The organism is Halanaerobium sehlinense (genome assembly GCF_055379485.1).
Map to the genome: position 1 here is coordinate 1,211,099 of NZ_AP042442.1, position 57,671 is coordinate 1,268,769.

A 57,671-nucleotide genomic window follows, 5' to 3' on the forward strand; every position below is an offset into this window, starting at 1 on the left:
TTGAGTATGATAATGAATTTCATAAAATGTTATTTGAAGGATGTAATATGGGTAACATATGGATTTCTATAGAACAAATTAGTGGTCATTTAAATAGAATGAGAATTTTGAGTTTATCAGCGGATTTTAATAGATCTGATGTTATTGAAGATCATCAAAAAATTATAACTGCTATTAAAAATAGAGACTCTGAAAATGCACTAAAAACTATGAATTCACATATTAGTAGAATTAAATTTGATCAGGAAAAATTAAAAAAGGATTATCCTGATTATTTTAAAATGTAAAAATTTTAATCATACTAACATGTTAGTATGATTAAAATAAAAAAAGGGGGGGAGAAAACTTAGATTAGGTGGTTTATTATTTGATAGGCAAACATAATTAAAGAGGGAGAGATAATATGAAAAAAACATCAATTATAATGTTAACATTTTTATTGGTTGCTGTCTTTATGAATGTGGGTAATATTAGTGTTGAAGCAAAAGCTGATTATTTGTTAAAACTTTCAACACAGTTGAATGAATCTGATCCATTAGTGGATGGATTCAAAGAATTCAAAAAAAATGTTGAAGAAAGAACTGATGGTAATTTATTGATTGAAATTTATCCTAGTGCTCAATTAGGCTCAGATGAAGATGTTATTGAACAAACTCGTATGGGAGTAAATGTTGCTTTATTAACAGATGGCGGAAGAATGGCAAATTATGTTAAGGATATTGGTGTTATTGGTATGCCTTATATTGTAGATAATTATGATGAAATACTTGATCTAGTTAATACTCAGTCATTTAAAGAATGGGAAGAAGAATTGGCTAACAATCATGGTTTACAAGTTTTAGCTTTTAATTGGTATCACGGGCCAAGACACTTTTTAACTAATGAGCCTGTAAGAAATCCTGAAGATTTGAATGGAGTTAGAGTAAGAACTCCTGGTGCTCCAGTTTGGCAAGAATCAATAAAAGCTATGGGAGCCACACCAGTAGCACTTGGTTGGACTGAAGTTTATACTGCAATGCAACAAGATGTAATTGATGGTGCAGAAGCTCAACATTTAGCTTCATATAATTCTCGCTTGTATGAAGTTATTAATTATATTAATAAAACTTCACATTTCCAATTAATTAATGGAATTGTGGTTGGCGATAAGTGGTTCAATTCATTACCTCAAGAGTATCAAAACATAGTTTTAGAAGAAGCTAAAAAAGCTGGCGAAAATACAGCTAGAAAAGTAATTAAATTAGCTGATGATTATGAAGATAAAATGGTTGAAGAGGGCATGAAAGTAATAAATTCAGACACAGAAGCATTTAAAAATGCTGCCCAACAAGCATATAAAGAGCTAGAATTTGTAGAATTAAAAGAAAAACTTTATGAAGAAATGAATAAGTAAATTTATTTTTTTGGCTGACCAAATTAATTTGGTCAGCCATAATATATCATTAAAAATAGAAGGAGATAAAATGAAAAACATTTATAAAAAACTAATTGTTTTTGAAGAATTGATTACTAAAACATTTTTATGTGTAATAATATTATTAGTTTTTATTGCTGCTCTTATGAGATCGATCAAACTCCCATTGAATTGGGCAGTGGATATTGCCCAGCTCCTTTTTGCTTGGACAATTTTTATTGGAGCTGACATAGCAATGAGACGAAAAAAATTAATGGGAGTAGATATTATAACAGAAAAATTATCTAAAAAATCATATAAGCTAATTAAGCTATTTTTTAATTTAATAATCATTGTATTCTTATCATTATTACTATTTTATGGAATTCAATTATCTATAGAAAATTATGCAAGAACTTTTCAGAGCCTGCAAATAAGCTATTCTTGGGCTACATTAAGTGCACCTATAGGTTCACTACTAATGATTATAACTACTTTATTACAAATAAAAAATATTATTATAAATTAAAAGTTACTTAGAGAGGAGTTATCTTAGTGTTATATGTACTTATATTTTTTATAATCTTTTTATTACTTGGGATGCCAGTAGCTTTTACAATTGGAATTTCTGGAGCAATTTTCTTTATTCAAAATCAATATGTTCCTTTTTCGATAGTAGCTCAAAAAGCAGTTAGTGCTACTCAATCCTTTCCACTTTTAGCAATACCATTTTTTATTTTAGCGGGCAATTTAATGAATTCAACAGGTATTACCCCTAGATTAATTAAACTTGCAACTGCAGCTACTGGCCATATGAGTGGTGGATTAGCACAAGTCAGTGTTGTTCTTAGTAGTTTAATGGGAGGAATATCAGGATCTGCAACTGCAGATGCAGCTATGGAAGCAAGAATTTTAGGTCCTGACATGATATCTAGAGGTTATTCACGGGGCTATGCAGCAGCGGCTGTAAGTTTACCTTCTCTTATCACAGCTACTATACCACCAAGTATGGGTCTAATTATTTATGGATTTGTTGGAGAAGTATCAATAGGACGCTTATTTGCGGCAGGATTAATTCCAGGCTTACTAATGATGACCTTTTTGATGATAGCAGTTAGTGTATCTTCTAAGAAAAAAGGATATAAACCAGTTAGAGAAAAAAAAGCAACATTTAAAGAATTAATGGTTGCAATAAAAGATAGTATTTGGGCAGTGATCTTTCCTCTTATATTAATTATTGGTATCAGGTTTGGAATATTCACTCCTTCAGAAGCAGGAGCTTTTGCAGCAGTTTATGCTTTATTTGTTGGTATTTTTGTGTATAAAGAATTAACATGGGAAAGATTTATAAAGGTATTAGATAGTACAGTGGAAGATTTAGGTTCAATTATGTTAATTATATCATTTGCTGGAATTTTTGGATATGGAATAGTTTATGATCGAATTCCGGTAGTTTTATCAGGTTTTATAACTAATATTACAACTAATCCAATCATGTTACTTTTTATTATTTTAATTTTTTTGGCTTTATGTGGTATGTTTATTGAAACTACAGCTTTAGTTTTAATATTAACTCCAATATTTTTACCAATAGTACAACAGGTGGGAATAGATCCAGTACATTTTGGAATACTTATGATGACAATTGTAACTATGGGGATATTAACTCCACCAGTTGGTGTAGCTATGTATACAGTTTGTTCGATACTAGACTGTCCAACTGAAAAATATACAAAAGAATCTATACCATTTTTTATTGCGATTATTTCAGAAGTAATAATTTTAGCATTATTTCCTGATTTAGTTTTATTTTTACCGAATTTAATATTTGGCTAGATTAATAATTTATAAAAAAGTTGGTGATGCAAATGAAAATGATATTTCGCTGGTTTGGCGAAAATGATGATAGTGTTAGTTTAAAAGAAATAAAACAAATACCTGGCATGACAGGTATAGTAAGTGCTTTGTCTGATATACCCGTTGGAGAAATCTGGCCTTTAAAAAGAATTAAAAAGCTTAAAGAGACAATTAATAAGGCGGGACTTGAACTTGAAGTTATTGAAAGTGTTAATGTACATGAAGATATAAAATTAGGATTATCCTCCCGGGATAAGTATATTGAAAATTATAAAACAACTTTAAAGAATCTTGCCTCAGAAGGTATAAAAGTTGTCTGTTATAATTTTATGCCAGTTTTTGATTGGCTTCGATCTGATCTGGCTGAGGAGCTTGCAGATGGTTCAACTACAATGGCTTATGATGAAGAATGGATAAATAATACTGATCCTATAAAACTTGTTGAAGAATTTGATAAAGAATCTCAGGGTTTTTCATTACCTGGTTGGGAACCTGAAAGATTGGCTGAACTTAAAGACATTATGGAGCAGTATAAAGAAATTGATGAAGAACAGTTATTTGACAATCTTAAGTACTTTTTAAATAGTATATTGCCTGTCTGTGAAGAATATGATATAAAGATGGCAATTCATCCGGATGATCCACCTTGGCCAATTTATGGACTGCCCAGAATTATGACAGGTAAAGAAAATATCCGCAAACTAATGAATGCAGTTGATAGTCCTTATAATGGAATATCTTTATGCAGCGGTTCTTTAGGTTCAAATCCAGATAACAGTGTTCCGGGCTTAATTAGAGAGTTTGGTAACCGAATTCACTTTGGGCATGTTAGAAACTTAAAATTTGATGGAGAAGGTAAATTTCATGAGACTTCTCATTTATCAAGTGATGGCTCTTTAGACTTATTTGAAATTATGAAAGCATATTTTGATATAGGATTTGAAGGATATATCAGACCCGACCACGGACGTATGATCTGGGGAGAAAAAGCCAGACCTGGTTATGGTTTGTATGATAGAGCACTTGGTGCTACATATATTAATGGTTTGTGGGAAGCAATTGAAAAGATGAATAAGTAGTAATCTAAATAAAGGGATTCTCTGGCTAATATATTAATTAAAAAGAGAATTCCTTTTACTATATTATAAAATTATTATATTGAGGGTGAATTACTTATGCTAAAACTTAAAAAAGAAGAATTAAAAGATCAAGCTCAGTGGGAAGAAGCTGGAATAAAGCCACCACAGTTTGATTATCAAAACTTAATTGATAACACAAAGGAAAATCCTGAATGGGTACATTTTGGTGCCGGCAACATTTTCAGAGCTTTTATTGCCCGCCTGCAGCAGGAACTTTTAAACGAGGGTGAAGTTGAAACAGGGATTATAGCTGCTGAAGGCTTTGATTATGAGATTATAGATAAGGTTTATCAGCCAGCTGATAATTTAAGTCTGGTTGTTAAGATGTCAGCTGATGGCAGTTTAGAAAAAACTCTGCTGGCCAGTATCACTGAAGGCTTAAAGGCTGATTCCAGTTTTGAAAAAGACTGGGAAGAGCTGAAAGAAATATTTAAAAAACCCAGTTTGAAAATGGCAAGTTTTACTGTAACTGAAAAAGGTTATGCTCTGGACAATATGGACGGAGAATTCTTCCCCTTTGTTTTAGAAGATTTCAAGGCTGGACCTGAAGGAGATTTAAACCACCTGATGGCTAAGGTGACTGCCTTAGCTTATGAACGTTTTAAAGCAGGTGCTTATCCTTTTGCTTTTGCCAGCATGGACAACTGCTCTCATAACGGTCAGAAGCTTAAAGATGCTGTAATAACTGTAGCTGAAAAATGGGTAGAAAATGATCTAGTAGAAGCAGGATTTTTAGGATATTTAAATGATGAATCAAAAGTTGGATTTCCCTGGTCAATGATTGATAAGATTACCCCAGGACCAGCAGCTGATGTGAAGAAGAAGCTGAAAGAGATCGGTTTTGAAAACACAGAAATTGTAAAAACAAATAAGAATACAGAAATAGCAGCTTTTGTTAATGCAGAGGCCCCTGAGTATCTTGTTATAGAAGACAGTTTTCCTAATGGTAAAATACCTCTAGATAAAGCAGGAGCAATCTATACCGATCGAGAGACAGTTAACCAGGTAGAGACCATGAAAGTAACAACCTGCCTCAATCCACTGCACACAGCAATGGCAGTTTACGGCTGTCTTTTAGGCCACACATCAATTGCAGAAGAGATGGAAGATCAGGAAATTAGAGCCTTAGTTGAACAGATTGGTTACAAAGAAGGACTGCCGGTTGTTGTAGATCCGGAAGTACTTGATCCAAAAGAGTTTATTGATGAAGTAGTTAAAGAAAGATTGGTTAACCCATATATTCCTGATACACCTCAAAGAATAGCTAAAGATACTTCACAAAAAGTAGCAATCCGCTTTGGTGAGACAATTAAATCTTATCGTGATGCCGAAGACTTAGATCCAGCAGATTTGGTTGTAGTACCACTTGCAATTGCAGGTTGGTTGAGATATCTTCTTGCAGTAGATGATGAAGGGAATGAAATGCCTTTAAGCTCAGATCCAATGCTGGATGAGCTGACACCTCAGTTAGAGGGAATTGAACTGGGCGACCCTGATTCTGTAGGAGATAAGCTTAATAATATTTTGAGTAATGAGAACTTAATGGGCTTAGACCTATACGAAGTAGGGCTCGGAGAAAAAATAGAAGGATACTTTAAAGAGATGATAGCAGAAGAGGGAGCTGTTAGAGCTACCCTAAACAAATATCTTCTTTAAGCTAAAATTAGGATACTGTTGACTTTGGTCTATTTTAGGTCAGGATTTAGACAAATTTAATTTGACAGCCCCAAATCTTTCTGCTAATATATAAATTGTAATTAAAATTTAAATATATGGATTATACGACTGGCGGATAAATATGGATTTAACCATAGGGGAGTATAATCTTTAGAAGTCGCCCGCCTGGATATTGAGAAATCTTTATCCGGGGGGCGATTTTTTTGTTTAACTGCAGATTTTAGTCTTAAAGACAGCAAATGTAATCTAATTTACAATAAGCAGGTAATTTGAAAACATAGTAAAGCACTCAGGATTTGACGTTGGAAAAATATTCTGCTAAAATTAGAGTAGAATTCAGCTTAAATGATATATTAGTAAAACTAAGTTCTTAACTCACAAAAATATATTTTTTAAGCAGCCAATAAGCTTATAAGACTAAAAGGGAGGATTTTAAATGAAATTTGATACTTTAGAATTAAAAGGTCAAAGATGGGAAGAGGCAATTGATGTTCGGGATTTTGTACAGCAAAATTATACTCCTTATACAGGTGGAGCCGATTTTTTAGAGGGTCCAACTGAAAGAACAAAAGATCTCTGGCGTCAGAGCTCAGAACTTCTCAAACAGGAAAGAGAAAACGATGGTGTACTCGCTATCGATACAGAAACAGTTGCAGATATCAATGCTTATGATGCTGGTTATATTGACCAGGATCAAGAAATAATTGTTGGACTGCAGACTGATCAACCGTTAAAAAGAACTTTAAATACCTATGGTGGAATCAGAATGGCTCGTCAGGCAGCAGAAGCCTATGGCGAAAAAGTTGATCCAGACATAGATGAGATATTTACTAAATATAGAAAAACACATAATGATGGTGTTTACGATGCTTATACTCCAGAAATTAGAGAAATTAGACGTTCTGGAGTAATCACAGGTCTGCCCGATGCTTACGGACGCGGTAGAATTATTGGTGATTACAGAAGAGTAGCACTTTATGGAATAGATAGATTAATTGAAGCTAAAAAAGAAGATAAGAAAAATTTAAAGAGTCCAATGACAGAAGAAACAATTCGCTTAAGAGAAGAAGTTAGCGACCAGATCAAGGCACTTAAAAAGCTGAAGGGGCTGGGAGAGACTTATGGCTGTGACTTAAGCCGCCCGGCTAATAATGCTAAAGAGGCTGTGCAGTGGACTTATCTCGCTTATTTAGGAGCAATTCAGGAAAACAATGGAGCTGCAATGTCCTTTGGTCGAGTTGCAGAATTCTTTGATATTTACTTTGAAAGAGATATTGAAGCAGGACTGCTGACTGAAAAAGAAGCTCAGGAAATTATAGACGATTTTGTTATTAAACTGAGGCTGGCCAGACAGCTGAGGACTCCTTCTTATAACGAACTCTTCAGTGGAGATCCACTCTGGGTAACAATAGTATTAGGTGGAATCGGAATCGACACCAGACCACTTGTTACTAAAACAAGCTACAGAATTTTAAACACCCTGTATAATTTAGGGCCAGCTCCGGAGCCAAATCTGACAGTACTCTGGTCAGAACAGCTTCCGGAAAGCTTTAAAAATTACTGCACAAAAGTTTCAAAAGATACAAGTTCTCTGCAGTATGAAAATGACGATCTGATGCGCCTCAACTTTTCAGATGATTACGGAATTGCCTGCTGTGTTTCAGCTATGACACCTGGTAAGGATATTCAGTATTTTGGTGCCAGATGTAACCTACCTAAAACTTTACTTTATTCACTAAACGGAGGTAAAGATGAGGTTAGCGGGACTCAGGTTGGTCCAGAATTTAAGCCCTATGAGGGAGAAATTTTAGAATATGAGAAGGTAATGGAGAACTTTGACCGTTTCCTTGACTGGTTGAGCGAAAAATATGTTGATGCTTTAAATATCATCCATTATATGCACGATAAATATGCCTATGAAGCTGTACAGATGGCTTTACATGATACTGAAGTTCAGCGAATTATGGGTTTTGGAGTAGCAGGACTTTCAATTATCGCTGACTCTCTAAGTGCTATTAAATATGCAGAAGTTAAGCCGATAAGAAATGAAGATGGTTTAATTGTAGATTTCGAAATTGAGGGAGACTTCCCCAAATACGGTAATGATGATGATCGAGTTGATGAGCTGGCAGTAGAAGTAGTTAAACTCTTTATTAATAAGCTAAAACAGCATCAGCTCTATAGAGGTGCAGTTCATTCTATGTCAGTGCTGACAATCACTTCTAATGTAGTTTATGGAAAGAAAACAGGTGCTACACCTGATGGTAGAGAAGCCGGAGAGGCCTTTGCCCCTGGAGCTAATCCAATGCACGGTAGAGATAACTCAGGTGCCTTAGCTTCACTAAATTCGGTTGCTAAAATTCCTTATGAATACTGCCAGGATGGAATTTCTAATACATTTTCAATTGTGCCAGAGGCTCTAGGTAAATCAGAAGAGGCTCAGGTTAACAATCTAACTTCGATCCTGGACGGTTATTTTGACCAGGGAGCACATCACTTAAATGTTAATGTTTTAAAAAGAGAAACTCTGCTCGATGCAGTTGAACATCCGGAAGAATATCCACAGCTGACAATCCGAGTTTCAGGTTATGCTGTTAACTTTATTAAACTGACACCAGAACAGCAGCAGGAAGTTATAGCAAGAACTTTCCATAAAAGTATTTAGTTAGACTTTAAATTGTATATATGGTGCCGGATACTTGAAAACTATTTTCAAAAATCCGGTACCCTCTTTAATAAAGGAGGTCAATATGGCTGAAGGATATATTCACTCAACAGAAAGTATGGGAACAGTTGATGGTCCCGGAATTCGCTTTGTTGTCTTTACTCAGGGTTGTCCACTTCGATGTCAATACTGTCATAATCCTGATACCTGGAAGTTAAAAGATGGTAAGAAAACAACAACAGCTGAACTAATGAAAAAAATAATTAAAATAAAACCTTATATTGAGCGTTCAGGTGGGGGAATTACAATTTCAGGTGGAGAACCCACCATGCAGCTTGAATTTACCCTTGATCTCTTAAAAAAGGCTAAAGCAGAAGGACTGCACACTGCCGTTGATACCTCCGGTTATGTAGATCCTGATAAATTTAAGCAGCTGCTTCCTTATTTAGACCTGGTACTATTAGATATTAAAACAATGGATGATTTAAAACACCAGGATCTGACAGGAGTCAGCAATGAGAAAACTTTAAACATTGTGGAACTGCTGGAAGTAGAAAAACAGCCTTACTGGGTCAGACATGTTGTTGTCCCTGGTATTACAGATGATTTTCAAGAAATGCAGGAGTTTGCTAAATATCTGCAGGATAAAAAGTATTTGGAGAAAATAGAGCTGCTGCCCTATCATGAGTTGGGTAAGCATAAGTGGGAAAACCTTGGTCTTGAGTACAAATTGGCCGCTGTTGAACCACCATCTGCTAAAAAGATGGCAGAGTTGAATTCCTGTTTCAAAAATTATAAAATAAATATAGCTTAAGCATAATTAATGATTTAAAGCCTGTGTGCTTGAAGCAAAGAAGATCTCAATCAAATTAACTTTGGTTGGGGTTTTCTGTTTTTTTGTCGAAAACTATGTTATAATAAACATTAATGATAACTATTATTAAAATAAAGTGTTTTTGCTAGGAGATAAAATTATGTTGATACTTCAGGCTTTTTATTGGAACTGTTTAGATGACTGGTGGAATGAAATTAGTTCAATCACAGAAGAAATTTCAGTTAAAGGTTTTGATACAGTGTGGCTTCCACCCCCTTCAAAAGGGATGAATGGAAATAGTTCAATGGGTTATGATATCAAAGAACACTACAATTTAGATTCTAAATTTGGAAATAAAAGAACATTGAAGAGATTAATTAAAAAACTGCATAAAAATAAAGTGAAGGTTATGGCTGATCTGGTATTAGGACATATGCTCGGTGGTGATAAAGAGTGGAACCCTCATTTCGAAACTAAGACTTATACTAGATTTGAAGAGGAGGAGTTTCCTAAAAGTCATGATCACTTCTGTCACGAGTGCGGAGGCTGCAGCAGCCGCAATAGCTTTGGAGAAACAATATGCTATTATTCTGACCAGGAGTATATGAAAAAAGAATTAATCAGATGGGCCAAATGGCTCAAAAATGATATTGGTTTTGACAGTTTTCGACTTGACAATTTAAAAGATATGCGATGGGATTTTGCCAAAGAATTTGCAGATGAATTTAGGGATAATACTTTTATGGTTGGTGAATACTGGAATGGTGATGATCGAATGCTGCAGGAGTTTATCGATCACAGCCAGCTTAATTTATTTAATTTTCCCCTTTATTACACGATTAAAGAAATGTGTATGGATCCATTTTTCCCGATGAGCAGTCTGGAAGGAGTTTCTAAAAAGAATAAAGTTAATTTTCTTTCCAATCATGATATTGAAAGAGAGGAAAGAGATTTTAATAAAGATGCAATTATTACAAATAAGGAACTAGGTTATGCCTATATTTTATTTCAGGATAACCCAGCTGTTGTTTATTGGAATGATTATTTTAAATATGATCTGAAAGAAAAGCTGGACGAATTAATAAATCTGAGGAAAAATTCAAGTCACAAACCGCTTGAAATCGTAACTTTAAATGATGATATCTATCATGCAAAAAGAGGTAGATATAATTTGATTATCAATAATGGTTATGACGACTATTATTATTCAGCCTTAAAAGTTTCAGGTCGAGACTATGAGATTTTCATAGAGGATTAAGTCTTACAGCAAAAATAACTTCTCAAATCAGCTGTAAAATAACTAAAATAAAAGCAGAGAAAGGATTTTTTATGTCTGCAGAAAGAAAAAATATAGATAAAATTTTAAAAAAATATTATGGTTATGATAGTTTTAGAAAAGGACAGGAAAAGGTTATAAAAAGTATTTTAGCAGGCAGAGATACAACCGCAGTGATGCCAACCGGTTCAGGTAAATCTATCTGTTACCAAATTCCAGCTTTAATGTTTGAAGGGCTGACAATTGTAATTTCTCCTCTAATTTCGCTGATGAAAGATCAGGTGGATGCTTTGAAAGAAATGGGGATTGCAGCCAGCTATATCAATAGTTCAATTAGCAATCAAAAGTTGGAAGAACGTTTAAATTCAGCTGCAGCCGGTCACTACAAACTGCTGTATATTGCACCTGAAAGATTAAACTCTTATCGCTTTCTTAATTTGCTGCAGCAGCTTGATATTTCAATGGTGGCAGTGGATGAGGCACACTGTGTTTCACAATGGGGTCACGACTTTAGGCCGAGCTATCTAAATATCGCCCAGGTTGTTGATCGGTTAAATGAGAAAGTTGTTTTAACTGCCTTTACAGCTACAGCGACTCCAAAAGTTAAAAATGATATCAGTACTCAGCTTAAAATGGAAAGCCCATTAATTTACACCAGTGGCTTTGACCGGGCAAATTTGAGCTTTAAAATCCGGAAAGGAATTGATAAAGATCAGTTTTTGAAGGATTACTTAAAGGTTAATTCTGATCAGCCTGGGATAATTTATGCAGCAACTAGAAAAGAAGTAAACCGAATTTATAAGCTTTTAGGAAAATTAGACTATCAGGCTGCCCGTTACCATGCAGGGCTTTCAGATGAAGAGAGAACAGAGGCTCAGGAAGCTTTTATTTATGATAAAATTCAGCTTGTTGTAGCGACAAATGCTTTCGGGATGGGAATTGATAAATCAAATGTCCGTTTTGTAATCCATTACAATATGCCTAAAAATATGGAATCATATTATCAGGAAGCAGGTAGGGCCGGTCGTGATGGTGAGCCAGCAGACTGTATTTTACTTTATGCTCCAGGAGATAAACATATCCAGAAGTTTTTAATTGACCAGGTTGATGCAGCAGCCCCGAGAAAAGAAGAACAGTTAAAAAAGCTGCAGCAGCTGGTTGATTACTGTCATACTAGTAAATGTCTTAGAGCGTATATTTTAAAATATTTTGGTGAAAAAGATGTACCCTTAAAATGTGATAACTGCAGCAGCTGTAATGATCAGCGCCAGCTGCAGGATATTACCGTTGAAGCTCAAAAAATATTATCCTGTGTTTACCGCTTAGATCAACGCTGGGGAATTACTGTAACAGCAAAGGTTCTAGCTGGATCAAAAAGCCAGAAAATATTAGAATCTAATTTTGATCAGCTTTCAACCTATGGACTAATGTCTGATTATACTATTAAAGAAATTAAAAATTTAATAAACCTACTAATTGCAGATGGTTATCTCGGTCAATCAGGAGCCAAATATCCACTTTTAAAACTAAACCAGAAGTCATATCAAGTAATGAAAGGTGAGCTAGAGGTTGAGAGACGAATAGAAGCTAAACAGCAGCGGGTTAGTGAAGATAGTGAGCTTTTTGTAATTTTAAAGGAGTTAAGAAAAGAGATTGCTCAGAAAGAAGGAGTTCCACCCTATATTATATTTCATGACAGCAGTTTGAAAGATATGTGCAGACTTTTACCCCAAACTAAAAGCGAAATGCTTGAGGTGAGTGGAGTTGGTCAGGTCAAATATTCTCGTTATGGTGAGGAATTTTTGACTGCTGTTAAAGATTATTCTTAATTTGATACAATTAAATGAGGTGGCTATTATGGATTTAGATAAGATACTGGCAAAAGGAAGAATTCCAGATTTTTTACTCCGAAAAGGTGTCCGAAAACTAGTAAAAAAAAGAGCAAAAAAACAAAATAAATTATCGATTGAAGCCAGATTTGAATATTTAGCCAAATTTATTGAAGAACTTAAAAATCAACCGATTGCTGTCCAGACTGAAGCTGCAAATGAACAGCATTACGAACTACCACCTGAATTCTTTGAAAAAATTTTAGGCAGAAATTTAAAATACAGCTGCTGTTACTGGCCAGATGATTTAAGTTATAAAAAAATAAAAAAAGAACCGGACTTAGAGTCACAGTTGGACCAGGCAGAAGATGAAATGTTAAAATTAACTGCAGCCAGAGCAGAAATAGAAAATGGTCAGAATATCTTAGAGCTTGGATGTGGCTGGGGATCATTATCATTTTATCTTGCCCGCAAATATCCAGATTCAAGAATAATTTCAATGTCAAATTCTAAGGATCAGATCAATTATATTAATCAGCTGGCAGCTGCAAATAAGGTAAATAATTTACGAGCAGTTAAAGCAGACATTAATAACTTTCAGACAGAAGCAAGATTTGACCGAATAATCTCAATTGAGATGTTTGAGCATCTGCGAAATTATAAAAAGCTAATGCAGAAGCTGAACAGCTTTTTGAGAGCTGAAGGGAAGTTATTTGTGCATATTTTTTCTCATAAATTTTATCCATTTATTTACCAGGACCAGAAAAAGAGTGACTGGATGACCCGTTACTTTTTTAGTGGAGGTACAATGCCCAGTCAGGATTTACTTCATTATTTTACTGAAGAATTAAGTTTAGAAAAACAGTGGGCAGTTTCAGGCAGCCATTATCAGAAAACATTAGAGGCCTGGTTGGAAAATATGGACCGTAAAAAAGAAGAAGTCTACAAAATTCTAGAAGCAAGTTATGGAGCAGAGGAAGCTGAAAAATGGTGGAACTACTGGCGCTTATTTTTTCTATCTTCAGCAGAATTTTTTGGATATAATGGCGGTGATGATTGGTTTATCAGCCATTATCTTTTCAAGAAGTAGAATGTAATGTCATATAAAAAAATGTACCCATACACAAATTATAAGTGTATGGGCTATTTTGATTAGCATTATTTGCCTGTTTTTTATCTAGTTTTTAGGTTGTTGACTTTCAGGAAATTCTACTCTTGTTTTTGGTAAACTTTTTGGGTAATTATCCTGGATGAATTTAATTAGTTTTTCTCTTAAGAAGACCCTCAGCTCCCAGGCAGTTGGAGAGTCTTCTGCACTAACTAAAATTCTTAATTCCATTGTTTTTTCACTGGCATCAGTCACCTGAACTACCTTAACCTTTCCATCCCATAGTTTATTATCTTCTAAAAGTCGATCCAATTCTTCCCTGACAGCATCAACTGAAATAGTGTAGTCTGTGTAGAGGAAAACTGTTCCTAAAATAAAAGACGATTTTCTAGTCCAGTTTTGAAAAATATTATCAATAAAATAAGTTGTAGGAACAACGAGTCTTCTGCGGTCCCAAACTTTTACCACAACATAAGTTAAATTAATTTCTTCAATCCAGCCCCATTCGCCATTAACAATGACAACATCCTGAACTCTAATTGGCTGGGCAATAGCCAGCTGGATTCCAGCTATGATGGAAGCAATGATTTTTTGGGCAGAAAAACCAATTATAATACTTGCAACACCAGCTGAAGCAAAAAGACTAATCCCAATCCTTTTAATTGAATCAAAAGTCATTAAAGCTGCTGCAACTGCTATAAAAATAATTAAGACTTTAATAACTCTTTCTAAAATCCTATATTGAGTATGTATTTTTCTAGCTCTAAGATTATTACTGGTATCAATTTTATGTGTATCATCAAGATAAAGTCTAATTAAGCGCATCAATTTAATAATAAACCAGCTAATTAAAAAGATTAAAGTTATTTTCAAAAAATGATTAAAAAATGTCAAAAATCTATTGCTAACTGATAAATAGTAGAATGGAATCATTAAGGAGATGTTTAACATCGTCAGCAGTAGTGGTATTTTGAGGTTTTCTCTAATCTGTTTATACCTTTTTTCGCTCAAATCTTTTAAAATAAATCTGGTTGAATATAAAAGTATAAAATATATAATAGTAAATGCTGTTACAGAAACAATAAAATCAATGTACATTTAGCATCACCTCTTTCAAATTTAATTACTTAAAATTAAATACTATATTATTAATATTAACATATCGCTTAGTATTTTCAAATTTGACTTAATTTTGATATAATTAATCTTAACAGTAGAAGAAAAATGAACTTGAGGCAGGTTTTTAATTAAAAACAAAGAAATAATATAGATGAGGAGGCTGAAAATATGGATATTACATGTGATCAAAGCTGTGATATGGGATATATTTATTTACAGCAGTTTAAACAGCATCATAAAGAAGATTTTGATAAAAGCAGATTAATCGCATCCGCTCAGCCAATTGAAGTTATTGATAATATCTATCTTAAACTAAATAAACTCAACTGGCCAGACAAAAAATATATCGATGCTTTAATGGATGGAGATTTTATTGAAGAATTTCAAAATGATCTTGATGAAAATACCTATCTAAAAGGGATTGAACTGCAGTTAAATCAGCAGAGACTCGATAGTTTAATTGAAAATTATAAGCTGGCAACTTTTGAATTTAATGAAAGTCAATTTTATTATATTGCTTTTGCTGAAGATGAAATAGTTTTTGATTCAAAAAATTATGTTTATCCAATGTCAGATAAAGAAGATGCATTTGTAATTGTCAGCCGCAGTCAGGACAGACGCCATCAGATAACTCTGGGAGAAAATGAGAAATCTGAGAAGTCCTTAAGTCCTAAAATCGCTTATATTAGAGCCTTAATTTTTAAGGATGATTCACCTTATGATATTGATTATCTTAAAAGATTGAAATTATATATAAGTAATGAAGATTATTAAAAAACAATAAAGCTTATTAAATTATTAAAATAAGAATTAAAGCCGGACATTTAGTTGTCCGGCTTTAGTTATTTTAACTTAGATAGATGTAATTTTAGTATTTTAATCGATAGTTGTCCCGCTCATAATCTCATTATTTTCAAATTCATCAACTTTAAGGTCTCTATTGATCCGGCAGTTTCTATTAATTTTAATGTTTTCCGCAATTGTTATATCTTTTGCAATTAGATTTAATCCGTTTTCTAGAGTAGTTTTTGCATCAGAGTTAATAGTAAAGTCACTACCAGAACCAATATGAACATTTTCTTTGATTTCAACGTTTTTATCAATAATAGTTTTGTTGACCATTGCATTTTTTCGAATTATGCAGTTATTTAAGATAACCGAATTTTTAACTAAAACACCTTCTTCAATATAAACACCCGGGGCAATTACCGAATCCTCAACCCGGCCATTGATAACTGCACCATTGGCAACTAAAGACTTTATACTGCAACCTTTTTTTCCAAATTTAACTGGAGGCATTTGCTCACTGCGGGTATAAACCGGCCAATTTTCATCATAGAGGTTAATTTCCGGCAGGTTTTCTGTTGTCTCTAGATTGGCTTCCCAGTATGATTTAACACTGCGGATATCTCTCCAGTAACCCTCAAACTTACTAATATAGATATCTTTATTTTCAGCAAGCAATTCGGGAATTATTTCTGAATGGAAATCAACTGCCCCCTGACTGCAGTATTTTTTTAGGGCTCTAACTAAAACTTTCTTTTTAAAAACGAAAACTCCCATTGAAACTAAATTTTTAGCTGGTTTTTCTTCCTGCTTAATTTCAGTTAGTTTATTGTTCTGATCATAGTTTAGAGTTGATAAATGGCTGGCTTCAGCATATGGTATGTTGTTGGCTGCAATAGTCAGATCAGCCTTGTTTTTTCTATGTTCTTTTAATATTTTTTGATAATCCATCTTATAGACTAAGTGGCCTGGAAGAAGTAATATTTCTTCAGGTGCCTGTGTTTCAATATAACTAATATTTCTGTAAACAGACTGGGCATCACCAACATACCAGTTTTCTCCTGGTTTCCCTTTAAAAGGCTGCAGAATTGTAATTCCACCATTAGCTCGATCCAAATCCCATGGTTTACCTATTCCAAGATGTCTTCTTAAAGAATATGGCATATATTGAGTTATAACTCCTATGTTCTCCAGACCTGAATTAATGCAGTTGCTTAAAGTGAAATCAATTAATCTAAACTTACCAGCAAAGGGTAAGGCTGCTTTAGAACGAGTCTTAGACAAAAGGTCAAGTTTACCACCAGCAGAAATGAGTGCAGTTGTTTTATCCATCTGAATCCCCCCAAATTAATCAATTACTAATTTTATACATTTTATTATATCAGAATTATTAGAAAAAGTCATATCTGAAATTAATTAATTTATTTGCTGTTATACAGGTATTTTATTGCAAAATTAAATTTAATTTTAGATAACAAAAATACTGCCAATAAAAAACAAAACTCCCTACTAATATTTGATAAAAAATTCAGTAGAGAGTTTTGAAACTAATTATTTTTAATAAAATACATGATTAATAATTTGGTGATTTTATATAATCTATTAGACTTAACTATTCACCATAAAAAGATTTTTTATAAATTACTTTCATATCTTCAACAGTAGGTTCTTTTGGGTTAGTTAAAGTGCAGGGATCCTTATGAGCATTTTCTGACATTCTTGCTAAAACCTTTTCGAAATCTTCTTTAGTGTAGTCTGTTCCTTCAATTTCGGCAAAGGAAGTAGGGATGTTTAATTTCTTATTTAAAGCTCTAATTGAATCAGCTAAGCTATCTACTTTTAAGATTTTTTCGATTGCTTTAAATTTAGATTCAGCAGCCTGGTAATTATATTCAATTACATAAGGTAACAAAATCGCATTAGCTAAACCGTGAGTTATGTGGAATTCGCCTCCAATTTTATGAGCTAAACTGTGAATAATTCCCAGTGAAGAGTTAGAAAAGGCCATACCTGCAATAGTAGAAGCATTATGCATTTTTTCTCTGGCCTCCAGATCATCACCATTATTATAGGCTTTTGGTAAATATTCAAAGACCATTTCGATTGCTTTTAGGGCAAGAGCATCTGAATAATCGCTAGCTCCAGTAGAAGTAAATGATTCAACTGCATGTGCCAAAACATCCATTCCCGTATTTGCTGTTATATGTGGAGGCATTGTGGCTGGAATAGTAGGATCTATAATTGCAGCATCTGGTACAATTTCTGGAGAAACAATAGGGTATTTAATTTTCTTTTTAGTATCTGTGATTACAGAAAAAGCTGTAATCTCAGAAGCAGTTCCACTGGTAGATGGAATAGCGATGAATCTTGCCTTATTTCTAAGACTAGGAATTGAGCCAACTTCAATGATATCCTCAAATTCTAATTCGGGATGTTCATAAAAAGCCCACATAATTTTGGCTGCATCCATTGGTGAACCTCCACCTAAGGCAATTACTAAATCTGGTTCAAAATCAAGCATAGCTTCTTTTCCTCTGAGCACAGTATCAACAGAAGGGTTAGCTTCCACACCATCAATTACAATAGTTTCTATTTTAGCTTCTGCCAATTTACCTTCAGTTTTGGCTAAGAAGCCCAATTCTTCCATAACACCTTCATCAGTAACAATTGCAGCTTTATCTGCATCTAAATCTGACAAATAATCCAAAGCACCTTCTGAAAAATGGATTTCCTTTGGAACTAAAAATGATTTCATAGCTAATATCTCCTTTATTTATATATTTTGATATTATTCTAGGCCTAGAAAATAATCAGTAATCATTATCAGTTTTAACTGACAATTAATAGTTTAACAACTTGTGAAAAAAATGTCAAGCTTTTTATGTAATTTTTTTCACATAATAATATTAGTTTTATTTTACTTATAATGAAGCCTAATTACAAAAAAATTTTAATCATTACAAAATTTTTGGAGATTAACCTTGACATTTAAAAGCCTATAATCTACAATATTATTGTAAGACTTAAACAAAAATTTTAAAAATTTAAATATAATAAACTAGGTGGTGGTTTAATGGATAATTTAAGTGCTTTTGATATTATCGGTCCAGTGATGATTGGACCCTCAAGTTCTCATACTGCAGGAGCCTGTAGAATAGGGAATCTGGCCAAAGAAATTGTTGATAATAAACTAAAAGATGTTAAAATATATTTTCACGGTTCATTTAAAGAAACTTATAGAGGTCATGGTACAGATAAAGCCATTATTGGTGGACTTTTGGGACTTAAAACAGATGACAGTAGAATCAAAAATTCATTTAAGTTGGCAGAAGAAGAGGGTTTCAGTTTTGAATTTTTACCAGTAGATCTTGATGATGTTCATCCAAATACTATGAAATTAGAAATTATAGATCAAAATGACGTAAAAACAACTATAATAGCTTCCTCAATTGGTGGCGGAAATATCATTGTAACGGAGTTGAACGGTACCAGGGTAAAATTAAAAGGTGAATACTACACTCTAATTACCTTCCACAATGATCAGCCCGGGTTGATCGCAAAAATATCGGAAATATTACAGATATACAATTTAAACATAGCGGAAATGGAAGTTCTGAGAAAAGCGAAAGGAAGTCAGGCAACAGCGATTATTAACTTAGATCAAAAGGTAGAAAAAAATATATTACAGCTTTTAAGAGATATTCCCGGAATTCAAAGTCTAAAATTGGTTAAACCATTAGTTTAAGGAGGTTTTTTAATGGAAGATTTTCATAAAATAGAAGAATTAATTGAAATAGCTGAGAAAAATGATATTTCACTGGCACAAGCTGTCATCAATAGAGAAATTAGTTTAACTGAAAAAAGTGAAGAAGAAGTAAGAGATAAAATGCGTTATTCACTGCAGGTTATGCGGGAATCGATAGAAAAAGGTCTAAAAGAAGATGTTAAATCAATGAGTGGGTTAACCGGTGGTGATGCTAAAAAGGTTGAAAAAGCGAGAAAAGAGGGGAAAAGTCTTACCGGTGATCTATTTTCCAGAATTCTAGCTAATACACTAGCAGTTTCAGAGTTAAATGCAGCTATGGGTAAGATTGTCGCCTGTCCAACCGCAGGTTCCTGTGGTATTTTACCGGGTTCACTGATTACAGTAGCTGATGAAAATGAGTTTACAGATGAAGAAATTATAGATGCCCTATTTGTAGCTTCAGGTATTGGGGTTGTAATTGCTAAACAGGCTTCTGTTTCAGGTGCTGAAGGAGGCTGCCAGGCTGAATGTGGATCTGCTTCGAGTATGACTGCTGCGGCTATTACATATTTAATGGGTGGTTCAAAAGAGGAGGTTGCAGCTGCGGCTGCGATTGCACTTAAAAATTTACTTGGTTTAGTTTGTGATCCTGTGGCTGGTCTGGTTGAAGTTCCCTGTATTAAAAGAAATGCTGCCGGAAGCAGTAATGCATTAACTGCTGCTGAGATGGCCTTAGCCGGAGTTAAAAGTGTAATTCCTGCTGATGAAGTTATAACAGCTATGAAAAAAATAGGAGATGCTCTTCCAGATTCTCTTAAAGAAACTTCTCTGGCTGGTTTAGCTGCTACTCCAACTGCCTGCAGAATCAAGGAAGAATTGCTGCAGAATTCGTTATAAGCTGATTTTATTAATACCTTGCTAATAACTTTGATTCACTATATAATTAAAATAACATAGATCAGTAAAACCAGTTAAAGAACTTAGCTTTAACTGGTTTTTTGGTTTTGGCTTTAATTTAGGAGATGTTAAGATAATGAAAGATAATAAAAAGGTAACAAAACCAATTAAAAATATAGTCATTTCTTATGCTGTTTTTGGTATGCTCTGGATTTTGTTTTCGGATATTTTGGCAATGTTTTTTATCAGTGATTTAAATTTTTATCAAAAATTTCAATCAGTTAAGGGTGTAATTTTCATCTTTGTAACCGGTGTTTTCTTATATTTTATACTAAGTAAAAATTTAAGAGAGCTGGAAGAGAAAGAAGAAAAGCTTGTTGAACACGCTTATTTTGATAGTTTAACTTCACTGCCCAATAAAAGGTCACTCTATGAAAATCTAACTGCCAAAATTAATTCCAACACTTTTAGAAATAAAGCTGCAGCGACTTTTTCCTTATTTTATCTAAATTTAAACAATATCGATAATTTAACTGAAATTAAAGGTCACAGTCAGGGAAGTGATTTGATTAAAAAAATAGCTGCACATTTAGAAGCTAATTTTGACAGTCAAAATTGTAATATCTACAGCTATAATTATGACCAGTTTATTCTTGTTTTTGATGATAAAGTTGATGATCAGGAGTTAAAAAAACAGGCAAATATTATTCTAGCGTCAATTAATGAATTATGGGAGCAGGGTCAAATTGATTATTATCTAAGTCTTGATATTGGGATTTCCAAATTTCCTGATTCAGGTGGAGATGCGGAAGCTTTAATTTCATCTGCTCAGCTCGCAGCTCGCAATATCATTTTTGATGATCTGAGCTTTCAAATTTACAATCAGCAGATGTATCTGGATAAATTAGAATATGAAAATTTGAAAAGAGATTTGAGAAATGCAGTAAAAAAAGAAGAGTTCAAATTATATTATCAACCTAAAATTAAAATTAATGGAAATCAGAATAAAATAAGTGGGGTAGAAGCCTTAATCAGATGGGAGCATCCAACTCTCGGTCTGGTTTCTCCACAGAGATTTATCAAAATTGCCGAAGAAAGTTCCTTAATAAGAGAAATTGGAGATTGGGCTGTTGAAGAAGCTTTCAAACAACTTTCCAGCTGGCAGAATAAATATGACAGTGATCTAAGCATTTCTGTCAATTTATCTCCACTTGAATTATATGATAAAAATAAGGCTGATAAGATTAAAAATCTAAGTCAAAAATATAAAATAAAAAGAGATTTAATAGAATTTGAAATAACAGAAAACGCCCTGCTGGATAACCGAAGTGGTACAATAAAAACTTTAAATGAACTCAAGAATTTGGATTTTTCAATTGCCCTTGATGACTTCGGTATTGGCTATTCTTCACTAAGTTATTTAAGCAGACTTCCAATTGATACTTTAAAGATCGATAAATCTTTTATCGGAAAGCTTTCTGATTCTAAAAATATTATTTTAATCGATTCAATAATTAATCTTTCCCACAAAATGAATTTAAAAGTAATTGCAGAAGGGGTTGAAAACTCAGAACAGCTAGAAATAATGAAAAAGCTAGACTGTGATGAAATTCAGGGCTACTATTTTTACAAACCGCTGCCTGTCAATCAATTTGAAAAGATTATTGGAGAAAGTTATGATTATTTAAATTTTTAATCAAACTCTAATTTGATATTCGAAAATAATTGTAGTATAATTTAATTGTGAAAAAAATATCAAAAGGAGTGATTGTAATGACAAAAGTTTTAACCTCACCAGGAAAATATGTTCAGGGCAAAAAAGTAATTAAAGAAATGGGAGACTATATAAAGGAGCTGGGAGAAAAGGCTCTGATAATAGCTGACCCGATTGTAGAAGAATTATTTTTAGCTGATCTGAAAACCGGTTTAGAAGAGCTTGATTATGAAATTGAATTTTTCAATGGCGAATGTTCAAAAGTAGAAATAGAAAGATTAAATAAAAAAGCTGCTGCTGAAAATGCAGAAATAATAATCGGAATGGGTGGTGGTAAAACTTTAGATACATCTAAAGCAGTTGCTCACTATTCTGAATTACCTGTAGTTATTGTTCCCACAATTGCAGCAACAGATGCTCCCTGTAGTGCACTATCCGTAATTTATACTGAAGAGGGAGTTTTTGAAGAATATTTATTCTTACCAAAAAATCCAGATGTGGTAATGATCGATACAGAAATTGTGGCAAATGCACCTGTTAGATTTTTAGTTTCCGGTATGGGAGATGCACTGGCAACTTATTTTGAAGCTGCAGCTTCAGCTTTAACCAGAGCTACTGCAATGTCAGGTGGAGCACCAACAATGACAGCTCAAAATTTAGCAGAACTCTGCTATAATACACTTTTAGAGTATGGAGTTAGTGCTAAAAAAGCTGCTGAGGCTGGTGTAGTTACTGAAGCCTTAGAAAAAATAGTTGAGGCTAACACCTTATTAAGTGGACTTGGATTCGAAAGTGGTGGTTTAGCTGCCGCACATGCCATCCATAATGGTTTCACTGTCTTAGATGAAACACATGCTAAAACACACGGTGAAAAAGTAGCATATTCAACTCTAGTTCAGATGGTCCTAGAAGATAGAGATCCAGCAGAAATCGAAAAGGTAATTAATTTCTGTCAGGAAGTTGGACTGCCAACTACTTTAGCTGAATTAGGGATCACAGATGTTACCGATGAAAAAATTCTTGAAGTAGCTGAAGCAAGCTGTGCTGAGGGTGAGACAATCCACAACATGCCATTTGCTGTAGATGCAGAAATGGTTAAAGATGCAATCCTAGCAGTTGATGTTCTTTAAATTATCAAGATTTAAGAATTTAATGTAGAACGAATATAAATAAATAGATTATTAATAAAACCCTTTCTGAGTTTTTAAATTCAGGAAGGGTTTTTTAATTTTAAAAAGGTTTCAACTTAGATATGAAGAAATATAAATATATAATGCTTTATTTGAAAAAATTATCATATTAAAGAAATATTTTAAAAGGGTGATATTATGATCATAAAAGCTTTAATTAATAAGAGAAATAAAATTTGGTGTCTAATATTTCTAATAATATTAATTTTATTAACTTCTAAATTAACATTTGCAAATGAAAATCAGTCAAACAATGAACTAATTGTTTATGTTAATTTTCATGAAGAAGAAGCAAAAAGATTACTTGATCTTTTTAGTTATCAAACTGATATTGATTATACCTATCTTAAAATGTCTTCTCAAAATACTAATAAGAGAGTTATTAGTGAACTTGAAAATCCAAGAGCAGATATAATATTAGGAGGACCAGCAGATAATCATCAACTATTAGCAGATATGAACTTATTAAAAAGTTATAAGTCAGCTGAATCTGATAAAATTCCAAAACAATTTAAATCAGATGCTAATTTTTGGACTGGCATTTATTTAGGACCTCTTTCAATTGCTGTTAATGAAAGCTTATGGCAGAACGAATTTTCAAATACAGCTTTAGAAAAGCCAAAAAGATATATTGATCTTTTAAATCCAGCTTTTAGAGGTCAAATTGTGATGCCTGATCCTCATACTTCAGGAACAGCTTTTACATTTATTGCTTCTATAATCCAGCTTTGGGGTGAGGAAAAGGCTAAAAAATATTTTAGTAGACTTGATAAAAATGTAGCATTATACACTGAAAATGGTTTTACTCCAGCAAGAATGGCTGCATTAGGAGATTATATGATTGCTGTTAATTTTTTGCATGATCAAAAATTGATGTTGCGTAATGGATTTAATTTAAGTTATAATATTCCAGCGCTTGCAGGATGGGAAATTGGATGTGTTTCTATTATAAAAAATTCTCCTAATCCAAAGGCTGCAGAAAAATTTATCGACTATATTTTATCTAAGGAAGCTGCATTACTGCATCAAGAACTAACTGAAAGAATTTCGACTCGTAAAGATATAGAAATTGATGGTGAATATATTGATATTTTTGATTACAATATCAATGAAGAATATGATATTTTTAAAGCTGCTAAAAATAAAAGAGAGTATTTAAAAATATGGGATCAGGGTATTAGTTTAAATAATTAAGGGGGAGCTTTAATGTTGATTGTTGTCATTGAAGATGATTTTCCAATAGCAAATTTAATAAAAATGAACTTAGAATTAGAGAATTTTGAAGTTAAAGTTTTTTCAGATGCTGAAACTGCTTATAATTTTTTTTCTGATAATAAAGCTGATTTAATACTTTTAGATATAATGCTGCCTGGGATGAATGGATTTGAACTGCAGTCCAGGATAAAAGAAAAAAATATTCCAGTTATTTTTATAACAGCTAAGAGTGATCAGGAAGATAAACTAATGGGGCTAAAATTGGGAGCAGATGATTATATAACAAAACCATTTGACAATAGAGAATTAATTTTGAGAGTTAAGGCAGTATTGCGAAGAAGCAAAAAGAAATTAGATAATGATTGTCTAACACTTGGAAATTTGAAGCTTTTAAAAAGAAAACATTGTGTATTACTAAATGGGGAAAAACTTGAGCTAACTCCCAAGGAATTTGAAATTTTACATTTATTTATGAAAAATTATCAGCAGGTTTTTTCTAGAGATCAATTAATACATCACATTTGGGGTTATGATTACTATGGTAATAGCAGAACAATTGATATGCATATTAAAAGGTTAAGAGAAAAACTAAAATCTTATCAAAACATAATACAAACTGTTTATGGCGTTGGCTATAAATTAGATTTGGAGAAGAATTTATGAGTTTATTAAAGGAAATTAATTTAAAAGAAAAATTCATCTTATCCAGTATAATTGTAATATTACCGGTTTTGATATTTATAACCTTTTTAACAGTGAAAATCGTTGATAAACACAATATAAACAATGTTAAGGAAACTCTAGTTAAGAACTCATATTTAACTCATATGTTTTTATATCAGAATTTGAATGAGATAGAAGATATAAACCCTCGGAACATATATTATCTAAATTTAGAGTTAAGTCGTGTTTTAAATATGAGAACTCAAATTTATTATAAAAAAACTTCAAATTATTTTGATTTCTATGAAGCAAATTCTTCCAATTCTAATTTTGAAGATAACTTTAGAGAGAGTAATGATCTAAAGTTAGCTATGCAGCAAAACAAGAACTATAAAATAAAGAATATAAATAACAATCGATTTTTTTTATTAACACTTCCTTATTCTAAAGGAGAAGAAACGCTGGGAGCAGTAAGATTAATTTATCCGCTTATAGAAGAGGATCTATTAAGAAAAAATTTATTATATATTATGTCATCCATAAATGTTTTAGCTTTTATTATAATTATTATTTTCATAGGACTATTAACTAAAAAAATTGTAAATCCACTTAAAATACTTGGTAAAAAGATTGATGAATTTTCGGAACAAGGAAAGCTTAAATCTGAAATAAAAATTGACAGCGGAGATGAGGTAGAAGAACTTTCGAAAAAATTTCAAAAAATGGCTCAGAGTATAACTTATTTAATAGATGATTTGAAAAATGAAAAAAACAAACAAAAAACATTTTTTGATAATATGACTCATGAAATTAGAACTCCTTTAACTACAATCATTGGTTATGCAAATATTTTAAAAAAGATAGATGATACTAAAAAGTCTGAGCAGGCTTTGCATTACATAGAAACTGAGGGAAAAAGACTTTTGAGGTTGGTTAATGAAATTATTGCTAGTTCAAAATATAATAGTGAGAAAAAGATTATGCTAAAAAAACGAAATTGTAATTTAAATCAATTGATTAAAGAAAGTGTTAAAATAATGCAGTATAAAGCAGAAAAATATAATATCAAGATAAGTTATCACTTTGATTCTGATATAAAAACATTAATCGACAAAGATAAAATCAAAGAGGTGCTTTTGAATATAATCGATAATGCAATAGTTCACAGCAACAGTAAAAGAATTGATATTATATTAGAAAATAATATGTCTAAAATTATTCTTAAAATTATTGATTATGGAAGTGGTTTTAACTTTGATTACGAAAAGTTGTTGGATAAACAAATGAAAAAAAATAAATTTTTAGCTGGACATGGTCTTGGATTAAATATTTCTAAAGAAATTATGGAACTCCATGGTGGAAAGTTAATTATTGACAGTAATGTAGAACTGGGAACAACTATTACTTTAATTTTCCTTTCAAATGAGGATGATAAGCAATGAAGAAAAAAGTTTTTATCTTTTTGATAATTATAATATTTCTAATTTTTTCTATTCAATCCTTATTTGAATATTATGGTTTAAACATTGAAGAAAATAAAAATATCATTATCGAAGATCAGCAAAAATTTAATAATATTATTAATGCTAATACGCCGGTTGAAATCGAAATCACTGATCAGCGGTGGGGTCAAACTTTAATCACAGACCCGGAAGTATTATTTACTTTTTGGAAAATATTCTCTAATTTAAATATCTATCCTGGAGAAAATATTTCAAATAAAGACTTAATTACTGGAAAAGTCCACTTTTTTGATGGGAATGAAAAAGAATTTACAATTTCTAATAGATTTAAACTTGGTGATTATTATTATGGGAGTCGAGAAGAAGAAATTGAAGTAAAGAAATTATATAATTTAATTAATGATCATCTTAATAATAAAAATAGTCTGGTTATGATGTTAAAAAAAGCTGAAAAAATATATCTATATACCAGAAATCAATATTTAGATCCAAACTCTAAAGATATAATAAGTATTCAGGATGAAGAAAAAAATGAACTGATAGAATTAATATATCAATCTGATAAAATAGAATATGACAATGCATTTAATAGGTTTATCTTAGAAGAGGGATATAATCCTATTTATCATTTAGCTTTAAGTTTTAGTAAAAAAACCACCGGTGATGAGTTGATAATATTATCTGTACTTTCAGAAAAATATTTTGCGACAACAGATATGAATCAAACTAACCGAAACATTATATATTACAAAGGAAATATTTTTTCTTTTGTCAGTCAATTATTTACTAAGAAATTTAATTAAAAAAATTAATTTAAAACTCAGGCCATTCTTTTAGAGAATGGTCTTTTTCTATTCCATATTATCTTAATTTATAATTGAATTTTTAGAAATTGTTACATTTTTGTTACATTTAATTTAAAATTTAGTTATAATCTTTTTTTATAATTAAAATGAATTAAAAAATAAGAGGGGGTTTATAATTATGAAGAAAATTTTATTACTAACATTTGTTTTAGCTTTATTGGTTTCAACTAATGTGATGGCTGCAGAGATGGAGATTGAATATTGGACTCACACTGATGCAAACAGAACAAGAATTGAAAACAGGTATATTGAAGAATTTGAAGAGATGCATCCTGATGTAAAGATCAAAAGGGTAGTCAACGAAGCAAGTAAATTAGGTGATATTGTTTTAACTGCTTTTTCTGCAAATAATGGACCGGATATTTTTAATTTGCCAATTGAGCAGGAATACAGCTATATGATTAATGGCCGAGTGGCTCCAGTCGATTATGAAGCAATAGGAGTAGATGGTATGGCAGATTTAAAATCAAAATATGCTGCTAACACATTTGATCCTGTTATTATGGATGGAAAAATTCATGGACTGCCTTTAGAACTAACAAACTGGTCAATCTATCTTAATAAACAGATATTTAGAGATGCTGGTTTAGATCCCGAAAAAGATTACCCTAAAACCTGGGAAGAAATGGCAGATGTTTCAGAAAAATTAGTTATTCGAGATGGAGATATCTTAGTAAGAAGAGGTTTTGATTTTAGATACCCATATTATTTAGTTTCATTTTTACCAATGGTTGAACAGTTAGGTGGAAAATTAATCAGCGAAGACGGTACAGAGGCAATTGTAAATAGAGAAGCCTGGATTGAAGCTCTAACATATATGAAAGAGTGGGGACCATATGGTAGAAATTTAGGTAACCCTACTTATACAAATGCTCGTAAAACCTTTAACAAAAATAATAATGATATAGCAATGGCTTTAAGTGGATTTTATCAGCAGGGAAGAATTAAAAGTGATAACCCTGAGTTTTATGAAAGTGGAGACTGGATGGTTATTCCGTTCCCTGTTTTTGAAGATGCAGTAAACGACTATGGAGCAGCATATTATGGTCATTATATGATGGTTAACTCTCAAATTGATAGTGAAAAACAGGAAATGGCCTGGAAATTTATTGATTACATGCTTTCACATCCAGAAGAATATTTATTAGAAGTTAATATTATTCAACCAAGAAAAGATTTAGTTGAATCTGAAATGTTTAAAGAACTTCCTTATACAGATGTATTTATGGCTGACCTAGAAAGATCAAAGCCAGTTTTCTTACATGAAAATGGATATCAAATGGAAAGATATATTAAATCTGCTGTTGAAGAAGTTATGTTAACTGAGATTACTGTAGAAGAAGCCTTAGAAACACTTGAAGAAAGAGTAGAAGAAGTAATAAACGAATATTAAATTATATAATCTGGGTGGGTCAGTAAATGGCCCACCTAATTAATAAAAATTATTTATAAGATCTAATTTAGAATATAATAATTTTTATTGGGGGGAATAATATTTATGAAAAAGAAAAGTAATTACAGCATAGATAAAGAAAAATCATTCTGGGGTTTAGTTTTTGTTATCCCTTCATTGATATTTTTTGCATTTTTTAGTTTTTATCCTATCTTAAATGCTATTTATATGAGCTTATTTAAAAAGAATCTTTTATCATTAAGACCAGCGACTTTTGTTGGTTTAAAAAATTATTTATATTTATTTAATTCAAGACAGTTTATTCAATCAGTTAAAAACAGTGCAATTTTTTCAATAAGTACTTTTGTGTTATTAGTTATTTTCAGTTTATTTTTTGCAGTTTTAATTACTAATATTAAAAGCTTTCAAAAATTTTTTCAAATGTTATTTTATTCGCCAGCGGTTTTATCTTCTGTTGTAGCAGCAGTTATTTGGTTGTTTATCTTTGATCCCAGAGGACTTGCTAATCAGGGACTTAACTTTTTAGCCAGCACTAGAGGTGTTGATTATAAATGGCTTGCTTCAACAAACATGCTTCGACTGGCAACAGTTGTGGTTTACTTTTGGAAGTACGTTGGTTATTTTACTATTATTTTTATTGCCGGTATTGGAAGCATTCCTTCTAGTTTATATGAAGCCTCAAAAATTGATGGTGCAACTCCATTACAGGAGTTTTTCTATATTACTTTACCACTATTAAAACCAACAACACTATTAGTATCAATTATGGCTATGGTAAGATGCTTAAAAACTTTTAGTACTCAGTACCTTTTTACAACTGCAGGTGCTCCATCTAGACCAATTAATGTAATAACTTTAAATATCTATAATACAGCTATACAGGATCACAGGATTGGGCTGGCAAGTGCAATGAGTATTTTACTTTTTATAGTATTAATTTTCTTTGCCTGGTTTCAGCTAAAAGTGTCTAAAAGTGATGAAGTAAGTTACCAATAAGATTTGGAGGTGCTAATCAATGAAGTCAAAAAATAGAGAAAATTTTATTGAAGATTTTTCGTTTTTTAGATTATTAGTTTGGATAATACTAATTTTTGCTGCAGGATTAATAGTAGTCCCTTTATTATTTATGTTCACAGCTTCAATCATGCCGGCAACTGAAATTTTAAAGATGCCCTACCCCTGGTTTACAGGAGAAATACACTGGCAGAACTATTGGAATGGAATTAAGGGACCTTATGATAGCTTTATATACATTAGAAATATTTTTAACTCACTTGTAGTTTCTAGTTCAGTGACTTTTACAACTGTTATTTTATCAGCAATTACAGGTTATTCGCTTGCTAAGTTTGAATTTAAAGGTAAAACATTAATTTTCATGGCAATTATGGGAACAATGATGGTTCCATTTGAAGCAATTATGGTTCCACTTTATATGGTTGCTTTAAATTTAGGTATCAGTGACAGTTATGCAGGTTTAATTTTGCCTTTTTTAACTAATGCTTTTGGAATTTTTATGATGAGACAATATCTGATAACCTTTCCTGATGATATGCTTGACTCTGCAAGAATTGATGGTGCAGGTGAATTTGAAATTTTTTGGAAGATTGTTCTTCCAAACTGTAAGCCTGTTATTGCCACTTTAGCTGTTTTGACTTTTAGGACTCAGTGGGATAACCTTTTGTGGCCTTTGATGGTTATTCAAAGTGAAGAAATGAAGACAATTCCTCTTTATATAACAAGATTTTTAGCTGAAACTAATACAGATGAGGGTATAATGATGGCAATTGCAGCTACTGCAAGTATCCCTATTTTTATTTTGTTTTTGACTATGTCTAAATATTTTATTAATTCTGGAGTTCATTCAGGTTCTAAAAGTTAAATAAAAAAACAATATAATGTATTTTATGTTTTTAATCCCTCTCTATCAGACAAATTATTAATTTTGTTCTGAAACAGAGGGCTTTTTGATATAAAAATTAAATATTAAAATTGTTATTATTTGTAATTAAACTGCTCAGGCTATATAATAAAGTTGGAATAGTCAGAAAATTAACTAATTAATTTCATTAGTTTTTAATAATCTAACACAAGGGGGGATTGTTTTGAGTAAAGTAGTTATTGTTGGAACTTTGGATACTAAGGGAGAAGAATCTAAGTATGTCAAAGAGATTATTGAAGAGGAAGGTTTAGAAACAATTGTCATTGATGCCGGAGTGTTGGGAGAGCCATATTTTGAACCTGATATTGACCGATCAGAAGTTGCCAAAGCTGGTGGGGATAAGATAAAAAATCTGGTCGAGGCAGCTGATCGGGGTAGATCAATGGAAGTCATGTCAGATGGTGCTGCAGAAATTGTTGCAGAACTTAATCAAAAAGGAAAAGTTGCTGGAATAATTAGCCTTGGTGGTTCTGCTGGTACAACAATCGGAACAACAGCAATGAAAAGACTGCCGGTTGGAATTCCTAAAGTTATGGTCTCAACACTTGCATCTGGTGATACAAGACCCTATGTTGGAACTAAAGATATTACTATGATGTATTCTGTTGTTGATATTCTGGGTGTTAATTCTTTATCATCAGAAATATTATCAAATGCAGCCTTTGCTGTTGCCGGGATGGTTAAAGGTAAAAAACCAGAACCAAAAGAAAAAAGACCTTTAATTGCCGCAACTATGTTTGGAGTTACAACTCCCTGTGTGGAAAAGGCAAGAGATTATTTAGAAGATCACGGCTATGAAGTTTTAGTATTTCACGCAACTGGAACTGGTGGCAGAGCGATGGAAAACTTAGTTGAAGAAGGATTTATCAGTGGAGTTCTTGATATAACCACAACTGAACTCTGTGATGAACTTGTTGGGGGAGTACTTTCAGCAGGCCCCGATCGTTTAGAAGCTGCTGGCAAAAAAGGAGTACCTCAGGTAGTTTCCACAGGAGCTTTAGATATGGTTAATTTTGGTCCAATTGATTCAGTACCAAAAGAGTTCAAAAATCGTAATTTATATAAACATAATCCGACAGTAACCTTAATGAGAACAACGACTGAAGAAAACAAAAAACTGGCAGAAATTATTGCAAAAAAATTAAATAAAGCTGAATCAAAAACAGCCTTATTCCTGCCTCTCAAAGGTGTTTCGATGATTGATGCAGAAGGACAACCGTTTTACGGTCCGGATGAAGATAAGATGCTGTTTGAGACATTAAGAGAAAATATTGACCAGGATAAAGTAGAGCTTATAGAAAAAGAAATGCATATTAATGATGAAGAATATGCTCTGGCTTTAGCCAAAAAAATGATTGAACTGATTGAAGCTTAGACTTCAAATAAGTGAAATTTTAGCAAGACTATTTAAAATTTAAATTATTAAATTCATCTAAAATTAAAAGGGGGATAATAATGGCTTTTACACGCAAAGAGGTTCGGAAAAGATTGGAAAAGGAAATTGCAAAGGGTAAAAGTATAGTTGGTGCTGGTGCTGGAACCGGTATTTCAGCCAAATTTGCTCAAAAAGGTGGGGTAGATTTAATAATAATCTATAATTCAGGCCGCTACAGAATGGCAGGCAGAGGTTCATTAGCTGGTTTGCTGCCTTATGGAGATGCGAATGGAATAGTTGTTGAAATGGCAGACGAAGTGCTGCCGGTTGCTAAAGAAACTCCTGTACTGGCAGGGGTCTGTGGCACAGATCCTTTTAGATTAATGGATAATTTTTTAAAAGATCTAAAAGCTATGGGATTTTCAGGGGTTCAGAACTTCCCAACTGTTGGTTTAATCGACGGGGTATTTAGACAGAATTTAGAAGAAACAGGAATGGGTTATGATTTAGAAATTGAGATGATTAGAAAAGCCCATCAGCTTAACATGTTTACTGCCCCTTATGTTTTCAGCGAAGAAGATGCTAAAGCGATGGCAGAAGCCGGAGCTGATGTCTTAGTTGCCCATATGGGTCTAACAACCAGCGGTAGTATCGGTGCAGAAACCGCTCTAACTTTAGAAGAAAGTGCTAAAAAGGTTCAAAGAATCGCAGATGCAGGCAAAAGTGTTAACGAAGATGTAATGGTTATCTGCCATGGTGGTCCAATAGCAATGCCTGATGATGCCGAATATGTTTTAGAAAACACAGAAAATGTAGTTGGATTTTTTGGAGCTTCCAGTATTGAGAGACTGCCTACAGAAGCTGCTATTAAAAAGCAGACTGAAGATTTCAAGAAATTAGTTATAAAGAAATAGAATTACAAATTATTAAAGGCCCTTATCTTTTTAAAGATAAGGGCCTGATATTAATTATTTTTTTGGTGATACAAGAATTTTAATATGCTCATTTTTATTATTTATTAGTTCTTTAAATCCTTTTTCTTCTATATCATCTAAGGATATTTCTGAAGTGATCATTTTATCTGCTACAATTCTACCATCTTCAATAAGAGAACTAACAGTAGGGAAAACACCATTTCTATAAGCAATAGTACCAATTAGTTCTTTTTCAGTTAGAACTATATCATTAAAATTAATATTAACTGCTTTTTCCCAGATGCTTGTTACTACTATTTTCCCACCACGACGAGCAATATTAATTGCAGATTTTAATCCAGCTTCAACACCAGTTGTTTCAAAAGATGCGTCAACACCAATTCCAGATGTATATTTGTAAACTTCTTTAACAACATCAACTTCTGTGGGATCAAGTACTAAATCGGCTCCAAATTCTTTCGCAAATTCTTTTCTTTTTTCAGCAATTTCTACTGCAATAATTGTTTGTGCACCAGCAGCTTTAAGTGCTAAAATAGTAGATAGTCCAATTGGACCTGCTCCTAAAACAGCTGCAGTTTCTCCCTGCATAAACTTTGCTTTTCTAATTGAATGAGAAGCAACAGCAAGCGGTTCAATTAAGGCTCCTTCTTTAGTACTCATACCTTCTGGAAGTTTGTGAACCTTATCAGCAGAAAAGATAGTATATTCAGCTAAACCTCCACCTCCACCAGCCAGTCCATGAAATCCTAATTTATCACAGAGGTGATAGTCTCCACTTTTGCAGTAAATACATTCTCCACAAGAAACAATAGGTTCTACAGTTACTTTATCTCCAATTTTAAATTTATCAACACCATCGGCTATTTCTTTAATTGTACCAGCAAATTCATGACCTAAAACAACTGGAGCTTTTTCGTTAGTAATAGGATGTTCACTGTCTTCAGGAATGAAAATTGGCCCTGTTAAATATTCGTGTAAATCAGAACCACAAATACCACACCAATCAACCTCTATTAAAACTTCACCTTTCTTAACTTCAGGAATTGCTATTTCCTCAACTCGAATATCTTTTTTTGAATACCAACGCGCAGCTTTCATTGTCTTTTTCATTTTTTAATTCCTCCTTATAAAATTATGATCTTATGAAATTATTTTGTTATATTTTTCACATGAATAAATTATACCATAAAAATTTAAATTTGCAAATTTTTTTGTTACAATCAAGATATATTAATAAAACATTTATTTTCAGGCAGGAAAATGAAGTTTAATCTAAAATGTATATACAAGGCAAAAGAATTTGAGGAGGAGTGAATTAATGCCCAAAAGAAAAGATTTAAATAAGATTTTGATTATTGGTTCTGGACCGATAGTAATTGGACAGGCCTGTGAGTTTGATTATTCTGGAACTCAGGCCTGTAAAGCGTTGATGGAAGAAGATTATGAAATTGTTCTTGTTAATTCAAATCCGGCAACAATTATGACAGATCCCGAAATAGCGGATAGAACTTATATTGAGCCGCTGACAGCAGAGAGTATTGAGCGCATTATAAAAAAGGAAAAACCAGATGCACTGCTTTCCAATTTAGGTGGTCAGACAGCACTTAATTTAGCTTCAGAACTTTATGAAACAGGAGTGTTAGAAAAATATGGAGTAGAGATTATTGGAATTCAGCCCGAAGCAATTGAGCGGGGAGAAGACCGAATTTTATTCAAAGAAGAAATGGAAAAGCTGGGAGTGCCAATGCCCAGGAGTTTACCTGCATATGATGTAGAAGAGGCGGTAAAAATAGCCAAAGATATGGGCTTTCCAGTAGTTGTTAGACCCGCTTACACTATGGGAGGTAGTGGTGGAGGTTTAGTCTACAACTTAGAAGAGCTGAAAAATGTTGCAGAAAATGGAATAGCAGCCAGCATGATCGATCAGATTTTAATCGAAGAAGCAGTTTTAGGCTGGCAGGAATTGGAGCTTGAACTGGTCAGAGATGAAAATGAAAATAAGATATCAATCTGCTTTATAGAAAATGTTGACCCAATGGGAGTACATACAGGTGACAGCTTCTGTGTTGCACCAATGCTGACTATCGATGAAGATGTACAGCAGCGAATTGAAGAACACAGTTATAAAATTGCAGATGCAATTGGAGTTATCGGTGGTGCTAACTTCCAGTTTGCTTACAATCGCGAAGAAGACAGGCTGGTAATTATAGAGATGAACCCCAGAACCTCACGCTCATCTGCTCTGGCTTCAAAAGCAACAGGTTTTCCAATTGCCAGAATTTCAACCAAATTGTCAGTTGGAATTACCTTAGATGAACTGCCATATTATAATGGGGACAATCTTTCCGAATATGAACCCGGTGGAGATTATGTAGTGGTTAAATATGCCCGCTGGTCTTTTGAAAAATTCCCGGGAGCTGAAGATAAGCTGGGAACTCAGATGAAGGCAGTAGGTGAGGCGATGAGTATCGGTAAAACTTATGCCGAAGCCGCTCAGAAAGCAATCCGTTCTCTAGAAATTGGTAGGTCAGGCTTTGGGAATGTAGAAGAGTTCCAGGCACTGGAAAAAGAAGAAATTTTAGACCGCTTGAGAACTCCTTCCAGCGAAAGACATTTTTTAATTTATGAGGCTCTGAAAAAAGGCGCTGCAGTCTCAGAAATAGAAGAAATCACCTTTATTTCTACCTGGTTTTTAGATGAAATGAAAAAACTGGTGGATTTAGAAAATAAGCTGCTTAAATATAAGGGCAAGCGCCTGCCAGCAGATATTTTAGTTGAAGCAAAGGAAAAAGGATTTTCTGATAAATATCTGGCAGAAATTTTAAGCCATAATGAACAACAGCTGCGTAAAGCAAGGAAGTATGCAGTTAAAAATGATAACTTTGATTTAGTCAAAGTTAGTGGAGCTGAGGGAGAGTACTATTATTCATCCTATAATTTAGCTGAAGAAAAGATCCCAAGTTCAGACTCCAAAAAAGTAATGATTTTAGGTGGAGGTCCCAATAGAATTGGTCAGGGAATAGAATTTGACTATGCCTGTGTACATGCATCCTTTACCCTGGATGATTTGGGCTATGATTCAGTAATGGTCAACTGTAACCCGGAAACAGTTTCGACAGATTACGACATTTCCTCAAAATTATATTTTGAACCGCTGACAGCTGAGGATGTTTTAAGAATCTACGAAAAAGAAAAACCTGAGGGAGTAATTGTCCAGTTTGGAGGGCAGACTCCACTTAATATTGCAGAGGAGTTAGAAAAGGCTGGAGTTAATATTTTAGGAACCTCACCTGCCAGTATTGACTTTGCTGAAAATAGAGAAGAATTTAGAAGGTTGATGAATGAACTGGAAATTCCACAGCCGAAAAGTGATATCGCAAGATCTGCTGCAGAAGCACATCAAATTGCAGCAGAAATTGGCTATCCGCTGATGCTCAGACCGTCTTATGTCCTTGGAGGTCGAGGCATGGAGATTGTCTATGATCAAAAAAGTTTAGAGAACTATCTGGAATCACAGGTAGCAGAAGTTTCAGCTGAGCATCCGGTTTTAATCGATAAGTTTTTAGAAGATGCCTTAGAAGCAGAAGTTGATGCACTAACAGATGGCGAAGATACCTTTGTAGCTGCAGTAATGGAGCATATTGAAGAAGCTGGAATCCATTCTGGTGACAGTGCCTGTGCCATCCCATCTCTGGAGATAACAGATGAACAGCTTAAAACAATCAAGGACTATACTGCTAAAATTGCTTCAGCCCTTGATGTTGTTGGCCTAATGAATATCCAGTTTGCCATCTATGAGGGTAAAGTCTATATTATTGAAGCCAACCCCAGAGCTTCCAGAACAGTTCCGCTTGTCAGCAAGGTGACAGGGATTAACATGGCCCAACTGGCAACTAGATTGATGCTAGGAGAATCTCTCGCTTCACTTGATTTAAAGGAAAAAGAAATTCCTTATACAGGAGTTAAAGAAGCGGTATTCCCCTTTGACAAGTTTGAGAATATTGATGCTGTTTTAGGCCCAGAAATGAAGGCGACCGGAGAGGTAATGGGAATTGCCAGTACCTATGCTCAGGCATTCTACAAAGCTCAGACTGCTGCCGGATTGGAGCTGCCAACTTCAGGTAAGGTTCTAATTACGGTTAATGATAAAGACAAAGAAAAAATTGTAGATACAGCCCAGAAATTAAAAGAACTTGGTTTCGAAATCCTGGCAACTGAGGGAACAGGTCAATACCTGGCTCAGCAGGGAGTAGAAAATAAGCTGATTAACAAGCTGGGTCACGGCCGTCCCAATATCGTTGATGCTATTAAAAATGGCGAAATTCAGCTGATAATCAATACCCCAATTGGTAAGGAAGGAATAGAAAATGACAGCTATATCCGTTCAGCTGCTATAAAATATAAGATACCATATATTACAACTACAAATGCTGCTCGAGCCAGTGCAGCAGGTATTGAAGCTGAAATTAATAATGACTATGAGCTGAGAGCAATCCAGGATTATCACAAATTATTAAAATAAACACAGGATCCCCGGTGGGTATTTAAGCCCATTTGGGGATTTTTTTAATGTGACAGCTGATGATCTGATGATTAATTCGATCAATATTCAAAATAGGTCAAAGCATATTCAAAAGGGGTTCAAAGTTGAAATAGGCTGAAAAATGTGCTACAATAAGATTACACAGAAAGGAGAGATTTAGATGAAGGTTTATACAACAGATGAGGTAGCTGATATGCTAAAAATCTCTCGGGGGTCTGTCTTGAAGCTGATTAATAAAAAGGAGTTGAAGGCCAAAAAAGTTGCTAGAAAGTGGAGAATTACTGAAAATCACCTGCAGGATTTTTTTAGTGAGGTTGACAATTTAAAATAATTTTCTCAACCGGTGTTAAGAGCACAGGAAAGGATTGGGTAAAGATGATTTCCTTAAATGCTGCCAGAAGTTTGGTTGAAGAAGTAATTGACAGGGATTTACCGGTGATCTACATGGATTTAACTTTACAGGAATGGACAAGAAAAGGTGTAATTTCTCGAATTAAAGTTGAATCAGGAGCAGCATTATATCCTGATATAGTAGCTGCTGAAATTATAACAGCCCTCAGTTTGCGGGGGAAGTACAGTTTAGAAGAAATTGCCGCAGCCAGGAGATGTCTGGAACTGGAGGGCAGCCAGCCATATCAGATTAACGAGGAAGAAATAATTAGATTTATAAACTGCAGCAAACTGCTGGTCGATAAAAAATTGGTTACTAAACTTTCTTTAAAAAATATAGAATCACTTGAAAAAATAAAAGAATTGATTGATGATTTAGTAAAAGAAAAACAGCATCTAGAAGTAGTTGGAGATTATTTAAGTGAGTTTTTAAGAGCAGACAGAGAGTTGAGAACTGTGAAGAAAAATAAAGATTATGTTTCTTAAAATTTAAATGGCCAAAAAAATGGCCTTATTTTTTTGCATAAATAGCTCAAAAAATGTTATGATAATAATAATAAATTTTATATTGGGAGTGATTAATTTGGATCGGCCTGACTGGGATGAATATTTTATGGAAATGGCAGAACTGGCTGCCAAAAGAGCAAGCTGCCTCAGACGCAGTGTAGGAGCAGTTTTAGTCAGAGATAAAAAAGTCTTAGCAACTGGCTATAATGGAGCTCCAAAAGACATAACTCACTGTGAAGTCACAGGCTGTTTGCGTGAAGAAATGAGGGTTCCAAGTGGTGAGAGACATGAAATCTGCAGAGGAGTTCATGCTGAACAAAATTTAGTTGCCCAGGCTGCACTCCATGGTGTCAAAACAGAGGGATCTACAGTTTACTGTACCCATCAGCCCTGTATAATCTGTACTAAAATTTTAATTAATGCCGGTATAAAAAAAATAATTTTTAAAAATGCTTATTCAGATCAATTTGCAGAGAAGTTACTAGAAGAGTCTAAAATTGAGCTGATTGAGTATTAGTTTATAAAGTTTTAAATTAGTTTATAAAATAAAAAGTAGGGAGTAGATAGCAGATGACTAAGAAAAATTTAGATTGGGAAAACATAGGATTTCAGTATCATGAAACTGATAAGAGGTACATAGCAAATTATGAGGACGGCAGCTGGAGTGAGGGACAGTTAATTTCTGATCCAAATATAGTAATTAATGAGAGTGCAGGAATTATGCAGTACTGTCAGCAGGTCTTCGAAGGTTTAAAAGCCTATACAGCTAAAGACGGCAGCATAGTTACTTTTAGGCCTGATTTAAATGCAGAGCGAATGGTTCAATCAGCCCGTGGTTTAAAGATTCCAGCATTTCCAGAAGAAAGATTTTTAGAAGCTGTTGATCAGGTTGTAGAGGCCAATCAGGACTGGGTACCGCCTTATGGGACCGGGGCTTCTCTTTATTTACGCCCTTATATCTTTGCTACAACCCCTGTAATTGGGATTAAGCCGGCTAAAGAATATCAGTTTAGACTTTATTCAACTCCAGTAGGACCTTATTTTAAGGGAGGAGCAAAGCCAATAACTTTAACTGTTAGTGAATATGATAGAGCAGCTCCCAGGGGGACAGGTCATTTAAAGGCTGGATTAAACTATGCTATGAGTTTGAAGACAACAGTTAAGGCTCATGAAGATGGTTTTGACGAGAATCTATTTTTAGATGCAGCTACCCGCAGTTATATTGAAGAGAGTGGGGGCGCTAATATCATCTTAATTACAGATGATAAAAAGCTGGTAACTCCAAAATCTAATTCGATTTTACCTTCAATTACCAAAAGATCAATTATTTATCTGGCTGAAAATTACTTAGATTTAGAAGTAATAGAAAGAAAGGTTAAATTTGAGGAGTTGGAAAATTTTGTAGAAGCTGGTCTCTGTGGAACAGCAGCAGTTATTTCACCAATCGGGAAAATTGTGAATGGTGAGCAGGAAATAGAATTTTCTAACGGAATGAATAAGGTAGGTCCAACTATTAAAAAGTTATATGAGACTTTGACTAAAATGCAGCTTGGAGTAATGGATGCTCCTGAAGGCTGGATTAGAAAGATTAAATAAAAAGTAGAGATCAAAGTTATTATTTAACTGTCAGCAAACTCTTATTTGTTTATAATGTTTATAAATTATAAATAAATAGGAGTTGTTTTATTTTATGCTTGAAATTTTAGTTTTATTAATCGCTGGTTTTGGAGCTGGAATTGTAACCGGTCTGGTCGGTGCTTCAGCTGTGGTAATTGTGACCCCGTTTTTAGTGATCTTTTTAGGTTATGATCCTTATTCAGCTATTGGTATCAGCCTGGCCACTGATGTTATTGCTTCTTCAGTTTCGGCCTATACATATAAAAAACACGGCAACATCAATATAAAGGGTGGACTTTTGATAGCTATTTCTGCAGTTACCGCTGCTGTTTTGGGCAGCTGGCTGTCTGGAGGTATGAATTCCGCTGCCTTAGGTGGTTTAACCGGGGTTATAATCTTCTTAACAGGAATTTCCTTTAGAAGAAAGCCAATAAACCAACGGGTAGAGGAGTTTAAAGATAAATTTGATCTTAAGTTCTTTCGTGAAAGAGAAAAACTGGCTTCAGTAATCTTTGGGACACTCATTGGTTTAATGACAGGTGTTTTTGGTGCCGGTGGTGGAGTAATGATCTTAATGGTTTTAACCTTTGTCTTAGATTACAAAACTCATATTGCAATTGGAACTTCTGTTCTGATTATGACTTTTACCGCTCTTTTTGGTTCTGCAAGTCACTTTATTGTTGAACAGCATATTCCATATTTAGAATTATTTTTAAGTGGTTCAGCTGCTTTTATTGGTGCTTTAACAGCTGCTGGATTTGCCAATGGCGCCTCCGAAAGAAAGCTGTCTAAAGCAATTGGTACTGCATTTATTTTTCTTGGCTTAATTGTTATTTTAAATTAAATCTTGACAATGACTAAAATCATAAGATATAATTTTATTAATAAAATTATATTAGATAAAAACAATGATGAGGATCCAGTAAGCCTGCCGGCTGAATTACACCTCTGAGTTTCAGACTGAATTTAAGTAAGTTTTGACGTCAACCCACGTTATAGGGTGAGGAAGTGATTGCTTCCAAAAGAGTGAATCTGTTTTACAGATTAATTCAGGTGGTACCGCGAGTATAAGTCGTCCTGTTAAAGGGGCGGCTTTTTTTGATTTTATTAAAAAAATTAGGAGGAATAGGAATGAGTAATGAGAAGAAGAGCAGTGATATTTCTTTTGTAGTAGCTTTAATACCGGTTTTAGTACTTTTATTAACCGGAGCTTTATCTGTTTTTGTCTGGAAGATTGGAATGCTGATTCCTCTTTTGAGCGGCAGTACCGCAGCTGCCTTAGTGGGAGTCTATTATAAAAAGAGCTGGGATCAATTAGAAAGCGGGTTGAAAAATGGGGTGGCCCAGGCTCTGCAGCCAATTTTCATCTTAATCATTGTCGGTTCAATAATCGGCAGCTGGATTTTAAGTGGAATTATTCCATCTTTAATCTACTACGGACTAAAGATAATTAACCCTTCAGTTTTTCTGCCTTTAGCAGCTTTAATAACAGCAGTTGTTTCAACAAGTACAGGGACGTCTTTTACCTCAATTGCAACTGTAGGTATAGCCTTGATGGCTGTTGGTAATGGGATGGGTTTTCCAGCTGCAATTACAGCTGCAGCAGTAATTTCCGGTGCCTTTTTTGGAGATAAAATATCTCCTTTATCTGACACAACAAATATTGCCCCTGCAATCGCAGAATGTGATCTTTTTGAACATATTAATCACATGTTTTGGGATACAATTCCTGCTTTTTTAATTTCCTTAGTAATTTATTATTTTTTAGGGATCAATCAGATGACCGAAATCACTTCTGGTATAGGAGAAATCAGCAGTTTAATGACCGGATTGGAGAGTGTTTTTAATATTACTCCACTGCTTTTACTAGTTCCCCTGCTGACAATTATCCTGGCAGTTAAAAAAATACCAGCTATTCCAGCTTTGATTTCTGTTTCTTTAGTTGGCGGTTTATTTGCAGTAATTTTTCAGGGTTCATCACTGCAGCAGGTTTTTTCAGCTTTGAGTTTTGGTTATCAAGGAAGTACAGGTCAGCAGATGCTGGACAGCCTTTTAAATAGGGGAGGCATAGCTTCAATGGGAGGAACAATAATTTTGCTGATTCTGGCAACAGCCCTTGGCGGAATCATGAGAGAAGTAGGAATCTTAGATGCAATTTTAAATAAGTTTATTTCTCTAATCAAAAATGAAAAACAGCTTGGAATGACCGCAATTATTTCAACCTTTTTAATTGGATTCAGCACCGGAGCTCAAATTCTAGCCATAATCATTCCGGGCAGTTTGTTTAAAGAAAGCTACAAAAAATTTGGTCTGCATACTAAAAACTTAAGCAGGACAGTCGAAGCGGCAGGTACTGTTGGAATTACCTTAGTTCCCTGGAGTGTCCCGGCGATATTTGCAGCAAATATGCTGGAGGTTGAAGCAGCTGCCTTTATACCCTATCTCTTTTTCCCTATTTTAGTAATTTTAATTAATGTAGTTTACAGCCTGACAGGTTTTAGTATTGCAGAAGCAGATGCAGACACAGATAATGAAATGAAGAGGAGTGAAATGATTGGCTAATTTAACAAAGATCAAGGTGCTGGGTACAGCTCAGGATGCAGGTCATCCGCAGTTGAACTGCAGCTGTGAGCACTGCCAGCAGGCTAGAAAAGATAAGTCACTTGCTCTGCTGCAGAGTTCTATTGCAGCAGCTGATTTAAAAGCAAAAAAGACATTCATTTTTGATGCCACACCAGCTTTTTCAGAGCAGCTGGATTTATTAAACGAATTTGCAGCAGCAGAAAACATGGAAGCTGAGCATCTAAGCGGTATTTTCCTAACACATGCTCATTTGGGACATTATACAGGTTTAATGTATCTCGGCAAAGAAGCTCTAAACACCTCGGATTTTCCGGTATATTTGAGCCAGAAGATGCTTGATTTTTTAAAGAGCAATGCTCCCTGGTCAGATATAGTTGAAAACAATCTGAAACCAATAGTCTTTAAATTTGAAGAAGAATATCAGCTGACTGAAAATATTTCCTTTAAAGCAGTAGAAGTTGAACACCGCAATGAACATGCAGACACTGCAGGTTTTATAGTCAAGGCTAAAGATCAGAGCTTTTTCTACCTGCCTGACTTTGACAGCTGGTCCTCTTTTGCAGATCGATTCATAAAAATCTTAAAAGAAGTTGATTATGCCTTTATAGACGGTACTTTTTTTGATAGAAAAGAATTAGGAGAGATGAGGGGCAGAGAGCTCAGCCAGGTTCCACATCCTCCAATTCTAGAGAGTATGGAGCTGTTAGCTGATTTAGATGCAGCAGAGAAGCAAAAAATTTACTTTACCCATTTTAATCATACCAACCGCATCTTTGATCAGGATGGGATAAAGAAAAAACTAATCGAGAAAAATGGATTTAATATTTTAGAGTCAGGAAAAGAATTTAAATGAATCGTCTTAAAAGTTCTTCTCAAAGTGGGAAGGACTTTTTTTAATTGAGTTTCTGTTGTCAGCAGTAATTTAAAACTGTATAATGGTTTTAAGAGGAAATTAGTAAAAATTTTCTTAATAGATAAAATTAATTAATGAGGAGTGTTAGGATGAATGAGTCGATGCAGGAGTTATACGATAAATCAGTAGAAATTTTAAATGATCGAGGAGTTACAATTGAGGACATTGCAGAGCTCGTTAAAAAACTGCAGGAGCCATATAATCCGGAGATTGAACTTGGTGAATGTATTGAAAATGTAAATCATGTTTTGAAAAAGAGAGAGGTAGCTCATGCAATTTTAACCGGTGTTGCAATTGATGAACTGGCTGAAAAGAAAATGCTGCCGGAGCCTATTCAGAGCATCATTGATCGAGATGAAGGTCTCTACGGGATTGATGAGATTCTACCGCTTTCGATTGTAAACCTTTATGGGACAATTGGTTTGACCAGTTATGGCTATTTAGATAAGGCAAAATCAGGAATAATTAAGGATTTAGACACCAAAAAGGATGGAAAGGTTAATACTTTTTTGGATGATTTAGTTGCTGCAGTTGCTTCAGCAGCAGCCAGCCGTTATGCCCATGGTGAGGGTAGTGAAGAAGAAACTGATTAAATATTGTTCTGCACTTTTAAGACATAGTAGAGGAAAGGAGTTAAGATGAAAACAATAGCGACCTTTACTTTAAATCCGACTATTGACAAGAGTTCCAGTGTTGACCATGTTAAAGCAGAAGACAAACTTTACTGTGACCAGCCAACTTTTGAACCTGGTGGAGGTGGAATTAATGTCTCCCGGGCCATCAAAAAGTTGGGAGGAGAGTCTCTACTTATTTATACTTCAGGTGGCTTTACCGGTAAAAAACTGGATAAACTTCTGGCAGAAGAAAATTTAAATAAAAAAGCGGTTGAAATTGAAGCAGAAAGCAGAGAAAATTTAATTATCAGTGAAAAAGCTTCAAATCTGCAGTACAGGTTTGGGATGCCCGGCCCCCAAATTACTGATCAGGAATATGATGAAATTTTTAAAGTTATAGCTGAGCTTGATCCCTTTCCTGATTATTTTGTGATCAGCGGCAGTATTCCAAAGGGTGTCAGTAATGATATTTATGCAGAAATGGCAGCTCTGGCAAAAAAGAAAAAGGCAGAGGTTATTGTTGATGTCTCAGGGCCGCCTTTAAAAGCAGTAATAAAAGAGGGAGTATATTTAATCAAACCAAATCTGGGAGAATTTCAGGAACTGGTCGGTAGAGAATTACAGGATGAGGCTGAGATCAAAGAAGAAGCTTTAAAATTTATTAAAGATCAAAGCTGTCAGGCAATAGTAATTTCGATTGGAGCTGGAGGTGCACTTTTAGTACACCAAAACAAGGCAGAGTTTAAGCGTCCACCAACAGTTCCTATTAGAAGTAAGGTAGGAGCAGGTGACAGTATGGTTGCTGGTTTAGTCTTAAGCTTAGCCAGAGGTGATAGTTTAGAAAATTCATTTCACTATGGCTTAGCTGCTGGTTCAGCAGCGGTAATGACTCCTGGAACTGAACTCTGCACTAAAGAAGATACAGACAGACTTTTTAAAAAAATGATTGCAGATAATAAGTTTTAATTTCTGCTTAACTATTATTCAATTTTATAATCAGATTAATTAAAAAATAAAAGTAGATGAAAGAAATTTTAAGGAGGATTCTAATGACTGAAACTAATCAAGAAAAGGTACGAGTGGCCGTTGTCCAGGCGGCACCAGTAATTATGGACAAAGAGGCTACCCTGGAAAAAGTAATAACTTTGACTGAAAAAGCTGCTGCAGATGGAGCTGAGATTGTTGTATTCCCAGAAGCTTATATTCCTGCTTATCCAAGAGGATTAGGTTTTAAGACAAAGGTAGGAAGTCGATCTCCCGAGGGGAAAGAAGACTGGCTGCGCTACTGGAAAAATTCAGTTCAGGTACCCGGTCAAACTACAGCCAAATTAGCAGAATTGGCCAGAGAAAATAATATTTATTTAGTGATCGGAGTAATAGAAAAAGAAGGTACAGTTAAAGGTACACTTTACTGTACAGTCCTGTACTTCAGTCCAGAAGGGGAAATGCTGGGTAAACACCAAAAGTTAAAGCCAACCGGATCCGAACGGTATATCTGGGGTGAAGGAGATGGCAGTACTCTAACTGCTGTAGATACACCTTACGGTAAATTAGGTGGGCTGATCTGCTGGGAAAACTATATGCCCTTAGCTAGAGCTGCTATGTATGCCAAAGGGACCAAAATCTATGTAGCTCCAACCGCTGATTCCAGGGAAGAATGGCAGTCAACAATTAGGCATATTGCTCTAGAAGGAAGATGTTTTGTCTTAAGCTGTAATCAATTTGTTACTAAGGAGATGTATCCAAAAGATTTAGCCTGCTATGAAGAATTAGAAAGTTCACCTGATTTAATGTGCAGAGGTGGAAGTGCCATAATTGCTCCCAACGGTGATTACATAGCAGGCCCGGTATATGATAGGGAAGAAATCTTAATGGCAGATTTAGACCTGGATTTAATAGAAAAAAGCAAATTTGACTTTGATGTTAATGGTCATTATTCTCGACCAGATGTTTTTCAGTTGATTGTAAATGAAAAGAAACAGGAAAGTGTTAGCTGGGAAAAAGAGTAAAGATGTTATAGGGGGTTATCAATTTGCAAACAGAGACATTTTTAAGTGAAGAGCAAAAATTTAATAAAATTATGATTCATAATGATTCCTCAAAACCAAAAATAAATGATAATTTGTTAAATAAATGGCAGAGCCTAATAAATACTATAACAGGTCTTTTTGGGATATCCGCTTCTTTAATTATGAAAACAAATCAAGATTCAGTAGAAGTTTTTTTAAAAAATCAAAATAAAGATAACCTTTATGAAGTTGGCGTTTATGATTTTTTAGCTCATGCATTATATTGTCAAACAGTAACCTCCCATAACAAAGCTCTTTATATTAAAAATGTCTTAGAGGAAGTGAAATTGAAAGATGACCCAAATGTTGATTTAAATATGATTTCATATTATGGTTTACCTCTTAATTGGCCAGATAAAAAAACTTTTGGTACAATCTGCATTCTTGATAAAAAAAATAGGGACTTAGATCAAAATTCAAAAAAATTGCTGAAAGAATTTAGAAATGTGATTGAAGACGATTTAAGACAGTTAGATATTCAGGAAAAATTGAATAAAAACTATGATAAAATTTCTGCACAAAAAGATAAATTAAAGCGGGTTATTGATAGTATAGATGCTGGAACCTGGGAATGGAATGTACAGACAGGAGAAATTATTTGTAACAAAAAATATGAAGAAATGTTAGGTTATGAATCAAAAGAATTTAAGCCAATTACTTTTGAAAAATGGAAAGAGTTGACTCATCCTGAAGATTTAAAAAAAGCAGAAAAAATTTTAAAAAAGCATTTTAATAATGAAATTGATAAATATGATTTAAATCTTAGGATGAAACATAAAAAGGGATGCTGGATCTGGATGAATGCTCGTGGAAGATTAATTTCATGGACAGATAGTGGTGAACCTTATAAAATGTATGGTGTTCATATTGATATTTCGAAACAGAAAAAGTATGAGCAGATCATAAAAAAACTGCATAAAATTTCTATTGAGTTCCAAAAACTTGAGAGTGAAAAAGAAATCTGCCAGCAAACTATTGAATCAGCCAAAGAAATACTGGAGTTTGACTTATCTGATCTCAGCTTAGTTAAGAACAACCAATTTGTTTCAGCAGCAGTTTCTGGAGGATTAAAGGCAGAAATTCTGCCTTTAGACCACGGAATTATGGGGAAAGCATTTAAGAATAATAAAAGTTATATGAGTTTAGATACAGAAAAAGATCCTGATGCAAAACCAACTGACGAAGAATACAGATCTGCAATAGTTGTACCGATCAAAAATAAGGGTGTTTTTCTGGCAATTTCTACTAAAAAAAATGGATTTAACCAAAAAGATTTAGAACTTGCAGAGATTCTTATTGCAAGCACTAAAGCAGCTTTAGATAAACTTAGCTATCAAAAGGAGCTAAAATACAAATCTTTTTATGACAGTCTAACAAACATTAACAATAGACGTTTTTTTGAAGAAGAACTGGAAAGATTAGATACCAAAAGACAGCTGCCGATTAGTATTATAATGGCCGATCTTAATGGCTTAAAGCTAGTCAATGACAGTTATGGACATCACAAAGGTGATCAATTATTAAAAAGAGCGGCAATAATTTTAAAAAATTCGATTCGAAGTAAAGATTTTGTTGCCCGTCTTGGGGGAGATGAATTTGCTGTTTTGCTTCCTAAAACTAACCGTGAACAATTAAGCAAGATAGTAAAGAGAATTAAGTATAGTATAGACCTGGCAAATATCCAAACAGATATACCAATTTCTATTGCTTTAGGTTCAGCAACCAAGGAAAGCACAGCAACACCTATAACTAAGGTTCTAAAAAAAGCAGATGATAAGATGTATCAAAATAAATTATCTAAAAAGTAGGTAAACCCTTCTCATTTTGAGGAGGGTTTTTTAACTTATACACCCGTTCGCGACATAAGGCTGTCACTCCCCAATGATATATTTAAACTAATAAATAAAATAAGTAAAAAATATACAGGAATAGTTATATTTATATAGAATATAAACATTATAAGTATTAAAAAGATTTGGAGGGAGTTTATGGACACAAATATTGGTTTTGAAAAAAGTCTAATAAATAATTTATCTATTGGTATAGCAGTAACAAACCAGCAGGGAAATATTTTGTTCACTAATAAAGCTATCAGAAAACTGACTGGCTACACTAAAAAAGAAGTTAGAACATTGAATGAGTGGTTTGAAAAAGCTTATCCCGATCCAGCAATTAGAGAAAAAGCAGTGAAATCCTTTGAGTATGATCTAGAGCATGAAATTTCTGATCGAACTTATAAAATAACTACTGCCAGAGGTAATTATAAATATTTTAACTTTCGCTATTCTAAATTATCTGCAGACAAAATGCTCTATGAGATTATAGATATTACAGACCGGATCAAGCAGCAGCAGAAGTTAGAAAACCAAAAGGTAATTTTCGAAAATCTTTTTACTAACTCACTGGAAGCAATTTTGCTGCTGGATGAAAATCTGAAAGTCCTTGATGTTAATAAAAAGTTTGAAAAAATATTTGAGCTTTCTAAAAAAGATGTTTTAAATAAGTATGCTCTGGATGCAGTTAATCTGGCTGAAGATATTAAGAATATAAAAAAAGAGATGAGTATGGTTTTAGACGGCAAAGAATGGGAAAATGAAGTGAGATTTAAAGTTAACGGTAAAATTAAATACTGTAATGTACATATTTTTTCAGTAAAAACAGAAAAAGAAAAGCAATTAACTTATATTGCTATTGATGATATTACAAAGAGTAAGAGCCAGGCAAAAGAACTGCGGGAACTCAAAGAAAGATTGGAACTGGCAGTTGATGGAGCAAATATTGGTATCTGGGACTGGAATTTTAAAGAAGATTTTGTTCATTACAATGAAAACTGGGCCCAGATGCTGGGTTATGATATATCTGAATTAAATAATGATCGTGATACCTGGCTTGATTTAGTCCACCCTGATGATAAAGAAAAAGCTTTAAATGATATAAGAGAACATCTGAAGGGTAAGACAGAAAAATACTTTAACGAACATCGACTAAAAACTAAATCAGGAAGATGGAAGTGGATTCGAGATATCGGCAGGGTAACAGAGCGGGATGAATCAGGCAAAGCCCTCAGAATGGTGGGAGCCCATATTGATATTGACCAGGAAAAGCGGGACAGAAAGGAAATAGAATATCTATCAAATCATGATGAATTAACAGGCCTTTACAATAGGAGATATTTTGACGAAGAAATCAAACGGCTGTATAATTCTCGCCAGTACCCAATCAGCATTATTGTTGGAGATTTGAATAACTTAAAAGGAATTAATGATAATCACGGTCATGCTCTGGGGGATAAATACTTAAAATTAACAGCAGAGGCAATTAAAAATAGTGTTAGAGCTGAAGACCTTGCAGCAAGAGTTGGTGGAGATGAGTTTGCAGTTATTCTGCCTGAAGCTGACAGTGATGCTGCAGAAGCACTAGTTGAAAGAATTTTAAATAATATTGAGCAAAAAAATAGCACACACGAGCTGCCAAAGCCGCTGAGTATTGCCCTGGGTTTTGAAACCGCAGACTGTAATAACCGCAGCAGAAGTTATGAAAATCTAATAAAATGTTACCACCAGGCCGATCTAAAAATGTATGAGCAGAAATTTAACGTTAATAATTTTGGCTGATAACTATTATGAGCTCTTCTCATTAATTTGGGAAGAGTTTTATTTTTTTTAAAAGTTAAGGATTTCTTAATATTTATCGTGTTATACTTCTGGTATCAGGTTAAACAGGGGTGAGATTAATGATCTATAAAATAATTAAAAATGATCTTTTAAAGAAAAAGATGATTATGGGAGCAGTTTTTATCTTTATTATGCTTTCTGCTCTGCTGATTGCTGGTGGCTCAAGAATGCTGATTGACTTAAGTAATTCTATTGCAGCTTTATTTGAAAAATCTTCTTCAGCCCATTTTATTCAGATGCATGCTGGAGAAATCAGACAGGATGAGATATTAAGATGGAGTCAGGAAAATGAGAAGGTTAAAAACGAGCAGATAGCTGAGATGATAAATATTGATGGTTCTAAAATATTTTTTCAAAATGGAGTTTCTCAAAGTGATACAGTTATGGATTTAAGTTTTGTTAAACAGAATCAGGAATTTGACTATCTGCTTAACTTAAATAACCAGAAAATAAAGGTGAACGAGGGAGAAATTGCAGTTCCAATTTATTATCTGCAGCGGCTTGATTTGAAAAAGGGAGACAGCTTAAAGATAACTGATGGTCAAAGGAATTTCAACTTTGAAATCACCGCTTTTGTCAGAGATGTGCAGATGAATCCCTCAATAATAAGCTCCAAGCGTTTTGTTGTTAGTGCTTCTGATTTTGAAAAGTTAAGAACTGTGGGAGAAATTGAATATCAGCTTGCCTTCCAGCTTAATGATTTAAATCAGCTGCCTGAGTTTAGAGATGATTACAGCCGCAGTGGACTTCCCAAAAGGGGTCCGACAATCGACATTGAGCTTTTAAAAATCACAAATGCGCTGACTGATGGTCTAATCGCAGCAGTAATAATCTTGATCAGCCTATTATTAAATTTAATTGCCCTCTTATGCCTCCGCTTTATTATTCTTTTGACACTCGAAGAAGACTATAGAGAAATCGGAGTTATGAAGGCAATTGGCATTAAAAGTAGAGAGATTAAAAAGATCTATTTCTATAAATACTTTTTGATAGCTGTGACAGCTTCAATTTTTGGCTACCTTCTTTCTTTGTTTTTTAATAGAATTTTTGCTAAAAATATTGTTCTCTATAGTGGAAGAGCACCAGAAAGCTTTGTTCAAATTTTGATTCCGATGCTGACAGCTTTAATGGTGGCTCTATTTGTAATAATATTTTCACTTATAATTCTTAGAAGATTTAAAAATATATCAGCAGTAGAAGCTATAAGAATGGGTAATCGAGGTGACTTAAATTTAAACAGCAGCAGACTTTCTCTCTTTAAAAGTAAGTATTTAAACAGCAGTATTTTTTTAGGAATTAGAGATGTTATTTTAAGATACAGGTTATATGCAGTTTTATTTATAGTTTTTATTTTAAGCACATTTATTATTATAGTCCCGGTTAATTTTTTAAACACTATTCAGTCTGAAGATTTTATCAGCTACATGGGAGTTGGCAGAAGTGACATTATAATTGATATCAGGCAGTCAGAAGACATTAAAAAACGCTTTAAGGAGATAGTTAATCATCTTGAAAATGACGCTGAGGTCGAGAAGTTTTCGCCATATATAACTTCACAGTATGAAATAATAAATGAGGATGGGATGGCCGAAAATTTAATGGTTGAAACCGGTGATTTTTCAATTTTTAATCTTGACTATCTAGATGGTGGAGCGCCAATGCTGGAAAATGAAATAGCTCTCTCTTATCTAAGTGCAGATCAGCTGGGTAAAAAGGTTGGCGAAAAAATAGGGATGATTATTAACGGAAAGCAGCGGCAGATGCTGATTACAGGAATCTATCAGGATATTACTGATGGCGGCAAAACCGCTAAAGCTAATATAGAAGCTGATTTAAGCAGTGCTGCCTGGTATACAATCAATTTAGATATAAGTGGTGATCGAGCTAAGAAAATTGCAGAATATAAGCAGAATTTCGAAGACCTTAAAATAACAGATCCAGAGGAATATTTTCAGCAGACATTTCAAAATACAATTGACCAGCTCAAGCTTTTGACTTTTAGCTCACTGCTGATTGTAATTTTAATAACAGTTTTAATTACCTCGCTTTTTATCAAAGTTCTTTCTGCTAAAGATAGATCTCAGATAGCAATTAAAAAAGCCTTGGGTATTTCTTTGAAAAAAATTAAATTAGAGTATATTACTAAAGCACTATTTGTTTTAAATTTAGGTATAATCCTGGGCACTGTAACTGCAAATACTCTGGGAGAGAAAATTCTCAGTGCTGCTTTAGCAATTATTGGTGCGGCTGAAATCAATTTTAAAATTAGTGTTCTACAGGCATATATTCTGATACCACTCTTTTTAATTTTGATTGTTAGTTTGACCGTATTTTGGAGTCTGAAATCAATCAACGAATTTAGTGTAGCTGATATTAATCTGGAGTGAAAATAAATCTGTAGTAAAAACAGAACTAATTTAAGTTCAGAAAATACAGGAGGAATAAAAATGGAAAATATACTGGAAGCTAAAAATCTTTCTAAAAGTTATCTGCTTGACCGCAGACAGCTGCATGTGCTGAAAAATCTGAGCCTTAAAGTAAAAAGAGGAGAGTTCCTGGCTGTTATGGGACCCTCCGGATCTGGCAAAAGCACTCTGCTTTATAATATAAGTGGGATGGATAAAATGACAGCTGGTGAGGTTATTTTTGCAGGAGAAAAATTGAGCCAGCTTAATCAAGCTCAGCTGGCTGAAATAAGATTAAAAAAGATGGGATTTGTCTTTCAGCAGATCAATTTGCTGAAAAACTTAGGGATTCTGGATAATATAATTATCTCTGCCTACATGGCGGCAGAAGAAAAAAGAGAAGCTGTCAAAAATAGAGCTTATGAGCTGATGAAAAAGACTGGGATTATTGAGCTGGCAGAAAATGAGATCACTCAGGTATCAGGAGGACAGCTGCAGCGGGCAGCAATCTGCCGGGCCTTAATTAATCAGCCCCAGATTCTTTTTGCAGATGAGCCCACAGGTGCTTTGAATTCAAGTGCTGCCGAAGATGTAATGAATGTCCTTCAGCAAATTAATCAGGAAGGGACAACAATTATGATGGTTACTCATGACATTAAGGTGGCAGCCCAGAGTGAAAGAATTTTATATATGATTGACGGGAATATCGAAGGGGAGTATAATTTAGGCAAGTTCAGTCAAAATTCTGATTTAAAGGAAAGAGAAAGTTCTTTGTCAAGGTGGCTTTTAAATATGGGGTTTTAAGAAAGAGATTAAAGATTATTCAAAAGTAGAAGCTGAGGGAGTGGTTTTTGTGGAGCAGATATTAATGGTTGAAGACGAAAAGGAGCTAGCCCAGGTTACTAAAGATTACTTTGGCAGCCGCGGTTATTTGCTAAAAGTTATCAATGATGGACAGCAGGCACTGGAATATCTAAGCGTAAATTTAGATTCGGTTAAATTATTGATTCTAGATATTATGCTGCCTGGAGTTGATGGACTAACTATTTGTGAGAAAGTCAGGCAGCAGTCTAATATACCAATTATAATTCTCAGTGCCCGCACAGGTGAGGAAGCAAGAATAACTGGAATCGAACTTGGCGCTGATGACTATCTGGAAAAACCCTATTCTGTTAAAGAGCTATTTGTCAGGGTTAAATCACAGCTGAGAAGAGCTTATGAGCTGCAGCTTAAGTTAAATAAAATAACAGCAGCCAATATTGTGCTTGATATTGCAGCCAGACAGCTGTATCTTGATGATCAGCCTGTAAACCTGGCAGTTAAGGAATTCGAATTATTGAAAATTCTTATCCAGAATAAAAATCGAGTCATCCACAAGGAAAAGCTTTTTAATCAGGTCTGGGGAATAGACAGTGAAAGTGATTATTCAACTTTAACAGTTCATATCAATAAATTGCGAGAAAAAATTGAAAAAAACCCCAAAAAACCTAAACTGATTAAAACAGTCTGGGGTATTGGCTACAGATTTGAGGGAGAATAATGAAGAAAATTATAAGCATCAGCCTTATTTTATGGATTTTATCTCTGATTTTTCTATATTTTATCCTTCTACCTCAGGCAGAAGAGAACCAGAATTATCTGGTGAATGTTAATAGAGTGCAGAACTGGCTTGAAAATAATCAATTTGAAAATCTGGATGAGAGCTTTGACCTTTCAAACTTTAACTCAGAAGAGCTTGGAGCTATCAATGCTGTAGATGTTATCGACTTAAAAATTTTGGACTCTGATAAAACCTCAGATTTCTTTAGAGCTGCTGAGCTAAATAATTATCGCTATCTTTACAGGTATGCAGCTTCTGATCAGTATTTAGTCAGATACCAGCTGAATTTGAACCAAAATTATTCCTACAAAAATTTTATTTATTCTGGCTTACTTCTTACCTTAATTTTTATTATTTTTCTAAGCTTCTACTATAAGACAGAAAAGGAAATACTGACTCCACTTAAAAATGCTTCCGAACTCCCGGAGAAGCTGGCTTTAGGACAGATTAAATCACTTGAGCTCAGCTCAAAAAACAAATATTTAAAAAAGCTCAGCTGGGGACTTGACATGCTGCAGGAGAAGCTGCAGGCAGAAAAGGAAAATAATTATCGTCTTGAAAAAGAACACAAAACTATGGTGGCCGGTCTTTCTCACGACATTAGAACTCCACTCAGCACTATAAAAAACTATGCAATAGCCCTTGCAGAAGGAGTTTATACTAAACCAGAAGAGATAGAAAAAGCCTTAGAGATTATAATTTCAAAAACGGATGAGATAGAAAAATTGAGCCGTAAATTGATTAGATCTGCTGAAAAAGAGGTAGAATTAGGCAGCTTTGAATCTGAAAATCAGGAACTTTACTTAAATGAGATCCACAATAAGCTGCTGAATATTATTTCAGAAAAAACAGATAGACTGCCGATTAAGTTTGAAGCAGAAAGGCCGCCAGAGAATCTGCTTTTAAAGGCAGATATTAATTTGCTCGATCAGCTATTTAATAATATTGTGGATAATGCGCTCAAATATGGCGACTTAAAAAAACTAAGTTTAACTTATAAAACTGAAGACTATTATCAGCTGCTGGAACTGGAAAATACAGGACCTCAAATTCCTGCCAAAGAGTTAAAACATATTTTCAACAGCTATTATCGGGGTTCAAATGTTGAGTCTGAATCAGGTTTTGGGCTGGGACTTTATATTTCAAAAAAAATTATGTCCAGCTTAGAGGGCGATATTTATGCTCAAAATACTGATCAAGGTGTTAAAATTGTGCTTGTCTTTAAAATGGCCTAAATAATAATGGAGATGAACTAATTGAAAAATAAGAAACTTTTTAATAAAAATTTTACTCTTGTGATTTTGGGACAGCTGATTTCAATTTTTGCCAACTCAATTTTACGTTTTGCCCTGCCGCTTTCCATTCTTGACCAGACAGGTTCCACAGCAGTCTTTGGAACAATTCTGGCTGCAGCAGCAGTTCCTCCAATAATCTTTTCACCTTTTGGCGGAATTCTGGCAGATAGGTGTAACCGCAGAAATATTATGGTTGGACTAGATTTTTTAACAGCGATAATCATTGGGTTATTTGCCTTTTTAATTGTTCGGGAATCAGCAGTAATAGTTATTACAATTTTGATGATATTCTTTGCAGTAATTCAGTCTTTTTATCAGCCGGCTGTGCAGGCAAGTATCCCGATTATTGTTTCTGAACCCAGGCTGGAGCAGGCAAATGGAATAGTAAGCCTGGTTAATGCAATTTCCAGTCTGATGGGACCGGTGGCAGCTGGAATTTTATATTCATTTTATTCTATTCAAAATCTAATGTCTGCAGCTGTCATCTTTTTTGTTCTGGCTGCAGTAATGGAGTTATTTATCTATATAAAATTTGAAAAGGAAAAAAGAAGCCAGGGTATCTTTAAGCTTATTAGTTCTGATTTGAGCTTAAGTTTAAAATTTATCAGCCAGGACAACCCACTTCTACTAAAAGTAATGTTTATTACTGCTTCGATGAATCTTTTTTTAACCTCAATGCTTCTGGTAGGACTGCCTGCAATGATCAGAATATCCCTGGGACTCAGCAGTCAGCTTTATGGTCTGGCTGAAGGTTCAGTGGCAGCTGGAATGATAGCAGGTGCTCTGGCTGCAGGTTCTTTTGGGAAAAAGCTAGGAGCAAAAGATTCTTATAAGTTTCTTGCCGCCGCAGCCTTTGGGCTGCTCCCGATTGCAGCTGTATTTTCTTTCAATTTAGCTCCAATGCTGATATATTATGTTATTTTAATCAGTTCTTTTACTATGGCTGCAGCAGTAACTGTTTTTACAGTAATAATGATGTCCTTTATTCAGCGGCAGACCCCAGATCACTTAATCGGAAAAGTAATCTCATATATTCTAGTTATTAGCCAGTGCACATTACCTTTTGGGCAGGCCATTTATGGTTATATATTTGACCATTTTATTTATTCTATTAATTTAATTGTTTTGGTAACAGCCATTTTTAGTATTTTGACAGCTTTTTATTCTAAAAATACTTTTTCTCAATTTGTTGAACCAAAATTTGCAGCTGTTTACGAAAGTTGAATTGCTTTTTAATTCAATAATTGTTAAAATAAAGTTAGCAAAAATAAATGGAGTGATTAAAATGAAGGGTAATATAATGGAACTTAAAGATGAAGAACAAATTATTGATGTCCTAAAAGCACTGGGTTCAGAATCCAGAATGAAAATTATAGAAGTTTTACAAAATGAAGATATGAACTTAAACCAGATTTCTGAATTTATAGATATGCCGGCTTCCTCAGTTACGGTTAATATTAAAAAGCTGGAAGCAGCGGGTTTAATTGAAACTGAATATAAGCCCGGCAACCACGGCTCCCAAAAAATATGCAGCTTAAATTATGATAAAATACTGATCAACCTGCCCGGAAATAGAGAGTTAAAAGATAAAAATCTAATTGAAACCTCGATGCCGATTGGAAATTATAAAGATTTTAAAGTCAGTCCAACCTGCGGCCTGGCCTCGGAAAAAGCGGTAATTGGAGAACTGGATTATGTTAAATCATTTTTGAATCCAGAACATATCCACGCCCAAATTCTCTGGTTTGGCAAAGGTTATGTTAAATATGTTTTCCCAAATAATCTGCCTAATAATTCGCAGGCAACCAAATTGGAACTGAGTATGGAAATTTGTTCAGAAACCTCAGATTACAATGAAAACTGGCCATCTGATATTTCAATCTGGATCAACGGAGTTGAAATTGGAGTCTGGACTTCTCCCGGTGATTTTGGTGAAAAAAGAGGTATCTTAAATCCTGACTGGTGGTACTTTGATCAGACTCAGCATGGGTTATTAAAAATCTGGCAGGTCACAGAAGCAGGATCATTTATTGACGGCAACCGGATTTCAGATGTAACTTTAGCTGATTTAAATATTGAAAAAGAAGATTTTATTGATGTCCGGATTGGCGTTAAAGAAGATGCTCGCAATGTAGGTGGGGTCAATTTATTCGGTAAGAAATTTGGTAATTATAGACAGGATATTATGCTCAGATACAGGTATAAATTTAATGATTGATAAAATAATTCAATAAAAATTAAAATAAAAAGCAGGAATTTTTAATTGAGTGTAGAATGTAGATAATAGAGTATAAAAAGTTAGTTTAATTTTTTATGTGCTTTAATTCAATATTTATTAAAATAAAGCATTAATACTTAAACTAAAGGAGGGGATATTTTTTT

At 33.9% G+C, this 57,671-nt stretch carries 48 protein-coding genes, 1 riboswitch and 1 other annotated feature (1 of these 50 cut by a window edge); of the genes, 44 read left to right on the plus strand and 4 right to left on the minus strand.

Features of this window, described 5'->3' with window-relative positions:
- The 11 genes from ACZ446_RS05810 to ACZ446_RS05860 form a co-directional block, all read left to right on the plus strand.
- Positions 1 to 287, plus strand: the end of a protein-coding gene (locus ACZ446_RS05810; protein WP_464394172.1) for a GntR family transcriptional regulator. 400 nt of this gene lie to the left of the window's left edge; the window shows 287 of its 687 coding nt (coding positions 401-687); the start codon falls outside the window, past its left edge; its stop codon occupies positions 285 to 287.
- A gap of 167 nt (positions 288 to 454) precedes the next feature.
- On the plus strand, positions 455 to 1,393 hold the full coding sequence (locus ACZ446_RS05815) for a C4-dicarboxylate TRAP transporter substrate-binding protein (RefSeq protein WP_464394173.1): 939 nt from the start codon (positions 455 to 457) through the stop codon (positions 1,391 to 1,393).
- 10 nt (positions 1,394 to 1,403) lie between these two features.
- The gene (locus ACZ446_RS05820) at positions 1,404 to 1,922 is read left to right on the plus strand and encodes a TRAP transporter small permease (protein ID WP_464394174.1); all 519 of its coding nucleotides are present in this window, start codon (positions 1,404 to 1,406) and stop codon (positions 1,920 to 1,922) included.
- 26 nt (positions 1,923 to 1,948) lie between these two features.
- Positions 1,949 to 3,229: a TRAP transporter large permease gene (locus ACZ446_RS05825; protein ID WP_464394175.1), complete on the plus strand. Its 1,281-nt coding sequence runs from the start codon at positions 1,949 to 1,951 to the stop codon at positions 3,227 to 3,229.
- Between the two features lie 32 nt (positions 3,230 to 3,261).
- Complete coding sequence (gene uxuA / locus ACZ446_RS05830; RefSeq protein WP_464394176.1) at positions 3,262 to 4,329, plus strand: mannonate dehydratase; 1,068 nt, start codon at positions 3,262 to 3,264, stop codon at positions 4,327 to 4,329.
- Positions 4,330 to 4,425: 96 nt separating this feature from the next.
- Positions 4,426 to 6,045 (plus strand): mannitol dehydrogenase family protein, encoded by a 1,620-nt coding sequence (locus tag ACZ446_RS05835; protein ID WP_464394177.1) that lies wholly within the window; start codon positions 4,426 to 4,428, stop codon positions 6,043 to 6,045.
- Between the two features lie 115 nt (positions 6,046 to 6,160).
- A riboswitch (ZMP/ZTP riboswitch) is annotated at positions 6,161 to 6,244 on the plus strand.
- A gap of 258 nt (positions 6,245 to 6,502) precedes the next feature.
- Positions 6,503 to 8,731: a formate C-acetyltransferase gene (pflB, locus tag ACZ446_RS05840; protein WP_464394178.1), complete on the plus strand. Its 2,229-nt coding sequence runs from the start codon at positions 6,503 to 6,505 to the stop codon at positions 8,729 to 8,731.
- Between the two features lie 85 nt (positions 8,732 to 8,816).
- Positions 8,817 to 9,545, plus strand: a complete 729-nt coding sequence (gene pflA, locus ACZ446_RS05845; protein ID WP_464394179.1) for a pyruvate formate-lyase-activating protein — start codon at positions 8,817 to 8,819, stop codon at positions 9,543 to 9,545.
- Between the two features lie 160 nt (positions 9,546 to 9,705).
- Positions 9,706 to 10,803: an alpha-amylase family glycosyl hydrolase gene (locus tag ACZ446_RS05850; RefSeq protein WP_464394180.1), complete on the plus strand. Its 1,098-nt coding sequence runs from the start codon at positions 9,706 to 9,708 to the stop codon at positions 10,801 to 10,803.
- Positions 10,804 to 10,874: 71 nt separating this feature from the next.
- On the plus strand, positions 10,875 to 12,650 hold the full coding sequence (recQ, locus tag ACZ446_RS05855) for a DNA helicase RecQ (RefSeq protein ID WP_464394181.1): 1,776 nt from the start codon (positions 10,875 to 10,877) through the stop codon (positions 12,648 to 12,650).
- 28 nt (positions 12,651 to 12,678) lie between these two features.
- A complete protein-coding gene (locus ACZ446_RS05860; protein WP_464394182.1) occupies positions 12,679 to 13,740 on the plus strand; it encodes an SAM-dependent methyltransferase in 1,062 nt (353 codons plus the stop codon).
- Positions 13,741 to 13,827: 87 nt separating this feature from the next.
- On the opposite strand, the gene ACZ446_RS05865 is transcribed toward ACZ446_RS05860, so the two are convergent.
- Positions 13,828 to 14,856 (minus strand): mechanosensitive ion channel family protein, encoded by a 1,029-nt coding sequence (locus tag ACZ446_RS05865; RefSeq protein ID WP_464394183.1) that lies wholly within the window; start codon positions 14,854 to 14,856, stop codon positions 13,828 to 13,830.
- Between the two features lie 189 nt (positions 14,857 to 15,045).
- Between ACZ446_RS05865 and ACZ446_RS05870 the strand changes: the two genes are divergently transcribed.
- Positions 15,046 to 15,651: a hypothetical protein gene (locus ACZ446_RS05870; protein ID WP_464394184.1), complete on the plus strand. Its 606-nt coding sequence runs from the start codon at positions 15,046 to 15,048 to the stop codon at positions 15,649 to 15,651.
- Positions 15,652 to 15,753: 102 nt separating this feature from the next.
- Here the strand turns inward: ACZ446_RS05870 and glgD are convergent, their stop codons facing one another.
- Positions 15,754 to 16,995, minus strand: a complete 1,242-nt coding sequence (gene glgD / locus ACZ446_RS05875; protein WP_464394185.1) for a glucose-1-phosphate adenylyltransferase subunit GlgD — start codon at positions 16,993 to 16,995, stop codon at positions 15,754 to 15,756.
- 280 nt (positions 16,996 to 17,275) lie between these two features.
- Positions 17,276 to 18,418: an iron-containing alcohol dehydrogenase gene (locus ACZ446_RS05880; protein WP_464394186.1), complete on the minus strand. Its 1,143-nt coding sequence runs from the start codon at positions 18,416 to 18,418 to the stop codon at positions 17,276 to 17,278.
- Positions 18,419 to 18,736: 318 nt separating this feature from the next.
- Here ACZ446_RS05880 and sdaAB point away from each other — a divergent pair, with 318 nt between their 5' ends.
- The 13 genes from sdaAB to ACZ446_RS05945 all read left to right on the plus strand — a co-directional run bounded on the left by sdaAB (position 18,737) and on the right by ACZ446_RS05945 (position 33,058).
- Positions 18,737 to 19,408 carry an L-serine ammonia-lyase, iron-sulfur-dependent subunit beta gene (gene sdaAB, locus ACZ446_RS05885; RefSeq protein WP_464394187.1) on the plus strand — a complete coding sequence of 224 codons (672 nt, stop codon included), beginning with the start codon at positions 18,737 to 18,739 and terminating at the stop codon, positions 19,406 to 19,408.
- A gap of 12 nt (positions 19,409 to 19,420) precedes the next feature.
- Positions 19,421 to 20,305 carry an L-serine ammonia-lyase, iron-sulfur-dependent, subunit alpha gene (sdaAA, locus tag ACZ446_RS05890; RefSeq protein WP_464394188.1) on the plus strand — a complete coding sequence of 295 codons (885 nt, stop codon included), beginning with the start codon at positions 19,421 to 19,423 and terminating at the stop codon, positions 20,303 to 20,305.
- Between the two features lie 136 nt (positions 20,306 to 20,441).
- Complete coding sequence (locus ACZ446_RS05895; protein WP_464394189.1) at positions 20,442 to 22,001, plus strand: putative bifunctional diguanylate cyclase/phosphodiesterase; 1,560 nt, start codon at positions 20,442 to 20,444, stop codon at positions 21,999 to 22,001.
- 77 nt (positions 22,002 to 22,078) lie between these two features.
- Complete coding sequence (locus tag ACZ446_RS05900) at positions 22,079 to 23,149, plus strand: glycerol dehydrogenase (RefSeq protein ID WP_464394190.1); 1,071 nt, start codon at positions 22,079 to 22,081, stop codon at positions 23,147 to 23,149.
- A gap of 198 nt (positions 23,150 to 23,347) precedes the next feature.
- Entirely contained in the window at positions 23,348 to 24,403 is a 1,056-nt protein-coding gene (locus ACZ446_RS05905; RefSeq protein WP_464394191.1) for an ABC transporter substrate-binding protein, read from the plus strand.
- Positions 24,404 to 24,415: 12 nt separating this feature from the next.
- On the plus strand, positions 24,416 to 25,087 hold the full coding sequence (locus ACZ446_RS05910) for a response regulator transcription factor (protein ID WP_464394192.1): 672 nt from the start codon (positions 24,416 to 24,418) through the stop codon (positions 25,085 to 25,087).
- Positions 25,084 to 26,529: a histidine kinase dimerization/phospho-acceptor domain-containing protein gene (locus ACZ446_RS05915; RefSeq protein WP_464394193.1), complete on the plus strand. Its 1,446-nt coding sequence runs from the start codon at positions 25,084 to 25,086 to the stop codon at positions 26,527 to 26,529. Before ACZ446_RS05910 ends, ACZ446_RS05915 begins: the two co-directional genes overlap by 4 nt.
- Positions 26,526 to 27,353, plus strand: coding sequence for a DUF3919 family protein (locus ACZ446_RS05920; RefSeq protein WP_464394194.1), 828 nt, complete (start codon positions 26,526 to 26,528; stop codon positions 27,351 to 27,353). The genes ACZ446_RS05915 and ACZ446_RS05920 overlap by 4 nt, the downstream gene beginning before the upstream one ends.
- 181 nt (positions 27,354 to 27,534) lie before the next feature.
- Entirely contained in the window at positions 27,535 to 28,809 is a 1,275-nt protein-coding gene (locus ACZ446_RS05925; RefSeq protein ID WP_464394195.1) for an extracellular solute-binding protein, read from the plus strand.
- A gap of 105 nt (positions 28,810 to 28,914) precedes the next feature.
- Positions 28,915 to 29,826 carry a carbohydrate ABC transporter permease gene (locus ACZ446_RS05930; RefSeq protein WP_464394196.1) on the plus strand — a complete coding sequence of 304 codons (912 nt, stop codon included), beginning with the start codon at positions 28,915 to 28,917 and terminating at the stop codon, positions 29,824 to 29,826.
- Between the two features lie 19 nt (positions 29,827 to 29,845).
- Positions 29,846 to 30,709: a carbohydrate ABC transporter permease gene (locus ACZ446_RS05935; RefSeq protein WP_464394197.1), complete on the plus strand. Its 864-nt coding sequence runs from the start codon at positions 29,846 to 29,848 to the stop codon at positions 30,707 to 30,709.
- Between the two features lie 223 nt (positions 30,710 to 30,932).
- Complete coding sequence (locus ACZ446_RS05940) at positions 30,933 to 32,144, plus strand: Tm-1-like ATP-binding domain-containing protein (protein WP_133505439.1); 1,212 nt, start codon at positions 30,933 to 30,935, stop codon at positions 32,142 to 32,144.
- An 80-nt stretch (positions 32,145 to 32,224) separates the two neighbouring features.
- The gene (locus ACZ446_RS05945; RefSeq protein WP_133505440.1) at positions 32,225 to 33,058 is read left to right on the plus strand and encodes a phosphoenolpyruvate hydrolase family protein; all 834 of its coding nucleotides are present in this window, start codon (positions 32,225 to 32,227) and stop codon (positions 33,056 to 33,058) included.
- Between the two features lie 54 nt (positions 33,059 to 33,112).
- Here the strand turns inward: ACZ446_RS05945 and ACZ446_RS05950 are convergent, their stop codons facing one another.
- Complete coding sequence (locus ACZ446_RS05950) at positions 33,113 to 34,177, minus strand: 2,3-butanediol dehydrogenase (protein WP_133505450.1); 1,065 nt, start codon at positions 34,175 to 34,177, stop codon at positions 33,113 to 33,115.
- 220 nt (positions 34,178 to 34,397) lie between these two features.
- Here ACZ446_RS05950 and carB point away from each other — a divergent pair, with 220 nt between their 5' ends.
- From carB to ACZ446_RS06045, 19 genes are all read left to right on the plus strand, one after another.
- On the plus strand, positions 34,398 to 37,601 hold the full coding sequence (gene carB / locus ACZ446_RS05955) for a carbamoyl-phosphate synthase large subunit (protein WP_464394198.1): 3,204 nt from the start codon (positions 34,398 to 34,400) through the stop codon (positions 37,599 to 37,601).
- 181 nt (positions 37,602 to 37,782) lie between these two features.
- The gene (locus tag ACZ446_RS05960) at positions 37,783 to 37,953 is read left to right on the plus strand and encodes a helix-turn-helix domain-containing protein (RefSeq protein ID WP_464394199.1); all 171 of its coding nucleotides are present in this window, start codon (positions 37,783 to 37,785) and stop codon (positions 37,951 to 37,953) included.
- A gap of 44 nt (positions 37,954 to 37,997) precedes the next feature.
- Positions 37,998 to 38,498, plus strand: coding sequence for a hypothetical protein (locus tag ACZ446_RS05965; protein WP_464394200.1), 501 nt, complete (start codon positions 37,998 to 38,000; stop codon positions 38,496 to 38,498).
- A 97-nt stretch (positions 38,499 to 38,595) separates the two neighbouring features.
- Positions 38,596 to 39,036 carry a deoxycytidylate deaminase gene (locus tag ACZ446_RS05970; protein WP_464394201.1) on the plus strand — a complete coding sequence of 147 codons (441 nt, stop codon included), beginning with the start codon at positions 38,596 to 38,598 and terminating at the stop codon, positions 39,034 to 39,036.
- Between the two features lie 53 nt (positions 39,037 to 39,089).
- Complete coding sequence (locus tag ACZ446_RS05975; protein WP_464394202.1) at positions 39,090 to 40,115, plus strand: branched-chain amino acid aminotransferase; 1,026 nt, start codon at positions 39,090 to 39,092, stop codon at positions 40,113 to 40,115.
- A gap of 94 nt (positions 40,116 to 40,209) precedes the next feature.
- On the plus strand, positions 40,210 to 40,980 hold the full coding sequence (locus ACZ446_RS05980) for a sulfite exporter TauE/SafE family protein (RefSeq protein WP_464394203.1): 771 nt from the start codon (positions 40,210 to 40,212) through the stop codon (positions 40,978 to 40,980).
- Positions 40,981 to 41,035: 55 nt separating this feature from the next.
- Positions 41,036 to 41,219, plus strand: a binding site (T-box leader).
- 48 nt (positions 41,220 to 41,267) lie between these two features.
- The gene (gene nhaC / locus ACZ446_RS05985; protein ID WP_464394204.1) at positions 41,268 to 42,698 is read left to right on the plus strand and encodes a Na+/H+ antiporter NhaC; all 1,431 of its coding nucleotides are present in this window, start codon (positions 41,268 to 41,270) and stop codon (positions 42,696 to 42,698) included.
- A complete protein-coding gene (locus ACZ446_RS05990; protein WP_464394205.1) occupies positions 42,691 to 43,572 on the plus strand; it encodes an MBL fold metallo-hydrolase in 882 nt (293 codons plus the stop codon). Before nhaC ends, ACZ446_RS05990 begins: the two co-directional genes overlap by 8 nt.
- A gap of 149 nt (positions 43,573 to 43,721) precedes the next feature.
- The gene (locus tag ACZ446_RS05995) at positions 43,722 to 44,225 is read left to right on the plus strand and encodes a phosphatidylglycerophosphatase A family protein (RefSeq protein ID WP_464394206.1); all 504 of its coding nucleotides are present in this window, start codon (positions 43,722 to 43,724) and stop codon (positions 44,223 to 44,225) included.
- A 45-nt stretch (positions 44,226 to 44,270) separates the two neighbouring features.
- Positions 44,271 to 45,212 carry a 1-phosphofructokinase family hexose kinase gene (locus tag ACZ446_RS06000; protein ID WP_464394207.1) on the plus strand — a complete coding sequence of 314 codons (942 nt, stop codon included), beginning with the start codon at positions 44,271 to 44,273 and terminating at the stop codon, positions 45,210 to 45,212.
- An 83-nt stretch (positions 45,213 to 45,295) separates the two neighbouring features.
- Complete coding sequence (locus tag ACZ446_RS06005; protein WP_464394208.1) at positions 45,296 to 46,255, plus strand: carbon-nitrogen hydrolase family protein; 960 nt, start codon at positions 45,296 to 45,298, stop codon at positions 46,253 to 46,255.
- Between the two features lie 23 nt (positions 46,256 to 46,278).
- Positions 46,279 to 48,123 (plus strand): GGDEF domain-containing protein, encoded by a 1,845-nt coding sequence (locus tag ACZ446_RS06010; RefSeq protein ID WP_464394209.1) that lies wholly within the window; start codon positions 46,279 to 46,281, stop codon positions 48,121 to 48,123.
- Between the two features lie 180 nt (positions 48,124 to 48,303).
- A complete protein-coding gene (locus ACZ446_RS06015) occupies positions 48,304 to 49,929 on the plus strand; it encodes a sensor domain-containing diguanylate cyclase (RefSeq protein WP_464394210.1) in 1,626 nt (541 codons plus the stop codon).
- A gap of 119 nt (positions 49,930 to 50,048) precedes the next feature.
- Positions 50,049 to 52,376 carry an FtsX-like permease family protein gene (locus ACZ446_RS06020; protein ID WP_464394211.1) on the plus strand — a complete coding sequence of 776 codons (2,328 nt, stop codon included), beginning with the start codon at positions 50,049 to 50,051 and terminating at the stop codon, positions 52,374 to 52,376.
- 60 nt (positions 52,377 to 52,436) lie between these two features.
- A complete protein-coding gene (locus tag ACZ446_RS06025; protein WP_464394212.1) occupies positions 52,437 to 53,198 on the plus strand; it encodes an ABC transporter ATP-binding protein in 762 nt (253 codons plus the stop codon).
- 49 nt (positions 53,199 to 53,247) lie between these two features.
- Complete coding sequence (locus tag ACZ446_RS06030; RefSeq protein WP_464394213.1) at positions 53,248 to 53,934, plus strand: response regulator transcription factor; 687 nt, start codon at positions 53,248 to 53,250, stop codon at positions 53,932 to 53,934.
- Entirely contained in the window at positions 53,934 to 55,229 is a 1,296-nt protein-coding gene (locus ACZ446_RS06035; protein ID WP_464394214.1) for a sensor histidine kinase, read from the plus strand. Before ACZ446_RS06030 ends, ACZ446_RS06035 begins: the two co-directional genes overlap by 1 nt.
- 21 nt (positions 55,230 to 55,250) lie before the next feature.
- On the plus strand, positions 55,251 to 56,513 hold the full coding sequence (locus ACZ446_RS06040) for an MFS transporter (RefSeq protein ID WP_464394215.1): 1,263 nt from the start codon (positions 55,251 to 55,253) through the stop codon (positions 56,511 to 56,513).
- A gap of 61 nt (positions 56,514 to 56,574) precedes the next feature.
- A complete protein-coding gene (locus ACZ446_RS06045) occupies positions 56,575 to 57,507 on the plus strand; it encodes an ArsR/SmtB family transcription factor (RefSeq protein WP_464394216.1) in 933 nt (310 codons plus the stop codon).
- The last annotated feature ends 164 nt before the right edge of the window (positions 57,508 to 57,671 follow it).

Coding starts and splice junctions, on each gene's coding strand:
- ACZ446_RS05935 (WP_464394197.1), top strand. CDS start 29,846: ATGAAGTCAAAAAATAGAGAAAATTTTATTGAAGATTTTTCGTTTTTT.
- ACZ446_RS05835 (WP_464394177.1), top strand. CDS start 4,426: ATGCTAAAACTTAAAAAAGAAGAATTAAAAGATCAAGCTCAGTGGGAA.
- ACZ446_RS05975 (WP_464394202.1), top strand. CDS start 39,090: ATGACTAAGAAAAATTTAGATTGGGAAAACATAGGATTTCAGTATCAT.
- ACZ446_RS06000 (WP_464394207.1), top strand. CDS start 44,271: ATGAAAACAATAGCGACCTTTACTTTAAATCCGACTATTGACAAGAGT.
- ACZ446_RS05965 (WP_464394200.1), top strand. CDS start 37,998: ATGATTTCCTTAAATGCTGCCAGAAGTTTGGTTGAAGAAGTAATTGAC.
- ACZ446_RS06035 (WP_464394214.1), top strand. CDS start 53,934: ATGAAGAAAATTATAAGCATCAGCCTTATTTTATGGATTTTATCTCTG.
- carB (WP_464394198.1), top strand. CDS start 34,398: ATGCCCAAAAGAAAAGATTTAAATAAGATTTTGATTATTGGTTCTGGA.
- ACZ446_RS05945 (WP_133505440.1), top strand. CDS start 32,225: ATGGCTTTTACACGCAAAGAGGTTCGGAAAAGATTGGAAAAGGAAATT.
- ACZ446_RS05950 (WP_133505450.1), bottom strand. CDS start 34,177: ATGAAAGCTGCGCGTTGGTATTCAAAAAAAGATATTCGAGTTGAGGAA.
- pflB (WP_464394178.1), top strand. CDS start 6,503: ATGAAATTTGATACTTTAGAATTAAAAGGTCAAAGATGGGAAGAGGCA.
- ACZ446_RS05910 (WP_464394192.1), top strand. CDS start 24,416: ATGTTGATTGTTGTCATTGAAGATGATTTTCCAATAGCAAATTTAATA.
- ACZ446_RS05930 (WP_464394196.1), top strand. CDS start 28,915: ATGAAAAAGAAAAGTAATTACAGCATAGATAAAGAAAAATCATTCTGG.
- ACZ446_RS06025 (WP_464394212.1), top strand. CDS start 52,437: ATGGAAAATATACTGGAAGCTAAAAATCTTTCTAAAAGTTATCTGCTT.
- glgD (WP_464394185.1), bottom strand. CDS start 16,995: ATGGATAAAACAACTGCACTCATTTCTGCTGGTGGTAAACTTGACCTT.
- ACZ446_RS05895 (WP_464394189.1), top strand. CDS start 20,442: ATGAAAGATAATAAAAAGGTAACAAAACCAATTAAAAATATAGTCATT.
- ACZ446_RS05860 (WP_464394182.1), top strand. CDS start 12,679: ATGGATTTAGATAAGATACTGGCAAAAGGAAGAATTCCAGATTTTTTA.
- ACZ446_RS05995 (WP_464394206.1), top strand. CDS start 43,722: ATGAATGAGTCGATGCAGGAGTTATACGATAAATCAGTAGAAATTTTA.
- ACZ446_RS05915 (WP_464394193.1), top strand. CDS start 25,084: ATGAGTTTATTAAAGGAAATTAATTTAAAAGAAAAATTCATCTTATCC.
- nhaC (WP_464394204.1), top strand. CDS start 41,268: ATGAGTAATGAGAAGAAGAGCAGTGATATTTCTTTTGTAGTAGCTTTA.
- ACZ446_RS05880 (WP_464394186.1), bottom strand. CDS start 18,418: ATGAAATCATTTTTAGTTCCAAAGGAAATCCATTTTTCAGAAGGTGCT.
- ACZ446_RS05980 (WP_464394203.1), top strand. CDS start 40,210: ATGCTTGAAATTTTAGTTTTATTAATCGCTGGTTTTGGAGCTGGAATT.
- ACZ446_RS05815 (WP_464394173.1), top strand. CDS start 455: ATGAATGTGGGTAATATTAGTGTTGAAGCAAAAGCTGATTATTTGTTA.
- sdaAB (WP_464394187.1), top strand. CDS start 18,737: ATGGATAATTTAAGTGCTTTTGATATTATCGGTCCAGTGATGATTGGA.
- ACZ446_RS05865 (WP_464394183.1), bottom strand. CDS start 14,856: ATGTACATTGATTTTATTGTTTCTGTAACAGCATTTACTATTATATAT.
- sdaAA (WP_464394188.1), top strand. CDS start 19,421: ATGGAAGATTTTCATAAAATAGAAGAATTAATTGAAATAGCTGAGAAA.
- ACZ446_RS05925 (WP_464394195.1), top strand. CDS start 27,535: ATGAAGAAAATTTTATTACTAACATTTGTTTTAGCTTTATTGGTTTCA.
- ACZ446_RS05870 (WP_464394184.1), top strand. CDS start 15,046: ATGGATATTACATGTGATCAAAGCTGTGATATGGGATATATTTATTTA.
- ACZ446_RS06020 (WP_464394211.1), top strand. CDS start 50,049: ATGATCTATAAAATAATTAAAAATGATCTTTTAAAGAAAAAGATGATT.
- ACZ446_RS06015 (WP_464394210.1), top strand. CDS start 48,304: ATGGACACAAATATTGGTTTTGAAAAAAGTCTAATAAATAATTTATCT.
- ACZ446_RS05905 (WP_464394191.1), top strand. CDS start 23,348: ATGATCATAAAAGCTTTAATTAATAAGAGAAATAAAATTTGGTGTCTA.
- ACZ446_RS05960 (WP_464394199.1), top strand. CDS start 37,783: ATGAAGGTTTATACAACAGATGAGGTAGCTGATATGCTAAAAATCTCT.
- ACZ446_RS05900 (WP_464394190.1), top strand. CDS start 22,079: ATGACAAAAGTTTTAACCTCACCAGGAAAATATGTTCAGGGCAAAAAA.
- uxuA (WP_464394176.1), top strand. CDS start 3,262: ATGAAAATGATATTTCGCTGGTTTGGCGAAAATGATGATAGTGTTAGT.
- ACZ446_RS06045 (WP_464394216.1), top strand. CDS start 56,575: ATGAAGGGTAATATAATGGAACTTAAAGATGAAGAACAAATTATTGAT.
- ACZ446_RS06005 (WP_464394208.1), top strand. CDS start 45,296: ATGACTGAAACTAATCAAGAAAAGGTACGAGTGGCCGTTGTCCAGGCG.
- ACZ446_RS05850 (WP_464394180.1), top strand. CDS start 9,706: ATGTTGATACTTCAGGCTTTTTATTGGAACTGTTTAGATGACTGGTGG.
- ACZ446_RS05920 (WP_464394194.1), top strand. CDS start 26,526: ATGAAGAAAAAAGTTTTTATCTTTTTGATAATTATAATATTTCTAATT.
- pflA (WP_464394179.1), top strand. CDS start 8,817: ATGGCTGAAGGATATATTCACTCAACAGAAAGTATGGGAACAGTTGAT.
- recQ (WP_464394181.1), top strand. CDS start 10,875: ATGTCTGCAGAAAGAAAAAATATAGATAAAATTTTAAAAAAATATTAT.